The 57,671-nt window shown below is 39.5% G+C and carries 55 protein-coding genes (1 of these 55 running past the window's edge); 24 read left to right on the top strand and 31 right to left on the bottom strand.

Annotated features, from left to right (window positions below; genetic code table 11):
* Positions 1–129: 129 nt before the first annotated feature.
* Positions 130–630: a peptidylprolyl isomerase gene (locus R2Q94_RS20845; protein WP_316823409.1), complete on the bottom strand. Its 501-nt coding sequence runs from the start codon at positions 628–630 to the stop codon at positions 130–132.
* A gap of 319 nt (positions 631–949) precedes the next feature.
* On the opposite strand from R2Q94_RS20845, the gene R2Q94_RS20850 reads away from it, so the two are divergent.
* The 3 genes from R2Q94_RS20850 to R2Q94_RS20860 all read left to right on the top strand — a co-directional run bounded on the left by R2Q94_RS20850 (position 950) and on the right by R2Q94_RS20860 (position 2,907).
* Positions 950–1,132 (top strand): hypothetical protein, encoded by a 183-nt coding sequence (locus R2Q94_RS20850; RefSeq protein ID WP_316823410.1) that lies wholly within the window; start codon positions 950–952, stop codon positions 1,130–1,132.
* 29 nt (positions 1,133–1,161) lie between these two features.
* Positions 1,162–2,256, top strand: coding sequence for a dipeptide epimerase (locus R2Q94_RS20855; protein ID WP_316823411.1), 1,095 nt, complete (start codon positions 1,162–1,164; stop codon positions 2,254–2,256).
* A gap of 174 nt (positions 2,257–2,430) precedes the next feature.
* Entirely contained in the window at positions 2,431–2,907 is a 477-nt protein-coding gene (locus R2Q94_RS20860; protein WP_316823412.1) for a MarR family winged helix-turn-helix transcriptional regulator, read from the top strand.
* A gap of 6 nt (positions 2,908–2,913) precedes the next feature.
* Here R2Q94_RS20860 and R2Q94_RS20865 read toward each other — a convergent pair whose 3' ends face one another.
* From R2Q94_RS20865 to R2Q94_RS20875, 3 genes are all read right to left on the bottom strand, one after another.
* Positions 2,914–3,846, bottom strand: coding sequence for a glycoside hydrolase family 25 protein (locus tag R2Q94_RS20865; RefSeq protein WP_316823413.1), 933 nt, complete (start codon positions 3,844–3,846; stop codon positions 2,914–2,916).
* Positions 3,847–3,924: 78 nt separating this feature from the next.
* Complete coding sequence (locus tag R2Q94_RS20870) at positions 3,925–5,295, bottom strand: dipeptidase (RefSeq protein WP_316823414.1); 1,371 nt, start codon at positions 5,293–5,295, stop codon at positions 3,925–3,927.
* 242 nt (positions 5,296–5,537) lie between these two features.
* Positions 5,538–6,083 (bottom strand): hypothetical protein, encoded by a 546-nt coding sequence (locus R2Q94_RS20875; protein WP_316823415.1) that lies wholly within the window; start codon positions 6,081–6,083, stop codon positions 5,538–5,540.
* Positions 6,084–6,185: 102 nt separating this feature from the next.
* Between R2Q94_RS20875 and R2Q94_RS20880 the strand changes: the two genes are divergently transcribed.
* The 5 genes from R2Q94_RS20880 (at position 6,186) to murA (ending at position 12,945) form a co-directional block, all read left to right on the top strand.
* Positions 6,186–6,734, top strand: coding sequence for a PH domain-containing protein (locus tag R2Q94_RS20880; RefSeq protein WP_316823416.1), 549 nt, complete (start codon positions 6,186–6,188; stop codon positions 6,732–6,734).
* Positions 6,703–8,250, top strand: coding sequence for a PH domain-containing protein (locus R2Q94_RS20885; protein WP_316823417.1), 1,548 nt, complete (start codon positions 6,703–6,705; stop codon positions 8,248–8,250). The genes R2Q94_RS20880 and R2Q94_RS20885 overlap by 32 nt, the downstream gene beginning before the upstream one ends.
* Positions 8,251–8,369: 119 nt before the next feature.
* Complete coding sequence (locus tag R2Q94_RS20890; protein WP_316823418.1) at positions 8,370–10,676, top strand: ATP-dependent helicase; 2,307 nt, start codon at positions 8,370–8,372, stop codon at positions 10,674–10,676.
* Positions 10,677–10,890: 214 nt separating this feature from the next.
* A complete protein-coding gene (locus R2Q94_RS20895) occupies positions 10,891–11,580 on the top strand; it encodes a DUF4290 domain-containing protein (RefSeq protein WP_316823419.1) in 690 nt (229 codons plus the stop codon).
* A 39-nt stretch (positions 11,581–11,619) separates the two neighbouring features.
* Positions 11,620–12,945: a UDP-N-acetylglucosamine 1-carboxyvinyltransferase gene (gene murA / locus R2Q94_RS20900; RefSeq protein WP_316823420.1), complete on the top strand. Its 1,326-nt coding sequence runs from the start codon at positions 11,620–11,622 to the stop codon at positions 12,943–12,945.
* Positions 12,946–13,091: 146 nt separating this feature from the next.
* Here murA and R2Q94_RS20905 read toward each other — a convergent pair whose 3' ends face one another.
* The 4 genes from R2Q94_RS20905 to R2Q94_RS20920 form a co-directional block, all read right to left on the bottom strand.
* Positions 13,092–14,453: a pyridoxal-phosphate dependent enzyme gene (locus R2Q94_RS20905; protein ID WP_316823421.1), complete on the bottom strand. Its 1,362-nt coding sequence runs from the start codon at positions 14,451–14,453 to the stop codon at positions 13,092–13,094.
* A 151-nt stretch (positions 14,454–14,604) separates the two neighbouring features.
* Positions 14,605–15,696, bottom strand: coding sequence for a DNA-processing protein DprA (gene dprA, locus R2Q94_RS20910; protein WP_316823422.1), 1,092 nt, complete (start codon positions 15,694–15,696; stop codon positions 14,605–14,607).
* Positions 15,697–15,909: 213 nt separating this feature from the next.
* Positions 15,910–16,542 (bottom strand): 16S rRNA (guanine(527)-N(7))-methyltransferase RsmG, encoded by a 633-nt coding sequence (gene rsmG, locus R2Q94_RS20915; protein WP_316823423.1) that lies wholly within the window; start codon positions 16,540–16,542, stop codon positions 15,910–15,912.
* Positions 16,533–17,654, bottom strand: coding sequence for a glycosyltransferase (locus R2Q94_RS20920; RefSeq protein WP_316823424.1), 1,122 nt, complete (start codon positions 17,652–17,654; stop codon positions 16,533–16,535). Before R2Q94_RS20920 ends, rsmG begins: the two co-directional genes overlap by 10 nt.
* A gap of 129 nt (positions 17,655–17,783) precedes the next feature.
* Here R2Q94_RS20920 and tgt point away from each other — a divergent pair, with 129 nt between their 5' ends.
* The 5 genes from tgt (at position 17,784) to R2Q94_RS20945 (ending at position 24,167) form a co-directional block, all read left to right on the top strand.
* Positions 17,784–18,914 carry a tRNA guanosine(34) transglycosylase Tgt gene (gene tgt, locus R2Q94_RS20925; protein WP_316823482.1) on the top strand — a complete coding sequence of 377 codons (1,131 nt, stop codon included), beginning with the start codon at positions 17,784–17,786 and terminating at the stop codon, positions 18,912–18,914.
* Positions 18,915–20,018 (top strand): LptF/LptG family permease, encoded by a 1,104-nt coding sequence (locus R2Q94_RS20930; protein ID WP_316823425.1) that lies wholly within the window; start codon positions 18,915–18,917, stop codon positions 20,016–20,018. It abuts the gene before it with no gap.
* Complete coding sequence (locus R2Q94_RS20935; protein WP_316823426.1) at positions 20,019–20,912, top strand: DMT family transporter; 894 nt, start codon at positions 20,019–20,021, stop codon at positions 20,910–20,912.
* 165 nt (positions 20,913–21,077) lie between these two features.
* Positions 21,078–23,885, top strand: coding sequence for a hypothetical protein (locus R2Q94_RS20940; protein WP_316823427.1), 2,808 nt, complete (start codon positions 21,078–21,080; stop codon positions 23,883–23,885).
* Between the two features lie 3 nt (positions 23,886–23,888).
* Positions 23,889–24,167 (top strand): hypothetical protein, encoded by a 279-nt coding sequence (locus R2Q94_RS20945; protein WP_316823428.1) that lies wholly within the window; start codon positions 23,889–23,891, stop codon positions 24,165–24,167.
* Here R2Q94_RS20945 and R2Q94_RS20950 read toward each other — a convergent pair.
* The 3 genes from R2Q94_RS20950 to ispE are packed head-to-tail and all read right to left on the bottom strand — an operon-like array spanning position 24,160 to position 26,569.
* Positions 24,160–25,338, bottom strand: coding sequence for a trans-sulfuration enzyme family protein (locus R2Q94_RS20950; protein ID WP_316823429.1), 1,179 nt, complete (start codon positions 25,336–25,338; stop codon positions 24,160–24,162). The two genes, R2Q94_RS20945 and R2Q94_RS20950, sit on opposite strands and share 8 nt — an antisense overlap.
* A 4-nt stretch (positions 25,339–25,342) precedes the next feature.
* Entirely contained in the window at positions 25,343–25,759 is a 417-nt protein-coding gene (locus R2Q94_RS20955; protein WP_316823430.1) for an OsmC family protein, read from the bottom strand.
* Between the two features lie 6 nt (positions 25,760–25,765).
* A complete protein-coding gene (gene ispE, locus R2Q94_RS20960) occupies positions 25,766–26,569 on the bottom strand; it encodes a 4-(cytidine 5'-diphospho)-2-C-methyl-D-erythritol kinase (RefSeq protein ID WP_316823431.1) in 804 nt (267 codons plus the stop codon).
* Between the two features lie 274 nt (positions 26,570–26,843).
* On the opposite strand from ispE, the gene R2Q94_RS20965 reads away from it, so the two are divergent.
* The 5 genes from R2Q94_RS20965 to R2Q94_RS20985 all read left to right on the top strand — a co-directional run bounded on the left by R2Q94_RS20965 (position 26,844) and on the right by R2Q94_RS20985 (position 33,428).
* Complete coding sequence (locus tag R2Q94_RS20965) at positions 26,844–27,638, top strand: thymidylate synthase (RefSeq protein WP_316823432.1); 795 nt, start codon at positions 26,844–26,846, stop codon at positions 27,636–27,638.
* Complete coding sequence (locus R2Q94_RS20970; protein WP_316823433.1) at positions 27,635–28,120, top strand: dihydrofolate reductase; 486 nt, start codon at positions 27,635–27,637, stop codon at positions 28,118–28,120. The genes R2Q94_RS20965 and R2Q94_RS20970 overlap by 4 nt, the downstream gene beginning before the upstream one ends.
* 113 nt (positions 28,121–28,233) lie before the next feature.
* Positions 28,234–31,191 carry a protein translocase subunit SecDF gene (gene secDF, locus R2Q94_RS20975; RefSeq protein ID WP_316823434.1) on the top strand — a complete coding sequence of 986 codons (2,958 nt, stop codon included), beginning with the start codon at positions 28,234–28,236 and terminating at the stop codon, positions 31,189–31,191.
* 82 nt (positions 31,192–31,273) lie between these two features.
* Positions 31,274–32,578 (top strand): NAD(P)/FAD-dependent oxidoreductase, encoded by a 1,305-nt coding sequence (locus tag R2Q94_RS20980; RefSeq protein ID WP_316823435.1) that lies wholly within the window; start codon positions 31,274–31,276, stop codon positions 32,576–32,578.
* Complete coding sequence (locus tag R2Q94_RS20985) at positions 32,556–33,428, top strand: hydroxymethylglutaryl-CoA lyase (protein ID WP_316823436.1); 873 nt, start codon at positions 32,556–32,558, stop codon at positions 33,426–33,428. The genes R2Q94_RS20980 and R2Q94_RS20985 overlap by 23 nt, the downstream gene beginning before the upstream one ends.
* Here the strand turns inward: R2Q94_RS20985 and R2Q94_RS20990 are convergent.
* Together R2Q94_RS20990 and fbaA are read right to left on the bottom strand one after the other, a co-directional pair.
* Positions 33,425–33,850: a GNAT family N-acetyltransferase gene (locus R2Q94_RS20990; RefSeq protein WP_316823437.1), complete on the bottom strand. Its 426-nt coding sequence runs from the start codon at positions 33,848–33,850 to the stop codon at positions 33,425–33,427. The two genes, R2Q94_RS20985 and R2Q94_RS20990, sit on opposite strands and share 4 nt — an antisense overlap.
* A gap of 156 nt (positions 33,851–34,006) precedes the next feature.
* Positions 34,007–35,086 (bottom strand): class II fructose-bisphosphate aldolase, encoded by a 1,080-nt coding sequence (fbaA, locus tag R2Q94_RS20995; protein WP_316823438.1) that lies wholly within the window; start codon positions 35,084–35,086, stop codon positions 34,007–34,009.
* A 141-nt stretch (positions 35,087–35,227) separates the two neighbouring features.
* Here fbaA and accD point away from each other — a divergent pair, with 141 nt between their 5' ends.
* Positions 35,228–36,073, top strand: a complete 846-nt coding sequence (gene accD, locus R2Q94_RS21000) for an acetyl-CoA carboxylase, carboxyltransferase subunit beta (protein WP_316823439.1) — start codon at positions 35,228–35,230, stop codon at positions 36,071–36,073.
* Positions 36,074–36,183: 110 nt separating this feature from the next.
* Here accD and R2Q94_RS21005 read toward each other — a convergent pair whose 3' ends face one another.
* From R2Q94_RS21005 to glmM, 5 genes are all read right to left on the bottom strand, one after another.
* Positions 36,184–38,478 (bottom strand): GH92 family glycosyl hydrolase, encoded by a 2,295-nt coding sequence (locus R2Q94_RS21005; RefSeq protein WP_316823483.1) that lies wholly within the window; start codon positions 38,476–38,478, stop codon positions 36,184–36,186.
* Between the two features lie 238 nt (positions 38,479–38,716).
* Positions 38,717–38,923: a hypothetical protein gene (locus R2Q94_RS21010; RefSeq protein ID WP_316823440.1), complete on the bottom strand. Its 207-nt coding sequence runs from the start codon at positions 38,921–38,923 to the stop codon at positions 38,717–38,719.
* Between the two features lie 89 nt (positions 38,924–39,012).
* Positions 39,013–39,549 (bottom strand): GNAT family N-acetyltransferase, encoded by a 537-nt coding sequence (locus tag R2Q94_RS21015; protein ID WP_316823441.1) that lies wholly within the window; start codon positions 39,547–39,549, stop codon positions 39,013–39,015.
* Positions 39,550–39,560: 11 nt separating this feature from the next.
* The gene (locus R2Q94_RS21020; protein ID WP_316823442.1) at positions 39,561–40,715 is read right to left on the bottom strand and encodes a cysteine desulfurase family protein; all 1,155 of its coding nucleotides are present in this window, start codon (positions 40,713–40,715) and stop codon (positions 39,561–39,563) included.
* Entirely contained in the window at positions 40,715–42,103 is a 1,389-nt protein-coding gene (glmM, locus tag R2Q94_RS21025) for a phosphoglucosamine mutase (protein ID WP_316823443.1), read from the bottom strand. Before glmM ends, R2Q94_RS21020 begins: the two co-directional genes overlap by 1 nt.
* A 177-nt stretch (positions 42,104–42,280) precedes the next feature.
* On the opposite strand from glmM, the gene R2Q94_RS21030 reads away from it, so the two are divergent.
* Genes R2Q94_RS21030 through R2Q94_RS21040 form a run of 3 tightly spaced genes read left to right on the top strand, consistent with a single transcriptional unit; the run spans position 42,281 to position 44,303 of the window.
* Positions 42,281–43,015, top strand: coding sequence for a class I SAM-dependent methyltransferase (locus R2Q94_RS21030; RefSeq protein WP_316823444.1), 735 nt, complete (start codon positions 42,281–42,283; stop codon positions 43,013–43,015).
* Positions 43,009–43,572, top strand: a complete 564-nt coding sequence (locus R2Q94_RS21035) for a phosphatase PAP2 family protein (protein WP_316823445.1) — start codon at positions 43,009–43,011, stop codon at positions 43,570–43,572. Before R2Q94_RS21030 ends, R2Q94_RS21035 begins: the two co-directional genes overlap by 7 nt.
* Positions 43,572–44,303 (top strand): ZIP family metal transporter, encoded by a 732-nt coding sequence (locus R2Q94_RS21040; RefSeq protein ID WP_316823446.1) that lies wholly within the window; start codon positions 43,572–43,574, stop codon positions 44,301–44,303. The genes R2Q94_RS21035 and R2Q94_RS21040 overlap by 1 nt, the downstream gene beginning before the upstream one ends.
* 67 nt (positions 44,304–44,370) lie before the next feature.
* Here the strand turns inward: R2Q94_RS21040 and R2Q94_RS21045 are convergent, their stop codons facing one another.
* From R2Q94_RS21045 to R2Q94_RS21085, 9 genes are all read right to left on the bottom strand, one after another.
* Positions 44,371–44,850: a MarR family winged helix-turn-helix transcriptional regulator gene (locus R2Q94_RS21045; RefSeq protein WP_316823447.1), complete on the bottom strand. Its 480-nt coding sequence runs from the start codon at positions 44,848–44,850 to the stop codon at positions 44,371–44,373.
* On the bottom strand, positions 44,834–44,995 hold the full coding sequence (locus R2Q94_RS21050; protein ID WP_316823448.1) for a DUF5522 domain-containing protein: 162 nt from the start codon (positions 44,993–44,995) through the stop codon (positions 44,834–44,836). Before R2Q94_RS21050 ends, R2Q94_RS21045 begins: the two co-directional genes overlap by 17 nt.
* A gap of 1 nt (position 44,996) precedes the next feature.
* A complete protein-coding gene (locus tag R2Q94_RS21055) occupies positions 44,997–45,938 on the bottom strand; it encodes an MBL fold metallo-hydrolase RNA specificity domain-containing protein (protein ID WP_316823449.1) in 942 nt (313 codons plus the stop codon).
* Positions 45,938–46,534 carry a dephospho-CoA kinase gene (gene coaE / locus R2Q94_RS21060; RefSeq protein WP_316823450.1) on the bottom strand — a complete coding sequence of 199 codons (597 nt, stop codon included), beginning with the start codon at positions 46,532–46,534 and terminating at the stop codon, positions 45,938–45,940. The genes R2Q94_RS21055 and coaE overlap by 1 nt, the downstream gene beginning before the upstream one ends.
* Complete coding sequence (locus R2Q94_RS21065) at positions 46,534–47,481, bottom strand: YbbR-like domain-containing protein (RefSeq protein WP_316823451.1); 948 nt, start codon at positions 47,479–47,481, stop codon at positions 46,534–46,536. Before R2Q94_RS21065 ends, coaE begins: the two co-directional genes overlap by 1 nt.
* An 81-nt stretch (positions 47,482–47,562) precedes the next feature.
* Positions 47,563–47,907: a preprotein translocase subunit YajC gene (gene yajC, locus R2Q94_RS21070; RefSeq protein ID WP_316823452.1), complete on the bottom strand. Its 345-nt coding sequence runs from the start codon at positions 47,905–47,907 to the stop codon at positions 47,563–47,565.
* 29 nt (positions 47,908–47,936) lie between these two features.
* The gene (locus R2Q94_RS21075; protein ID WP_316823453.1) at positions 47,937–48,392 is read right to left on the bottom strand and encodes a DUF1573 domain-containing protein; all 456 of its coding nucleotides are present in this window, start codon (positions 48,390–48,392) and stop codon (positions 47,937–47,939) included.
* Between the two features lie 7 nt (positions 48,393–48,399).
* Positions 48,400–49,293, bottom strand: a complete 894-nt coding sequence (gene nusB, locus R2Q94_RS21080) for a transcription antitermination factor NusB (protein WP_316823454.1) — start codon at positions 49,291–49,293, stop codon at positions 48,400–48,402.
* 111 nt (positions 49,294–49,404) lie between these two features.
* Positions 49,405–50,493 carry a Glu/Leu/Phe/Val dehydrogenase gene (locus tag R2Q94_RS21085; RefSeq protein WP_316823455.1) on the bottom strand — a complete coding sequence of 363 codons (1,089 nt, stop codon included), beginning with the start codon at positions 50,491–50,493 and terminating at the stop codon, positions 49,405–49,407.
* Positions 50,494–50,606: 113 nt separating this feature from the next.
* On the opposite strand from R2Q94_RS21085, the gene R2Q94_RS21090 reads away from it, so the two are divergent.
* Together R2Q94_RS21090 and R2Q94_RS21095 are read left to right on the top strand one after the other, a co-directional pair.
* On the top strand, positions 50,607–52,406 hold the full coding sequence (locus R2Q94_RS21090; RefSeq protein WP_316823456.1) for an ABC transporter ATP-binding protein: 1,800 nt from the start codon (positions 50,607–50,609) through the stop codon (positions 52,404–52,406).
* 139 nt (positions 52,407–52,545) lie between these two features.
* On the top strand, positions 52,546–52,869 hold the full coding sequence (locus R2Q94_RS21095) for a DUF3276 family protein (RefSeq protein ID WP_316823457.1): 324 nt from the start codon (positions 52,546–52,548) through the stop codon (positions 52,867–52,869).
* A gap of 400 nt (positions 52,870–53,269) precedes the next feature.
* On the opposite strand, the gene R2Q94_RS21100 is transcribed toward R2Q94_RS21095, so the two are convergent.
* From R2Q94_RS21100 to R2Q94_RS21115, 4 genes are all read right to left on the bottom strand, one after another.
* Positions 53,270–54,397 carry a TlpA disulfide reductase family protein gene (locus tag R2Q94_RS21100; protein WP_316823458.1) on the bottom strand — a complete coding sequence of 376 codons (1,128 nt, stop codon included), beginning with the start codon at positions 54,395–54,397 and terminating at the stop codon, positions 53,270–53,272.
* 28 nt (positions 54,398–54,425) lie between these two features.
* Entirely contained in the window at positions 54,426–55,646 is a 1,221-nt protein-coding gene (locus R2Q94_RS21105) for a thioredoxin family protein (protein ID WP_316823459.1), read from the bottom strand.
* 135 nt (positions 55,647–55,781) lie between these two features.
* Positions 55,782–57,230: a RagB/SusD family nutrient uptake outer membrane protein gene (locus R2Q94_RS21110; RefSeq protein ID WP_316823460.1), complete on the bottom strand. Its 1,449-nt coding sequence runs from the start codon at positions 57,228–57,230 to the stop codon at positions 55,782–55,784.
* Positions 57,231–57,248: 18 nt separating this feature from the next.
* A protein-coding gene (locus tag R2Q94_RS21115) for a SusC/RagA family TonB-linked outer membrane protein (RefSeq protein ID WP_316823461.1) crosses the window boundary here: on the bottom strand, positions 57,249–57,671 show its 3' end. The gene runs 3,252 nt beyond the window's last position; only the last 423 of its 3,675 coding nucleotides appear in the window; its start codon lies off the right edge, out of view — the gene reads right to left on this strand; its stop codon occupies positions 57,249–57,251.

Raw genomic sequence — 57,671 nt, forward strand, 5'->3', positions numbered from 1 at the left:
CCAGACTAAATGGAAAGAGCCCGGTGGAATACCGAGCTCTCGTCCAAAAAACTTAATTTTGTTAATCCGTCCAACTTTTTGGGGTCACTTCATATCAGGCTGCCCTCTTTTAATATCAATAAAGATCTACTAGTGACCTTGATGACCATCTGCACCATGTGCGTGGCCATGGCTTAATTCTTCTTCAGTTGCTTCGCGAACAGAAAGGATTTTACCAGCAAAAATAAGGTTTTTACCAGCCATTGGGTGATTTAAATCTACAGAAACAGCAGTTTCGTGGATTGCAGTAACACCCGCTCTAAAATGGTTACCTTGGTTATCTTGCAAAGGAATTACATCACCTACAGCAGGTAATCCAGCTTCTTTGAACATATCGATAGGCAAATCAGCAAAAGCTCCCGGATCTAAGTCACCGTAACCATCAGCTGCAGATAGCTCAAAGCTATATTCATCACCAACATTTAATCCAGCCAAATGCTCTTCGAACTTTGGCAACATCATTCCTGTTCCATAAAGGAAAACAAGCGCATTTTGCTCATCTGCTTTCTCTACAAAAACTTGTTGTCCTTCTTCATTAGTCGTATGCAATTCGTACGTTAATGATACTACTGTATTGGGTTTAATACTCATTATGATGTTATTTTAGTTATCAATTTCAATGCTTCATCAGCCATTTTACTGGCAACTGGCAAAATTATTTTGGCAAATATAGATTTTTGTTTCAATGCTTTCCTTATCTTTTAACAAAGGTGGTACTGAATTTGTTCCTCAGAACCGAAAAAACCTGATTCCCAATTCGTTTAAGCAATTTATTTCCTCATAGCGTTAGGTCATCCAAAATTCATTACCATCAAAAAAGAACCGCCCTCCTATTTATTATGCTTTGCTGATGACAGATACCGCATCGATGAGCTTATCTTTAACCACAAAATAAAAAATAAAGCAGAAAATGATCAGATTAAATAAAGACACCCCCTCAGAAGTGCTTCAGGAGATAAAAAAAGGAGATTTAGTAACCGATACATTTAGCAAAACCGGCCTGGTTGAAGAAATTGAAACTTCTGATGATGGCTTATACCGCACTTATACCTTTCATTTGGTGACTGGCAGAACCATCACGATAAAAAAATAAATCGGTATTTTTACGCAAAGCATTAGCCCATGAAGATCAAACAGATAGAGATTTATCGCTTTAGCATTCCTATAGTTCCCTTTGTGATCGCAACAGGTACCATGGATTTTGCCCAAAATGTATTGATCAGGATACATACTGATACTGGAATTCATGGTGTTGGAGAATGTTCCGCTTTTCCAATGATTGTTGGCGAAAGTCAGGAAACCTGTCTGGCGATGGCAAAAGTTTTCGCCAAAATTCTCATCGGGAAAGATCCTTTGGACATTCCGGAAAGAATGAACGACTTAATGGGCTATGCAAACAATGCAACCATCAAAAGTGCCTTTGACATGGCCTTGTTTGACATTTCCGCAAAACGGGCACAACAGCCCTTGTATCAATTTCTTGGCGGGCAAAAGAGAATAGTAGAAACCGATATGACCATTGGTATTGATCGTCCGGAAACGATGGCAAAAGCCGCGATAAAATACCAGCAGCAAGGCTGCAACATCTTAAAAGTCAAATTAGGTAAAAATATCAAAGAAGATATAGAGCGCATTAAGCAGATCCGGGCAGCGGTAGGGGATAAAATGAAAATTCGACTGGATGCCAATCAGGGCTGGAATTTTGACGATGCATTATTTGGTTTAGGAAAACTTGCCGAATACGACATTGAATTCTGTGAACAGCCAATGCGAACCTGGTACGATGATTATTTACCGGAATTGAACCTCAATTCTCCGGTTAAAATCATGGCTGATGAGAGTTGTTATCACCACCATGATGCACGTAAACTCATCAACAGCAAATCCTGCGAATACCTGAACATCAAATTCGCCAAATCCGGAGGCATTCTGGAAGCACAAAAGATCCATGAAATTGCGCTTCAAACTGGCACAAAATGTATGATTGGCGGCATGTTAGAAAGCAGAATTGCCAGCACGGCAAACCTTCATTTTGCTTTAGCTTGTCCAAATATAGTCTTTTTTGACCTGGACACCTGCTTACTCGGACACCTGATTGACCCGGTAATTGGAGGATTGACTTATGATGGTTATTTCCTTGAAATTCCCGACAGTCCGGGTATTGGTGCTGATGCAGATCCGGGATTTTTAAAAAGCTGTGAATGTTTTCTTGTTTAGTACGGTTGAAGTATACAACTTACAATTAAGCCAATAGCAATTACAATTACCCGATTCCGCAGCTATTCTTGTTCAAAGCAAAGGAGAATCAGCAATTCACCTATATCCAGCTCTTGATTTTTTTAATCCATTTCATTAATTTGGTAAACTTAGTTTACAAACACCACCACATTAATGATAGACTACCATAAACAAGCTGTTTTATTTCAACAGTTATATGTGCTTAAAAAATTAACAGACGATTGGGGCGAAAAAAACATTTGCCCCCTTCAGGAACCACATTTCAATATGGCTTTTATGCCTTTTTTCATGGCCGTTGGCCTGGCAGGAAAATCCAGCAGCGCCATTGCAGCAACACTTAAGGTCAGCAGACAGGCGGCGGGTAAGATCATGAAAGAGCTGGAACAGAGTGGGCTGATAAAAGTAGAGAAAAGTACCACCGACGCCAGGGCGAATCTCCTTCAGCTGACGGAACAAGGTCGTGCTTTCTACTTACAGGTAGCCGAACAGGCCAGTCTACTCACTAGTAAATACGAAAAACTAATTGGAAAGAAACAATTGGAAATGATGACAGAGACCATGGAAAAAATGATTCATTTTCATGAAAAACTTCATCAGTGTCACCGGATGGGCGTACACATCGATAAATAGCCGATATTAGTAACTGAGGATTTTAGGAATCCTCAGTCGCTCAAAAGCGACACTATCTCCATTAAAGGCATTAAAATCCACAACATGATTGATCCCATTGATCCTGGCTTTATCAGAATGTTGCCAGAAAAACCAATTGGTATCTCCGCTCACTTTCAACTTTGCCTGATGGTAATGAGCAATCCACAAAGGATATTCATCGAAATGACCTTTCAAATAATCTCTATAAAAAGTAAGTCCCGAATAAATAATCGGTTTCACCTTCGTTTTCTTTTCTACATAATGGATAAAATCCTGAAGCTCTTTACGCATACTGGCCGGATCAACCCCATTCAATTGTTCAATATCTACCACAGGAGGCAAATCTCCTTCTTCAAACTTCACAGTTTGCAAAAAGAACTTAGCTTGCCATTCGCCTGACTTCTGAGGTCTAAAAAAATGATAAGCACCACAAACAATCCCGGCCTTAGCCGCTTCTCTCCAATTGCGTTGAAAATATGGATCTACGCTTAAAATCCCTTCTGTAGCCTTAATAAAAGCAAACTTCACATTCACCTCATCCTCTTTCATCGCTTTTACCCTACGCCAATCAATTTTTCCCTGATAGTACGAAACATCAATGCCATGAATGGAATGCATTTTAGGAATGCGAATATCAAAACTGCTATAGGTACGGTAATTTGGATCTTGGCCCCAGTCTTTTATCCATCGCCAGGTAGAGCTGAAGCCCTTAATGATGTAACCATAATAAAATGGGGACAGCAGGATCAACATTAAGCCCACAATCGCAAACTTCCACTCCATTGCCATTGGTTTTTTCTTCTTTACCACTTTCCGTTTCAAGCCAGGCTTTGCTGCTGCCTTTTTTCTAGGCGTAGCCGGCTTTCTTGCAACAGGTGTTTTCTTAAGTAAGGGAGAATCTGGTGGTACTAATGGCATGGGGTAAAAATACAAAAGGGCAGCCGATTTGGACTGCCCTTTTTTGATTATCTATTTATTCAATTTAGAATCAATCGATTATTTGCTCAATTCTGCAAAATATTTGTGGAATAATGGCAAAGTCTCAATTCCTTTATAATAGTTAAAGATGTCATACTTCTCATTTGGAGAGTGTAAAGCATCACTATCTAATCCGAAACCAAACAATACCGATTTAATGCCTAAAGCACTTTCAAACAAGGCAACGATTGGAATACTGCCACCACCTCTTGTAGGGATAGGTTTTTTACCAAATGAATCCAGGATAGCCTGCTCTGCAGCACGGTAAGCTACACTATCTGTTGGTGTCACTACCGGTTCACCACCATGATGCGCCGTCACTTTTACCTTCACATAGTCAGGAGCAATACTTTCGAAATGCTTTGCGAAGATTTCAGAGATCTCTTCAGAAGTTTGATTTGGCACCAAACGCATAGAAATTTTAGCATTTGCTTTAGAAGGCAAAACAGTTTTAGCACCTTCTCCGATATAACCACTCCAGATACCGTTCACCTCTAAAGTTGGTCTTGTTCCAGTACGCTCTAAAGTAGAATAACCTTTCTCTCCCCATTCCGCATTGATATCCAGGTCTTTTTTATACTCGTCCAGGTCAAATGGCGCTGAATTTAAAGCCTTTTTCTCAGCATCAGACAATTCAACTACTTTATCATAAAAAGCAGGAATAGTGATGTGGTTGTTCTCATCATGTAGAGAAGCAATTAACTTACATAGAATTGTTGCCGGATTGGCTACAGCCCCACCATATACACCAGAGTGTAAATCACGGTTCGGACCTACTACCTCTACTTCCATATACGCCAAACCACGAAGTCCGGTTTCAATAGAAGGGTTTTCCATGCTAATCATAGAAGTATCAGAAATCAATACAACGTCCGCTTTTAAACGATCTGTATTTGCTTTCACAAATACACCAAGATTTGCAGAGCCTACTTCTTCTTCTCCTTCGATCATGAATTTCACGTTGCAAGCCAGCGTGTTGGTTTTCATCATCAACTCAAAAGCTTTCACATGCATGTAGAATTGACCTTTATCATCACAAGCACCACGCGCATAGATTTTACCATCACGTACAGTTGGCTCAAAAGGAGGTGTTTCCCATAACTCCAAAGGATCGGCAGGCTGTACATCATAATGACCGTAAATCAGAACGGTAGGTAATGCTGCATCAATAATTTTCTCACCGTACACAATCGGATAGCCAGCTGTTTCACAAATTTCCACATTATCCGCACCCGCTTCTTTCAGTTTCTGAGCTACGAAATCAGCTGTTTTCAATACATCACCTTTATATTTAGGATCTGCACTTACTGAAGGAAAACGCAATAGCTCAAACAACTCCTCTAAAAAACGTTGTTTGTTCTCTTCTACATATTTTTTAATCTCTTGCATAACAAATGGTTATTTCAAAATTTAGTTTAAAGACCTATAGTTCGTTTTTGATCAGGGAATGAAGATCTTATCAGAAGATTGAAGCGTATCCTCCCAACAATTCCCTACCATAAAACGCCATTAATTTGAGCCGATAAAACTAGATAAATTTATTCTGAAAAGCGCATAAAAAAAGTAGAAAGAGCGCATCAAAAAAGCCGTATCAATTTGATGATACGGCTTCCTTAACAATATGAATTTTATTATAAACTCTTTTGGAGGCTTTCCAGATCTGCAACCAACTGGTCTCTTAATGCCAGAAAATCATAATTTACAAAATCACAGGAATATTTTCTAAAGGCCATTTTATAACCAATCGTAAATTCTCCCATTTCATAAGTACTGTCTTTAATTGCAGTATCCAGCTCTCCGTCATTTTCTGAAAGACGCAACCCTTCTATCAGCTCATTGAAGATATATTTCTTATCTTCTCTATGCGCATCAGTACTATATATAAAAGTGAATAAAGCTTCAGAATAATCTTTAATAGATTCCATCACATTGATATGATCAGAAATCGCTTTTTTCAATCCTTTATTAATTTTCTCTTTTATTACTGCTTCTGAACCGGCTACTGCTGCAGCCTCTTCCTGCATCAATTCCGACTTATATTCCTTTAGCGAATCAATCCCTAAAAAAGTCATTTTAACGCCACCGTCCACACTATCAATAAAAGCAGGCGCTACGATCTTTCCCTCAAAATCAGCCAAATGAACACCTATAACATCTACTTCAATTTCTAACTTCATAAAATATTTTTTATAAAAATATGAAAATAAACACAAATCCCCCGGGGACCGGGCATAAGAATAATTTATTAACTTCGTCTTGAAAGCTATTTTACCTACAAAATGCAAGATTTTACAAACGAAAACTTAGACTTAAGTTTGCTGCCAACATATGAAACTGTTGCCCTTCATCAGCTCAACAAAAAATACTGGAAAGTGATCCTGTTGAACATTGCAGTATTTATGTTTTTTTTGGGGATGGCCATTTACCTGCTGTGCTACCTACTAAAATTAACCTTCGCCGAAAGCTATCTTCTTATTGGAGGATATGTAATGATAGGAATTTTACTGGTTACGATTTACAAAGTCAGCATGAAGAAAAGAGGTTTTGCCATCAGGGAAAAAGACCTGATTTATAAAAGCGGTATCATTTCTATTTCCACCTCAATTGTTCCCTTCAACAGGATTCAGCACATCACGCTCAATGAAGGAGTGTTTTCAAGATTGTTTCATTTGGCTGCTTTACATATTTTCACTGCTGGGGGACTCTCAGGAAACATTGTTATCCCCGGATTGGATATCGAACTGGCCCATACCATAAAGCAGGAACTCAGCAGACAACTCAACCAGCAAGCGCATCATGAATCATCAAGGGACACCGATGGAAAGTAATTTCTCCGCGCCAAGAAGACAATCCGCAGTGGGTGTCATCATCATCTTCTTCAACCATTTGCAACAGAGTATCCGCGTATTGATATTTCCCATTTTATTACTTTTTATACGAACGAAAAGTAGTGGTAAAGAATACTTCCTCTTAGGATTTCTGATTTTCCTGCTGGTTTTAGCCCTCTATGCTTACCTCAGCTACCTTAAATTCAGTTTCTTCCTGGATGAAGAAAAACAGGAATTCATCATCAGAAAAGGTGTTTTAAACCGGGAAAATCTACTTATCAGACTGGATAAAATTCAACAGGTAAACATCAATCAATCTCTGGTTCAAAGAATTTTTGGCGTATATAGTCTTGAAATTGACACGGCTGGCAGCGATAAAAAAGAAGGCAGTATCAGAGCGATTGATCAGGAAATAGCCACCATTCTGCGGGAAAAACTACTCAGCAAAACAAATAATCCGGCAAGCCATACAATAACATCCTCAGCTGATATCCATACGAAAGAACTGCCTGTTCAGCATCCTCTCCCTCTCCTCAAATTGAGTAACCAGACCCTATTGAAAATAGGTTTAACCTCTAATTACGGGGCAAGTATCGCCTTGCTGACCGGTTTTGTCTTCGCGATTATTGAAGCCACAAAAAACTACACTGAAGCCTTCAACCTGGAGGAAAACCCGCTTCAACAGCTCCATACTGAAGGCCTTGAGTTCCTCTCTATTTGTATACTCCTGATATTCGCCTTACTGATTATTTTGGGCACCAACCTGATCCGAACTTTCCTGAAATATTTCGATTTTGAAGTAAAACAGGAAAACACCTTTCTTTCCATCAATTCCGGTCTCTTTGAAAAAAAACATACCCTACTCAAACCTGCAAGGGTGCAGATCAGTAGTTTCAGTCAGAATTATTTTCAAAAGAAACTCAACCTGTTCAATCTAAGGTTCAAACAAGCCGCTTTTGGTACTACAGAAGAAGCCAACACGGACCATAAAAAACATGACATTGAAATCCCCGGTTCAGATGAAAATGAAAAGAATGAATTGCTTAAAATGATCTACCATCGTTTGCCTTTAAAAGGCAGCGCTTTTCTGCCCAATTACAGGTTTTTATTCCTTACTGTCATGTTAAAGATCCTGATTCCTGTACTTGTTTTTTCAGATCTAACCTCCCTCCATCCCCCATTACATCAATATTTGTGGTGGATCATCCCTTATTCCATTTTAGTGGGCATTGCCTTATATTTTGAATATGCCCATCATCGAGTTTATGTTTCCGAAGCATTCATCATTAAAAAAAGTGGCATCTGGGATATTGAATACCAAATCATGGAAGCTCATAACATCCAAAAGATTACCACCAGGCAATATTTTTGGCATAAAAGCGCCGATATTGGTCATTTGATCCTGCATACCGCTGCCGGAACTATTCATTTTAAGTATGGAAAGTATGCCGATATTCATCGTATGGTAAACTATTGGTTATATAAAGTAGAGTCGGGCAAAAAAGATTGGATGTAACTCCAATAAAAGACATAGTTTTCTTATTTTTGTCCGAATGTAGTCGGGCCTACCTTAAGGTCTACCGATACCAATACATGGTTTAAACAATACCTTTAAAAGCAGAACAGGATAGCATTTTGGATTATTTAGCAGGATTAAACCCCCAACAACGCGCAGCAGTAGAAAACACCCAGGGACCAGCAATGATTGTCGCAGGTGCGGGCTCCGGAAAAACACGTGTCATCACTTATAAAGTAGCCCACCTGATTGAAAAAGGAGTAGATCCATTCAATATTCTGGTGCTTACTTTTACCAATAAAGCATCAAAAGATATGCGTGAGCGAATCATGAAAGTGATTGGCCCGGAAGCAAAAAATATCTGGATGGGTACTTTTCACTCTGTATTTGCAAAAATATTAAGAGTAGAAGCAGAAAAAATCGGCTATCCTTCCAGTTTTACCATTTATGATACAGACGACAGTAAAAGTCTGATCAGAGCGATCTTACGCGAGATGCAACTGGACGACAAACTTTACAATGCAAACTTCGTTTACAATAGAATTTCTTCTGCAAAAAACAACCTGGTTTCTCATATAGAGTATCAGGAAAATGCAGAAATTCAGGCTGAAGACATCAGTAATAAACGCCCCCTGATCGGTGCGATCTATGAAACTTATACCAAACGCTGCTTCAAATCAGGAGCAATGGATTTTGACGATTTGTTGTTTAAAACCAATGTATTGCTAAAAAACCATCCCGATGTATTGAATAAATACCAGCAGAAATTTAAATACCTGATGGTAGATGAGTACCAGGATACCAACTTTTCCCAGTACACCATCGTGAAAAAACTTGCCGCCGCCTACCAGAACATCTGTGTGGTGGGTGATGATGCTCAAAGTATCTATGCCTTCAGGGGGGCAAACATTCAGAACATCCTGAATTTTGAACGCGATTACCCGGACTTGAAAGTTTATAAATTAGAGCAAAATTACCGTTCTACTCAAAATATTGTAGAAGTTGCCAATAGCATCATCGCCAACAATAAAAACCAATTAGAAAAGAATGTCTTCTCTGATAATGAGTCTGGCGACAGGATCAGGGTTCAGCGTGCATTTACAGACAATGAGGAAGGTAAAATTGTTGCAGAATCCATCATTCAGGAACGCAGTTCCAAAGGTTATAACTATAATGATTTTGCCATTTTATACCGTACCAATGCCCAGTCCAGGGCAATGGAGGAAGGTTTAAGAAAACTCAACATCCCATATAAAATCTACGGTGGACTCTCTTTCTATCAACGTAAAGAGGTAAAGGATTTAATTGCCTATTTCCGCCTGACCTTCAATCCTAGTGATGAAGAAGCCATCAAAAGGGTGATCAACTACCCAAAAAGAGGGCTTGGAGATACTACGGTAGAAAAGCTATTGGTTGCTGCAGATGAGCACAACACCACCATGTGGGAAGTGGTTTGTAATCCACAACAATATATTAGCGGAAGAATTGCCAATCAACTGAATGATTTTGCAATGATGATCAAGAGTTTCACGGTGGAAGCTAAGAAACTGGATGCTTATGAAGCTGCATTATACATTGCACAACACTCCGGAATCCTAAAAGAATTACATTCAGACATGTCCGATGAAGGGCGTGGACGACATGAAAACATACAGGAGTTATTAAATGGTATTAAGGAATTTGGAGAACGCGAAGATATAGAAGACCGTAGTCTGGAAGTATTTATGCAGGATATCGCCTTGCTGACCAACGATGATAAATCGAATGATAAAAATGTAGATACCGTTTCCTTAATGACGATTCACTCTTCTAAAGGTCTGGAGTTTAAAAATGTATTTGTAGTGGGTCTGGAAGAAAACCTATTCCCTTCTCAAATGTCATTGAATTCAAGATCTGATCTGGAAGAAGAACGCAGGTTATTTTATGTTGCAGTTACCCGTGCCGAAAAGAAACTGACACTTACTTATGCGACTTCGAGATACAGATGGGGTACGCTGACCAATTGTGAACCGAGTCGTTTTATTGAAGAAATCAATCCACGTTACCTGGAAATTGAAATACCAAAAGCGGCTAAAGTGAGTACAGGCGACGACAGCTTCTCTTCAGAGCGCAGAAGCTGGACACAACAAAGAGATACCTTCAGTAAGCCAAAACCTGCGGCTTCTGGTAGTTCTACGGGTACTTCTACTGCAGCCAGACCAAAAACATCCGTATTACCGAAAGCACACGTACCTAGTCCTGGTTTCGCACCCGATGCCGCCAATCTCTTCCAAAATGGAATGGACGTAGAACATGAGAAGTTCGGTTTCGGTAAAATTGTAAGTCTGGAAGGTAGTTTACCTGATGTAAAAGCAACGGTATTTTTTCAAGGTCTGGGTAATAAGCAGTTATTATTAAAATTTGCTAAATTGCGAATTGTTAAATAAACTCTATCTTTACGTCATCCGGATGAATTTTATCATCTGGGATGACTACTAAAGATAAATAAAGATTATACAAAATATGGCTTTATCCCGTTATCACCTGATACGATGGGCCTTTAGCAGATTTAGCCTACTCAAGATGACTTAATACGCCCAATAGGGCCGGCCGGTCCGTAAGAACCGGTCGTACATAAAAATAAAAAGTATAATTATACAGATGAATTTCGATTATAATACCACAAGAAACGAGTTAATCCTCGCCGAATACGGCCGTAATGTACAGAACATGGTGAAGTACATTATTGAATTACCCGACCTTGAAGAACGTAATAAATATGCGCAGGCGGTGATAGATCTTATGGGATTCTTAAACCCGCATTTGCGTGATGTTGCCGACTTTAAACATAAACTATGGGATCATTTACACATCATCTCCGGTTATAAAATCGATGTAGATTCTCCATATCCTAAGCCTACACCAGAAGACGCTTTGGTCAAACCGAAACACATCGGCTACCCGCAGCAAAAAATCACCTATAAGCATTACGGTAAAACTGTAGAAACGATGATCGAAAAAGCCAAAGCGGTTGAAGATCCGGAACGCAGAGCTGCAATGGTACAAGGCATCGCCAATTTCATGAAAATGGCTTATGTGACCTGGAACAAAGACAGTGTAGCTGATGAAACCATTCTGAAAAACTTACGCGAACTATCTGGCGGACAACTGCAATTGGATGAAAATGTAAACCTGGCTAAGGTAGAATTCAAACCGGTAGCAGCAAGGCCAGCGAACAACAATAACCGCGGCAGACAAAATAACAATAACGGTAAAGGCAGACAAAACAACTCTAGTAACAATAACCGCCCACAGCGTAACAACAATAATAATCCAAAACCACGTCACTAGTTCTTACCAATTTACAATACTATACAAGCTTATTACAACATGAATGCATTCGAAATAATTGGTGGACAAAAGTTAAAAGGTGAGATCACACCTCAGGGAGCAAAGAATGAAGCCCTTCAAATTATCTCAGCAGTTTTATTAACTGAAGAAAAAGTAACCATCAGTAATATCCCTGACATCAAAGATGTCAATAAATTAATTGAACTTTTAGGAGACCTTGGCGTTATCGTAGAACGCCTTTCAAAAGACACTTATACTTTTGAAGCAAAAAATATCAACCTGGATTTCTTCCAGTCAGATGTATTTAAATCTAAAGGTGGAAGCTTAAGAGGATCAATTATGATCGTTGGACCGCTATTGGCACGCTTTGGAAAAGCTGCAATTCCTAAACCAGGTGGTGATAAAATCGGTCGCAGAAGACTGGATACGCATTTCCTAGGTTTTGAGAAATTAGGGGCCAAATTCGTATATGACCCGAAAAAAGAATTCTTTAACGTAGATGCAACTGCACTTAAAGGTGCTTATATCCTAATGGATGAAGCTTCTGTAACGGGTACAGCAAATATTGTGATGACTGCTGTAATGGCTAAAGGAATCACCACCATTTACAATGCTGCCTGTGAGCCTTACTTACAGCAACTTTGTAAAATGTTAAACCGTATGGGTGCGAAAATCTCTGGTGTAGGCTCTAACTTATTAACCATTGAAGGGGTAACCAAATTGGGAGGTACAGAACACCGTATGTTACCTGATATGATCGAGATCGGCTCTTTCATTGGCCTTGCGGCGATGACAGAATCAGAAATCACTATCAAAAATGTTTGCTACAATGAACTAGGTATTATTCCTGAAGTTTTCAAGAAACTAGGGATCAAATTTGAGCTAAAAGGTGATGACATTTACATTCCTTCTCAAAAACACTATGTAATTGAATCATTTATTGATGGATCAATGTTAACCATTGCGGATTCTCCATGGCCAGGATTCACTCCTGATTTATTGAGCATCGTATTGGTAGTAGCTACTCAGGCCAAAGGATCTGTATTGATTCACCAGAAAATGTTTGAAAGCCGTTTATTCTTCGTAGATAAACTGATCGACATGGGTGCTCAGATCATCCTTTGTGATCCACATAGAGCAACTGTAAACGGTATCAACAAGCAATACAAATTAAGAGGAATCAGCATGACTTCTCCGGATATCCGTGCAGGAGTATCCTTATTAATTGCTGCTTTATCTGCTGAAGGAAAATCAACAATCTTCAATATTGAGCAGATTGAGCGTGGTTACCAGGATATTGACACACGTTTACGTGCCTTGGGTGCGCAAATTAAACGTGTAGATGCCTCTGCACCAAGTCACTAATCATAAAGGCTCGGCAGGTCATACTGAGCCGGATCTAAAGACATAAAAAAAGCTCCCTGAATATCAGGGAGCTTTTTTTATGTTTAAAGGAATGCTATAATAGACTATTCTTCAGCCTTAAAAGGAAAAGAACATTCGGGTTTTAACTATCCTGAAATTGCATTTATGATGTCATACTGCGTGATAATTTCAATCTTACCATGCTCATCTTCTACCAATACTGCAGAGTTTTCTTTATTGATCAACGCGGAAATTCGATCAATGGAGGTATTCAAATCCACAAAGGGGAAAGTAGTTGACATAATCTCCTTTACCGGAGCAGATTTTAAAGAAGGATGCTCTAAAAGTGCTTTAAGAATATCACTTTCAGCCACCTTCCCTACTACCATTCCTTGTTGAGTAACAGGAATCTGAGAAATATTTAAAGTACTCATGTTATTGATGGCCTCCAGAATGGTTTTCTCACAATCGATCGTCACGATTTCCGTCGACTCTTTCTTCGCAAGAATTGATCTGGCAGTCAGCTTTTCATCCTTAAGGAATCCCCGCTCTCTCAACCAATCCTCATTGTACATTTTGCCCATATAGCGACTTCCATGGTCATGAAAGATCACTACCACCACATCTTCAGGCTTTAATTTATCTTTCAATTGCAGTAATCCCGCTATCGCCGATCCTGCAGAATTCCCAACAAATATTCCTTCTTTTCGGGCAATATCACGGGTCATCAGGGCTGCATCCTTATCCGTCACTTTCTCAAAAAGATCAATGACGTCAAAATCAACGTTCTTTGGTAAGAAGTCTTCTCCAATCCCTTCCGTAATGTAAGGATAGATCTCATTCTTATCTAGAATACCTGTTTCTTTATATTTTTTGAATACAGAGCCATAAGTGTCAATTCCCCATACTTTAATATCAGGATTCTGCTCTTTTAAATACCTTCCTGTACCAGAAATTGTACCGCCTGTACCTACACCCACAACCAAATGCGTGATTTTACCTTCAGTTTGCGCCCAGATTTCAGGCCCTGTCTGTTCGTAATGTGCCTGTGAATTGGCCAGATTATCATATTGATTTGGTTTCCATGAATTTGGAACTTCACGCTCTAAACGAGAAGAAACGGAATAATAAGACCTTGGATCTTCCGGTTCTACGTTTGTCGGACAAACGATTACTTCCGCACCAAAAGCACGTAAGGCATCAACCTTCTCCTTAGATTGCTTATCTGTGGTCGTGAAAATACATTTATAGCCCTTAATAATTGCTGCCATAGCCAGTCCCATTCCGGTATTTCCAGAAGTACCTTCTATGATCGTACCACCCGGCTTAAGCTTACCGCTCTTCTCGGCGTCTTCAATCATTTTAAGTGCCATACGGTCCTTAATTGAATTCCCTGGGTTGGTGGTTTCAATTTTCGCCAATACCGTAGCAGGAATATCCTTTGTAATGTTATTCAATTTTACCAATGGCGTATTGCCAATGGTTTCCAAAATATTATTGTACCACATGGTACAAAAATACAAATTGACGCTTAGAATTTTATTTATAAATCATAATTCACTATTTAATATTGAAAAATAAAAATTTACAGAATAACATTTTAATCTACTAGTCCAATAGACTTCCATACCATCTATTATATAGGTAAAGAAAGAATAACTAACACCGTTGATAGCGCTTACCTGGCAAAGAAATCAGCAGGCCCTCTATTTCCAGGTTCAACAAATGCAATAACAACTGACCTTGGGGGAGATCCAGTTTCAAGGTCAGCTCATCAATATGCAAATCTGAAACCTTGAGTAGTTGGAGTATTTTTAATTCCAGCGGACTCAGTGCTGTCGGCAGCTCTTCTATTGCTTCAACAACTTTTAACAAAGATTCCTCCCAACCTAAAAAATAAGGAAGGTCTTTCGCATGATTGAGTAGTCCGGCCCGATTGGTCTTAATGAGGAAGTTGCAACCTTGAGAATATTGATCCGTAGTTCTTCCCGGGAAAGCATAAACATCCCTGTGGTAGGAATTTGCAATATCTGCTGTAATGAGCGCCCCTCCTTTTGAGGCAGCCTCTACCACAATTGTCACATCAGAAATTCCGGCAATAATGCGATTGCGCTTAGGGAAATTCTCCTTATCAGGATTGGTAAAAGGAGGGAATTCTGTGAGTAAGCCACCATTCAGCAACATTTTCTTTGCAATTTGTGCATGTACCTGCGGATACATCCGGTCCAGCCCATGCGCCAGTACACCTACCGTCGGAATGTTGCGTGCTAAACTTTCCAGGTGTGCATTCACATCAATGCCATAAGCAAGCCCACTTACAATCATTACATCATAAGCTGCCAAGACCTCTGCCAATTGCTTACAGAGCAGCTTACCATAGCTGGTAGCCATGCGGGTTCCAACAATACTAATGATGCGTAAGTGATTCAGGTCTACAGTCCCTCTATAGTATAATAAAATGGGAGCATCATCACAATTCTTCAGCCTCTGAGGATAATTATCGTCGGTATAAAACAGTACCTGAACCTGATACTTTTCTATAAATTTCAGGTGTTCTTTAGCCTTCTTTATAGCGTCCTTGCCCAAAATATGTTGTGCAGTAATGGTACCTACACCAGGAACCTGCATCAACTCCTTTTTAGTTGCTTTAAATACTGCTTCAGGCCTGATAAAATGGGTTAATAAATGTTTTGCAGTGATATGCCCTACATTCTGGATCATGGTCAGGGCGATTTTATAAATTAAGCTCATGGGCTAACTTATGTGTTATCTGTTAGATTATCACCATGTTTTTAAAATTTTGGTTCTTAAAATATCACAGATTGTGGTGTTTAAATCACTGAACATACTTCCATTTTTCCGGAGAAGAACCGTATGTAGCATATAAAAAAAGCTGTAATTCTTCGAATGTCTTCAAAGAATTACAGCTTTTTTCATAGGATCTCTCAAAGAGAGGTACCTTAATTATTGAGGAATATAAACCACAAACTTCGTTTCAAAGAAATCTTCTTTAAAATACGAAGAAAGCGGATAAAGCTCTGCTTTCAATCTGGTTTCCTTAATTTCTTCTGTTAAATCACCACCTTTCAGATAAAGAATCCCATTGGCAATTGCATTTTTAGAATTTTTATTGAACTTATCTTTTACCCATGGATAGAAGTCGATCAGGCGGGTAACCGCTCTTGAAACGACAAAGTCGTATTTATCTTTAACTTCTTCTGCTCTAAGGTGACTTGCTTTCACATTCTTCAAGCCTAAACCTGCCGCCACTTCTGTGACCACTTTGATCTTTTTACCAATGGAATCTACCAGATGAAACTGTGTTTCCGGGAACATAATCGCAAGAGGAATTCCAGGAAAGCCACCGCCAGTTCCTACATCAAGTACCGTTGTTCCCGGCTTAAACGTACAAAACTTAGCAATTCCCAAAGAATGAAGAATATGACGAACGTAAAGTTCTTCAATATCTTTTCTGGAGATCACATTGATCTGGGCATTCCAGAAACTGTATAAATCATACAACTGATCGAATTGAGCAATTTGCTCTTCAGTCAGATCTTTAAAATATTCTTGTATTAGCGTTGATCTTATTTCCACTTTACCTTTTTTACAAATATAGACAGAATGCCATTAAACACGAGGAAAATGAATAAGAGAATGTCCAGAATCGGGAAGCACCATCTTAAATCACTATAATTAAGCCGCTTTAAAATGCGGGGATAGATAAAACAACGGATCAGAATACTCAGTCCTAATACTCCGAGTGCAGGGAATAAAGTGGCCTTAAAGAACAGGAGTGCTGTAAAGAAGGCATAGAACAAAAACTGAAAGATAATCTGACAGGAAAGAATAAACTTATGTTTGCTTTTATAGAATTTTCCGGCACCGAAATGACGTTTCTTTTGTCGGAGGTACCCAGCCCAACTCGTATTAGGTTCAGACCATACCTGTGCATCTTTATTGATTCTGATCTCGGTATTAGCTGCTGTTGCATTCGCATTCACGAAAAGATCATCATCTCCAGAAGGAATATGCATATGTGCCGCAAAGCCTTTATTCTTAAAGAAAAGTGTCTTTTTGTAAGCCATATTCCTACCCACTCCCATATAAGGCATGCCTTTTATAGCATATGAAAGGTAATTTACTGCAGTAAAAAAAGTTTCAAAGCGAATCAATGCATTCAAAATCCCTCTTTTTCTCATGTAAGGAGAGTAGCCCAAAACAATATCTACCTCCGGATTTTCGCTTTGCTGCATGCCCATTAACCAGTTTTCTGAAGCTGGCTCACAATCGGCATCCGTAAAAACCAGCCAATCGTTAGAGGCCGCCTTGATGCCCATAGTCACTGCAAACTTTTTACCCGCAATAAACTTCTCTCCTTCTCCAATCGTCACAATCTTCAAGCGTCTGTATTGTGATGCAAAGCCCTCCAAAAGTTGTCTTGTACCATCCCAGGAGCGATCATTCACCACAATCACCTCGAAATCAGGATAATTTTGTGCCAGTACAGATGGCAGGTAAGCTTTTAGGTTTTCCACTTCATTACGTGCACAGATGACCACGCTTAATGGTTTTTTTGCCGTTTCAGGGATAGGTTCTACCGGATAAAATGCAAGTTTCAGATGAACAAACAGGCTAAAGTATAGTTGTATTAGGAAACAGAAGGTAAATGCGCCCAGAAGGCCAATCTCTAGTAAGGTTAATTCCACGTTATAATTTTGTAGCCTCCAAATTTCAGGTTTTTAATCTGTAAATTCCTTTATGTGGATAAAAATTTAGGGGCATTTATAGCGTTATTTTTGCTACTTTTGGCAGATTTTAGTGGAGCATACAGATATATGAAATTTACCTTACAGGCAAAAGATACACATTCAAAAGCGCGGGCAGGAACAGTAACAACAGATCATGGGGACATACAAACTCCTATTTTCATGCCTGTAGGCACTGCCGGAACAGTTAAAGCTGTTCACCAGAGAGAACTTAAAGAGGATATTGACGCCAAGATTATTCTTGGAAATACCTATCACCTATACCTGAGACCAGGTTTAGACATTATTGAAAGAAGCGGTGGATTGCACAAATTCATTGGCTGGGATCGCCCGATTCTAACGGATAGCGGAGGTTACCAGGTTTATTCTTTGAGTAAAGTAAGAAAAATTAAAGAAGAAGGCGTGACTTTCCGTTCGCATATCGATGGTTCGAAACATTTATTTACACCTGAGTATGCGATGGACATCCAACGCACGATTGGTGCAGATATCATCATGGCATTTGATGAGTGTACGCCATACCCCTGTGACTATAAATATGCGGCGAATTCAATCAACATGACTCACCGCTGGTTAAAACGTTGCTGCAAACGATTTGACTCTACGGAACCTAAGTATGGTTTCAACCAAACTTTATTCCCTATTGTTCAAGGTTCAGTATATAAAGATCTCAGAAAGAAATCTGCAGAATTTATTGCCAGCATGGACCGTGAAGGAAATGCAATTGGAGGTTTATCTGTTGGAGAACCAGCTGAGGAAATGTACGGCATGACTGAAGTGGTATGCGACATCTTACCTTATGAAAAACCACGCTATTTAATGGGCGTAGGTACACCAATCAATATTCTTGAAAACATCGCTTTGGGTGTAGACATGTTTGACTGTGTAATGCCAACCAGAAATGCAAGAAATGGAATGCTGTTCACCAGAAATGGAATCATCAACATTGGCAATAAGAAATGGGCTGACGACTTCTCTCCTATTGATGCAGAAAGTGATTTATATGCAGATCAGGTATACTCTAAAGCCTATTTAAGACACCTGATGCACTCTAAGGAGATGTTAGGCGCACAAATTGCTACCTTACATAACCTACATTTCTACCTTTGGTTAGTGAAAACAGCCAGAGAGAAAATCATCAGTGGCGAGTTTTACGCCTGGAAAAACAAAATGGTGACCATATTAGGTAACAAACTATAAATGGATTTTTTAAGAGGCAGGATTAAAATCATCGACTGGTATATTATCAGTAAGTATCTGGGTACATTCATTTATACCCTCACACTTTTCGTAGTCATTATTGTCATCTTTGACCTTTCAGAGAAACTCGATGACTTCCTCGGTAATAACCTGACCTTTTGGCAAGTGATTTCCCTGTACTACGCAGGATCAATTCCATTTTATGTCAATATGCTTTCTCCACTGATCAACTTTATTGCCGTGATCTTCTTTACCGCAAAAATGGCCGATCAGACGGAAATTGTACCTATTTTAAGTGGAGGAGTAAGTTTTAACCGCTTTCTCCTTCCTTATTTTGTCTCCGCATTCCTGATTTTTGCAGCCAATCTGGCATCTAACCTCTACATTCTTCCTTATACCAATCAGATTAAGAACAACTTCGAAAACAACTACATCAAAAAGAATGATCCGAGTAGTAAATCGGACATCCATATGAAACTAGATGCGAAGACTTACATCTATATGAGGAGTTTTGACAATAAGTCTAAGACAGGTGCACAGTTCTCTTTAGATAATTTTAAAGATGACGTGATGACCAAAAAGATTGTTGCAGAAGAAATCAAATGGGATTCCTTAAAGCGCTCCTGGAAGCTGACTAATTACTCCATCAGAAATATTGATGGCCTCAAGGAAACCATGATCAATGGCGCCAACAAAACCAAAGACACAATACTGGATATGCGTCCTGATGATTTTTCAGCATACGACAATATCTTTGAAAACTTATCGAACAAAGACCTGGCTGAAAAGATTAAAAAGGAAGAAATCAGAGGTTCAGGTATCATGAATGATCTTTTATTTGAACGTTACAAAAGATATTTACAACCTTTATCTGCTTTCGTCCTGACACTCATCGGTGTTGCACTGTCTTCCAGAAAAGTTCGTGGAGGAGTTGGATTGCCACTCGGAATGGGAATTATTCTCAGCTTCTGTTATATTTTACTCAACCAATTTGCTAAAATGTTCTCCCTAAAAGGAGGAATTTCCCCACTTTTTGCAGTATTGGCACCTACTATATTTTTCGGTGTATTAGGTTATTATCTACTCAGAAAAGCACCAAAATAAGTGACCGCATCTGTTCCCAATTCTCCTAAAAGAAATCTGCTGGTATTACATGCAACTGTCTTTATATGGGGCTTTACTGGAATTTTAGGCGCGGTCATCTCTATTAACGCAGTACAACTGGTCTGGTATCGTGTGATGATCGCCAGTCTGACTTTGTTGCTTTATTTTCTATGCACAAAAACTAGTTTGAAGATCAGCAGAAAGCAATTTCTTCAATTCTTTTTTACGGGCAGCATTGTCGCCGTACACTGGATTTTATTTTTCTATGCGATTAAGGTTTCCACAGTCTCCGTTACCTTGGTTTGCCTCTCCTCCTTTACGCTCTTTACTGCGATACTGGAACCACTCATCAAAAAGAAAGCAATTCTTGTTCCCGATGTTCTTATCGGACTCCTCATTATCCTGGGGATTTACATGATATTTAAATTCGAATCTGGTTATACACTTGGAATCATCATGGGCCTCCTATCTGCCCTGGCTTCCAGTTTATTCTCCACGATTAACTCTACACTAGTACAGAAAAGCGATCCTAAAATTATCGGTTTCTACGAAATGACTGGCGCTTTTTTCTGGATCAGCATCTATCGTTTATTCGACCAGTCTTTACTTACTGAACAATTTAACCTCAGTACATCAGACTGGTCCTATCTCCTTTTATTAGGAACAATCTGTACTGCATTGGCTTATGTTGCAGGTGTTTCTGTGATGCGAACTTTATCTGCCTTTCGGGTAGCACTCATCACCAACCTGGAACCAGTATACGGTATCCTCCTCGCTTTCCTTTTCTTTGGTACAAAAGAGACAATGTCACCTGGTTTTTATGCTGGTGCCATCCTGATTATCTCCGCAGTTTTTCTATATCCGATATACCAGAAACGCAGGAAACTGAATTAGTGCAGGGCAAGCATAGCCTGCTGAAAAACAACAGTCCTGATCTCCCAAAAAATACCTATATTTCTGCCGAAACAGCTATAATTTAGATCAGCATGTTTCTTTGAAATCAAAGGTTAACCTCTAAAAAAAAATTGATCAGCTCCTAAAAAACAATTCAGCAAAAAAATGAAGCTATTCCTGAAAAACAAATACCTCATCATCAGCATCTTCACTTCATCACTACTTTGCGTAAACGGAGCCAAAAGCTATGGACAAATATTCAGTACCGAACAAAACCCCTTAAGCGTAAAATGGAGGCAAATTAATGCGACTGGATTCAGGATCATTTATCCTATTGAATTAGAAAAGGAAGCGCAGCGAATGTCGAATACGATCAGCCACATTTATCCTTATGTAGGTGCCAGCCTTGGACAATCGAAAGCCAGAATTCCAATCGTATTTCAAAACCGGGGCGTAATTGCCAATGGCTTTGTACAATTAGCACCAAAAAAGTCCGAATTTTACACCACTCCTCCGCAACAATTTGACAGTCAGGATTGGCTAAATAACCTGGCCGTCCATGAACTTCGTCATGTGGCACAATTCGATAAACTTACAGGTGGAAAAGCCCATCCATTTCCGGAAACGGTCTATTTTGCCTGGTTTGGTCTGAGCATTCCATTATGGTATTTTGAAGGCGATGCGGTAAGTACGGAAACTTCACTCAGTAATGCCGGCCGGGGAAGAATTCCCAGTTGGATTATGCCTTATAGAACCCAATTGTTGGAAGGAAAAAACTACTCCTACACCAAATCTAACTTTGATTCCGAAAAAGACCTTACTCCTGGCTATTATCAACTTGGATATACCCTGGCTTCAGCCATTCGGGAAAAGGCCGGAAAAACTGTCTTTGACAGTGTCCTTACCGACATCAGACATCGTCCTGTTCGCTTATATCCCTTTTCTAAAAGTCTGCGGAAATATAGTGGAAAAGGAACGACGCAATGGTTCCATACCAATACTGAAAAACTGAGGGCAGAATGGACAGGACAGGCCAATAAAACGCCTGCTAAAACCTATTCTTCCTTAAATGAAGTAGCAGACATCGCAACCAGCTACTTTCTGCCTGTAAAAATCAATGACCAGGATATCCTTGCACTAAAACAAAGTAAAGGAGAAAGCCCTCATTTTGTCAGAATCAACAAGGATAAAAAAGAAAAATCGCTACTTCATATTGGAGTTCAGGAACAACCCTGGTTTAGCTATGCCAATGGCTTACTGGTTTGGGACGAAATCAGGTATGACCCAAGATACAAACAACGCAGCTACAGTGTCATCAGCAGTTACCATCTGGAAAGTGGCAAAGTCCATCGACTCAGCTCCAGAAGCAGACTTTTCTCGCCCGCACTTTCCGCCGATGGTAAAAAAATAGTCGCAGTACAATATGATCTGAGCAATAAAGGCAATCTGGTGGAAATAGATGCGGCCACAGGACAGATCCTACACACTTATCCGAATCCGGAAAATCTGATTCTTCAAACCCCTGCATTTAGTCGGGATGGCTCATCTCTGGCTTTTATCACTGTAACTGAGCAAGGAAAGTCACTTTGTGAGATCAACCGCGATGGAAAAACTACTGTATTAATCCCCGCTTCGCAACAGCAACTGAGCAGACCCGTTTATTTTTCCAAAGGAATCGCTTTTAATGCGCATTACAACGGTATTGATAATATATATTACATAGATGAGGCTAAAAAAATCAGTGCCCTGACTAAAGCTAAATATGGTGCTTTTAACCCTACTTTTTCTGTAGATCAACAATCTATACTTTTCAATAACTATGGAATTACCGGATACAATGTTGCTGAAACAACTGTTCAACCGGAATCAATTGGGGAAAATCACTTTGTATTTCTAGGCGCAGCAGCTGCAAAACAAGAAAATACCGGCAGTGTATTTACTGATATTCCTGACAGTACTTATAACTCAAAATCTTACGGTGGAATAAAAGACTTATTTCAATTGCACAGCATCAATCCGGTGATTGAAAATGAATACCGTGCTGGCTTACAAATCAGCTCAGACAACCTCCTGAATACCATGAATGCCTTTGCTGGTGTCAATTATTTCAGAGATCTGGGTCGTTTTGAGTACAATGCCGGTATTACCTACAAGGGCTTTTATCCCGTACTAGGCCTTACTTATCGCAACAGGCCAAGACGCGCTTTTTACAACAGCAATAAGGGTATCCAGCAGGGCGACTGGCGCGAAAACAATGTTAATATTTCAGCCACACTCCCCCTCAGCATTAATGCATTAAACCACAATTACAATTTTTCACTGACCACGGCCAGCAGCTACACCAAAAGGTACAGTCCAGAGAATATGCCGAATAACTACATCAGCACCCTGAGATTTCCAATGGAATATAGCTTCAGCTTTACCCATTCTATCAGGCAATCAGAAAGAGATATCGCCCCTAAATGGGCACAAATACTTCGTTTCAGTTACCTGCATCAGCCATTTGATGCCCAGTTGTCAGGATATCTTTTTGCAGCAGAAAGTTTTCTTTATTTTCCAGGATTTGCGAGAAACCATTCATTTCTGGCCAATTTGAGCTTTCAGCGAACAGCCGGAATCCGAAAATTCGACCAGCAAATCAATACCGTTTATGGCTACAACAACATTGCCGCCAGAAACATACTGAAGAATACCTTATTGCTGAACTACCGTTTTCCTATTGTTTTTCCTGATGCAGAATTGGGCGCATTGGCCTATATTCGAAACCTCCGTGCTGGACTATTTTGTCATTATGAAAACCTTGGGGAAGACACAAATATTGGTCAGCCTAAAACTTTTGGCTTCGAATTGCGTAGTAGTATGAACCTACTCCGCTACCAGCCAGTCGTGGATCTAGGTACCAGAGTGGTTTTTGTGAACAAAATATATCACCAAAATCCTATCTTAGAACTAATTTTAAATTATAGCTTTTAACCCATGCGTGCCAAAACAATTTTTATCATCGTCTTTACCGTTCTCATCACTGTTTTCTTAATGATCAATACCGATCAGGTCAGCTTTGATTTCATTTTTGCAGAAGCACAGGTTTCTAAGCTTTTAGTGATTGGGGTCTGTACTTTCATTGGCTTTATTCTGGGGTATATGGCCGGCCGGCCAAAAGTTACCATCAGTACCTATGATAAAGAAAGTCCCCAGGAAATTCCTGAGGACCGTAAAAAATCTATCAGCGATGAAGATCGCGATTATATTAACTAAGGGCCTGTTTAATATCTGCAAGGATATCATTAATATGCTCCAAACCAATTGATAAACGAACAGATCCCTGTTCAATACCAACCTCCAGCCTTTGCTCTTCCGTTAATTTGGAATGAGTACTGGTTGCAGGATGTGTAGCAATAGATCTGGTATCACCAAGGTTGGCAGAAATCGAGAACATCTTCAGGTTGTCCATAAACTTGCCTGCTGCTGCTGCACCACCTTCAATGACTAAGGTCACGATACCCCCACCCTGTTTCATTTGCTTTTTAGCAATTTCATATTGAGGATGAGATGGTAGGAAAGGATACCTTACCTTTTTAATGCGGGGATGACTTTCCAAAAATTCAGCTACTTTCAATGCATTTTCACAATGTCTGTCCATACGAACCGCCAAAGTCTCTAAACTTTTAGATAATAACCAGGCATTGAAAGGTGACATTGCCGGCCCACTATGTCTCGCAAAAGCTTCAATTTCTCCGATCAGTTCATTTGAACCTAAAATTACACCACCTAATGTACGACCTTGTCCGTCGATAAATTTAGTTGCAGAATGGATAGAAATGTCTGCACCCACTCTAATTGGTTGTTGCAAATATGGGGTAGCAAAACAGTTGTCTACCACCAATAATATCCCATGTTTTTTGGCTAGTTTAGCCAACCATTCCAGATCAATGATATCGATTCCAGGATTTGAAGGCGTTTCTACAAAAATGATTTTTGTATTCTCCTGAATCCCCTGCTCCATTTGCTCCGGTTTATCCAGATCCGCATAGGTATAGCTAATTCCCCATTTTGGGAAAATGTTATTTAACAACTGGTGCGTAGATCCGAAAACAGATCTGCTCGCCAGCACATGATCGCCAGATTTTAAAAGAGCAGCAAAAGTAGTAAAGATAGCCGCCATACCAGTTGCAGTTACCCATCCCGATTCTGCACCTTCCAAAATGGCCATTTTATCAATTAATTCAGAAGTATTCGGATTGGCATAACGACTGTAAACATTGCCTTCCTTTTCATTCGCAAACAAAGCGCGCATTTCTTCTGAATCATCAAACTTATAGCTTGAAGTCAGGTACAAGGGCACTGAATGCTCTTTAAAATGGGTTCTCTCGGCTTGTAGACGTATGGCCAGTGTTTCGAAATTCGCTTCTTGATTCTCTTCTTGCATTTTATTATTGATGAATAGTATATGTAAAGTTGATGGTTGCTGAGCGTCCAAGAATATTGGATACAGAGCAGTATTTATCGAAAGTAAGGGCCAGTGCACGTTCTACTTTTTGAACGCTTAAATCACCATACAAATCAAAATGAATATTGATGACATCAAATATCGGCGGCATTTCTTCCGTTTTTCTGGTCGCCTTAATTTGAATCTTCACATCATTCAGTGGTTCTTTTTGTTTAGTGAGGACATTCACCATATCAATACCGCTGCATCCGCCTAAACCAATCAGCAACATCTCCATTGGACGGAAACCTTTTCCCTCACCACCAATTTCTGGTTTTGCATCCAATTCTACCTTAAAACCGCTAGAATTTTCTGCTTCAAAATTAAATTTATCGTTCTTTCTTATCAGGTTGATTTCCATAATTCACTAAACGTTATAAAATACTTTATTGGTTCTTTCAAGTTCAGGAAGTTGCACTGCTGCTTCAAAAATAGCATATACTGAAGATCCACTACCACTCATAGCCGAGTAGATGGCCCCTTGTTGATATAGATGCGTTTTAATCGCTTCTATTTCGGGGTATTTCAAAAACACAGAAGCTTCAAAATCATTTTTCAGATTCGCCTTCCATTCCCTTAAAGGCAAATGTATTAAATCTTTTACCGAACTGCGAGTGTCTTTGAGCATAATTCCAGCATAAGCTTCGGAAGTAGAGACATGGATATCGGGTTTCACTAGTACCAGGAAATAAGAAGAGAGATCAATCTGAATGTCCCTGAACTCATCGCCCTTTCCCTCTGCATATACCGGCTGATTACGGATAAAAAAAGCACAATCTGCGCCAAGCTGCCGGGCATAATCCTCCAGCTGTGGTATAGAAAGGCCCAGCTTAAATTTATCATTCAGAAGTTTGATCACAAAAGCACCATCAGCGGAGCCTCCTCCCAGGCCAGCCCCTACCGGAATATTTTTCAGCAAACAAAGCTGCTGTGCGGGAAGGTTAAAATCTTGTTTTAAGAGCTGATAAGCTTTCAGACAAATGTTGTCTTCCACCGCTCCGGGAACCGCTACTCCTTCCAGAATACAGCCCGTAACTTTGGCATCCAGAGTCTCCACAACATCATAAATTCTGACCGGATAAAATACCGTTTCAATATTATGGTATCCGTCCCTACGTTTTCCGGTGATCTGTAATCCGAGATTAATTTTGGCATTAGCAAAGGCAAGCATCCAGTCTGGTTTTGTAGGACAAACTTACAAAATCAATTTTTCCCTTTGCCTATTAATTCAAAATTCAGAAATCAGCTGTTTCCGCCCTTTGTGGGATTAAAAAGGTGCTTTAATGGATCTCCCTTAAATTCCTGTTAAAATCCTTACTTTTGCACTGGCTAAGTATGGGCATGAGGGAGAGAAATCGGCAACTTTTCTAAAAAACCCCAGTGATTATTGCAAAAGTATTATCTTGCAAATTCGCAGGCCGACAAAAAAAAGCTGGTCACAATACATGAAACAATATTTAGATTTAATGCAGCACGTGCTGGATCATGGTACACAAAAACATGACCGCACAGGAACCGGAACCATTAGTGTATTTGGTTATCAGATGAGGTTCAACCTTCAGGAAGGCTTTCCAATGGTAACCACCAAGAAGTTACACCTGAAATCCATCATCCACGAATTGATCTGGTTTTTAAGCGGAGATACCAATATCAAATACCTGAAAGACAATGGTGTAAAAATCTGGGACGAATGGGCAGATGCAGATGGCAACCTGGGTCCGGTATACGGTTCCCAGTGGAGGTCCTGGCCAACACCGGATGGTCGCAAAATTGATCAGATCAGTCAAATAATCAATACCATCAAGAATAACCCGGATTCCAGAAGAATTATCGTATCAGCCTGGAACGTTGCCGATATCGAAGAGATGGCCTTGCCACCTTGCCATGCCTTTTTCCAGTTTTATGTGGCAGATGGTAAACTAAGCTGTCAATTGTACCAAAGAAGTGCAGATATCTTTTTGGGAGTTCCGTTTAATATCGCATCTTACGCATTATTAACTATGATGGTTGCCCAGGTATGCGGACTCGAATACGGAGATTTCATCCATACACTTGGTGATGCCCATTTATACAACAACCATATAGACCAGGCCAGACTGCAATTGAGCAGGGAGCCAAAAAAATTACCGCTCATGAAGATTAACCCGGAGGTCAAAGACCTGATGGATTTTAAATTTGAAGATTTTAACCTGGAAGGGTATGAACCACACGCCCACATTAAAGGAGCTGTTGCCGTATGATCATTTCTATTGTAGTCGCCGTTGCCGAAGATAACGCCATCGGCAAAGACAACCAATTGTTATGGCATCTGCCTGCAGACTTAAAACATTTCAAGGACATTACTAGTGGACACACCATCATCATGGGCAGAAAAACCTATGATTCTATTGGCAGACCACTTCCCAACAGACGTAATATTGTGATTACCCGAAATCCTGAACTCGAAATCCCAGGAACAGAAATCACCAATAGTCTGGAAGCAGCACTTGCCCTTACCGAAGGTACTCAGGAAGTATTCATTATCGGAGGTGCAGAACTTTATAGACATGCTTTAGCTGCCACAAATAGGATTTACCTCACCAGGGTGCATCAAACCTACGAAGCGGATACTTTCTTTCCGGAAATTAATCTGGAAGAATGGAATGAGGTTAGTATAGAAAAGCATCTTCCAGATGAAAAAAACAAGGTCGCTTACACGTTTTCAACACTTGAACGCAAATAGTTAGCCACCTATAATAAAAAATTGAGAAGGTAGCCTATTATTTAAAAAAATAATTAGATTTGCCGACTTGTTAAAAAAATATATAGCTTATATAGACTAATAATTACAAACAAATGCAGGGTAAAGGTTTTATTAAATTTATGGCAATACTACTAGGTATTGTCTGTGTGTATTCTCTCTCATTCAACTTTGTCACTTCGAAAGTTGAAAAAGACGCAAAGGCTTATGCCAAAGGAGACTTAGATAAGGAAAAAGCTTATTTAGATTCTATGGCCACAGTGCCGGTTTATCCTGTTTTTGGATTTAACTACCAGTTTTGTAAAGGAAAAGAAATTAACCTTGGGCTAGACCTTAAAGGCGGGATGAACGTAACGATGGAGATCTCGTTATCTGAACTGGTTAAGTCATTAGCCGGCAATCCTGATGATGCTAATTTCAACAAAGCATTGACAATTGCGCAGGAAAAACTTAATGCAGGTGGAAAAGATTTCATCGCATTATTTGTGGATGAGTTTGAGAAACTTTCTCCGAATGTGAAATTGGCTGACTTCTTTTCAAATCAGGACAATGCTAAATTGCTTAAAGCTAACGCCAGCAATTCAGAGGTTAAAAATTATTTGTCTAAAGAAGCAACTAGTGCAATTGACCGTTCATTCGTGATCATCAGAAGCCGTATCGATGGTTTCGGTGTGGTAAGTCCTAACATGCAAAAACAAGAAGGTACCAACCGTATCCTGATTGAAATGCCAGGTGTTCAGGATAAAGAAAGGGTTCACAAATTATTGCAAGGTTCTGCAGAATTACAATTCTGGCAGGTATACAACAATGAAGAAGTGTATCCGGTATTGGAAAATATCAACAAGACGCTAGCTTCCACTTTAAAAACTACTGAAGTAGCTACAGCAGGTACTGATACCGCTGCTGCAAAATCAGAAAGTAAATTGGCTGGTCTTGCTAAAAATAAAGACACTAAAGATTCTGCTGCGGTAAAAAACAAAGACCTTGCAAAATCTAATCCATTATTCTCTGTATTAAACGTGCCTACTTACCAGGCTGAAAACGGACAAACTTCATTACGTCCAGGTCCGGTTGTGGGTTGGGTAGCTCAAAAAGATACAGCTAAAGTAAACTCATATTTCAAAAGACCAGAAGTAGCTTCTATCATTCCTCAGAGTTTCAAATTCATGTGGAGTGTAAAACCAATGGACGTTTCGACCACTGGTGGCGCTAAGATTTTTGAATTGTACGCCATCAAATCTACTTCAATGGATGGCAAACCAGATTTAGGTGGTGATGCAATCAGCGATGCCCGTCATGATTACGATCAGAAAGGCAGACCAGAAGTAACCATGTACATGACTGGTGACGGTGCTACAAAATGGAAAAAAATTACTGCTGAAGCAGCTGCAGATCCAAACAATAAAAAATCTATTGCAATTGTATTAGACAATACCGTTTACTCTGCTCCAACAGTACAGAACGAAATTCCTAATGGTATCTCTTCTATTACAGGTAACTTCACAGTAAACGACACACAAGATTTAGCCAACATCTTAAAAGCAGGTAAGCTTCCAGCTCCGGCAAGAATCGTTGGTGAGTTCGTGGTTGGTCCTTCTCTAGGTGAAGTGGCAATCCATGATGGTTTAATCTCTTTCGTACTTGCTTTCGTAGTGATCTTAGTATTCATGGCTTTATATTACAATAAAGCAGGATGGGTAGCTAACCTTGCCTTGGTGATCAACTTATTCTTCATCATGGGTATCCTGGTTTCACTAGGTGCAGTATTAACCTTGCCAGGTATCGCAGGTATCGTACTGGTAATCGGTCTATCGGTAGATGCGAACATCCTGATCTTCGAACGTGTAAGAGAAGAGCTGAATTTAGGAAAACCTACTCCGGTTGCGATCAAAGAAGGTTTCAAACATGCAATGTCTTCTATCATTGACTCAAACGTTACGGTATTTGTATTAGGTGCAATCCTTTACATCTTTGGTACTGGTCCGGTTCAAGGTTTTGCAACAACTCTTTGTATCGGTATCCTTTCTTCATTATTCTGTGCAGTATTGATCTCACGTCTGGTGTTCGACTGGTTATTAGAGAAAAAATCAAACATCACTTTCGGTAATAAATACACCATCCATGCCTTCAAAAACATTGCGTTTAACTTCGTAGGTCATAGAAAACTTTATTACACGATCTCTACAGTAATCATCGTTTTAGGTTTCATCTTCTACTTCAAAAATGGCGGATTAAACTTAGGTATCGACTTTAAAGGTGGTAGAACGTATATCGTTCACTTCGATAAAGGAATGGAAACGGAAGATGTGAAAGCTAAATTAGCTGCGGTATTCCCTGAGTCGGAAACTGTAGTTAAAACTGCTGGTGCTAACAACGAATTAAAAATCACCACTACATACCACATCACTGATCAGGACAATGGCGCAGATAAGTTAGTAGAAAAAGCCCTTCATGATGGTTTATCTAAAACTGGTGTTCCTTATAAAATTGAAAGTAATGAGAAGGTAGGCCCGATCATTGCAAGTGACATCGTTTACGGAGCTTACGGAGCAATCCTGTTCTCTTGTTTAGTGATGTTTATCTATATCGTAGTAAGGTTCAAGAAACTGAACTATGGTTTAGGTGCGGTAATCGCGTTATTCCATGACGTATTATTGGTACTATCTTTCTACACGATCTTAGACGGTGTACTTCCATTCTCATTAGAGATCGGCCAGGATTTCATTGCTGCAATCTTAACGGTAATGGGTTATACCATGACGGAAACTGTAGTTGTATTTGACCGTATCCGTGAGAAACTAGCGGAAACAGGAAAAGAAGACCTACATGGTGAAGAACGTAATAAACTGATCAACTTTGCCCTAAACAGCACATTGAGCCGTACTATTTTGACTTCATTAACAGTATTCTTCGTATTACTTGTGATCTTCATCTTTGGTGGCGCAAGTATCCGCGGATTCATTTTCGCACTATTGATCGGTCGTATCATCGGTACATACTCTTCATTGTGTATCTCTACCCCTATCGTTATCGATTTAGGTAAGAAGAAATAAGAAATCTTAAAATTTATAGATTAAAGGCACCCTTTTTGGGTGCCTTTTTTGTTATAACTATAATTTAAGAAATTCAATTATTATGGAGCAACACTTCCCGAAAGGCAACAAAACAAGAATAGTCATCGTAGGTGGGGGATTTGGTGGGATAGAATTAGCGAAGAAACTCAGAGATCAGGAAATAGAAGTGATCATGGTAGATAAACACAACTACCACACTTTTCAACCCTTGCTGTATCAGGTGGCTACCGGTGGACTGGAAGCCGATTCCATTGCCTTTCCCCTCCGCAAGATTTTCAAAGGACAAAAAAACCTCACCTTTAGGGTAGCGGAAGTGAATGCAGTTCAACCATTGAATAATTGCATACAAACCAGTATTGGTAGCATAGATTATGACCATCTGATCATTGCAACCGGCTCCACCAGTAATTTCTTCGGGCAAGACCAGATTCAGGAAAATGCCATGCCCATGAAGTCTATTCCTGAAGCCTTAAACCTAAGGAGTCTCATTCTTCAGAATTTGGAAGCAGCGCAGATTGCGACTGATCCACTAACCGCAACTGCACTGCTGACTTTCGTAGTAGTGGGTGGCGGCCCTACCGGTGTAGAAACTGCAGGTGCCCTGGCCGAACTCAAAAAGCATGTTTTAAAAAGTGATTATCCTGAACTGGATATTGATAAAGTCCGTATTTACCTGATTGAAGGTTCTCCGGAATTACTCGGTGCCATGTCTCCACAGGCTTCAAAAAAAGCGCAAATGTTTTTAACAGAGCTTGGGGTAAAGATCATGACTGAGTCCAGAGTACAATCCTTCGATGGCAATACCCTCACCCTGGCAGATGGGCAGCAGATCGGCGCATCCAACGTAATCTGGTCTGCCGGAGTAAAAGGGGTAATACTCGATGGTTTAAACCCCGAAAGCATCGTTCGTGGCAACCGTTTAAAAGTAAATGAGATTAATAAAGTTGATGGCTATGAGAACATTTATGCCATCGGTGATGTCGCAGCAATGATCACCGAAGCCTTTCCAAATGGGCATCCCGGTGTTGCTCCGGCAGCTATTCAACAAGGCAGGCAGCTTGCCGACAACTTAATAAAGCTCATCAAAAAACAGGCTACTACTCCATTTAAATACAAAGACAAAGGCGCCATGGCCACTGTTGGTAGAAACCGTGCCGTAGTGGATTTACACAAAATCAGATTTCAAGGGGTATTCGCGTGGTTTACCTGGATGTTTGTACATTTGATGACACTCGTTGGCTTTAGAAATAAACTCGTAGTTTTTGTAAACTGGGTTTGGAGTTATTTCAGCTACGACCGTGGCACAAGATTGATTATCCGGCCTTACCATAAGAAAGTAACACATGAACCAGCAAAAGTCGATTAAACTAATAGAATGCCCAAGGGATGCCATGCAAGGTATCCATGATTTCATAGATACAGACCTTAAAGCAGCTTATATCAATCTACTCCTCCAGGTAGGTTTTGATACAATTGATTTTGGCAGTTTTGTAAGTCCAAAAGCAATTCCTCAATTGAGAGATACCGCTGAAGTACTGGCAAAACTTGACATGAGTACGACCAGGTCAAAGTTGCTGGCGATTGTAGCCAATTTAAGAGGCGTAAAAGCCGCTGTTCAGCATCCGGAGATTCATCAGCTTGGTTTTCCTTTTTCTATCTCTGAGACTTTTCAAATGCGCAATACGAATTCGACGATTGCAGCTTCACTGGATACAGTGAAACAAATGCTGGAACTCTGTAGTCGCCATGATAAAACCGCAGTAGTTTACCTATCCATGGGTTTCGGAAATCCATATGGAGATCCATGGAATGAAGAGATCGTTTTAAACTGGGCTGAGGTTTTGGTGGGTTTAGGTGTCAAAATACTTTCTTTGTCGGATACAATTGGAGTCTCCTCTCCAGAAAGAATAAAAGCCATTTTGCCTGGAATGATCCAGACTTTTCATCAGGTAGAGGTGGGCGTTCATTTACACAGTACTCCAGAGACGCGTGTAGAGAAAATTCAGGCTGCCTATGATTCTGGTTGTTTTCGCTTTGATAGTGCCTTAAAAGGCTTTGGAGGCTGTCCTATGGCAACTGATGACCTGACTGGCAATCTGGCTACCGAAGACCTGATCTGGTTTATGGAAAGTCAGGGAGAAAAATTAGCACTAAATATGGAAAAATGGAAAGCTGCAGTACAGCTCTCCTCTCAAATATTTCTCAACAGTAACTAAACTTTTTTCACCATTTTAAAATGTTGGATTCCAGCTTCCTCAAATTGAGGGCCTTCGGCGATGAATCCAAACTTTGAATATAAAGGCATGGCATCCAGTTGGGCGTTCAGATAGATGTAATGCGCATCTGTAGGTAAATCTGCCAGTGCCGCTGCAACCAGTGCCTGGCCAATTCGTTTGCCCCTGAACGCTTTTAATACCGCGAATCTTTCTAATTTATACCCCTGATCGGTTTTCCTCCATCTACAGGCACCACATGGCTGGTTGTCCATTATAGCCAGAAAATGAGTAGATTCTTCTTCATGTTCCCATTCCAATTCCGGCGGGCAATTCTGTTCCTCTACAAATACAACCCTTCGGATGGCGAATACATGATCCAAAGTCTCTTTTCCAATCGCTTTATTTACAAATAGTGTTTCCATTGAATGCTGATGTTTCTACAAAGATGCTAAAAAACAGCAAGCTGTTTGCCATTAAAACCTGCCTAAAATGAGCACCTGAATTCTTTTTTAATGACATAAAAAAAACGCCTGACCAAATGGTACAGGCGTCTATGAATTAGATCTTAAAGGATAAAACTATAGTTTATCGCTTGCATCTCTACAGTTAAGGTCTTCAAACGCCTGAGTTAAACGTTTAACAAAAGCTTCCTCACCTTTACGTAACCAAACGCGTGGATCATAATATTTTTTATTTGGTTTATCATCGCCATCCGGATTACCGATTTGCCCCTGAAGATAAGCTTCATTTGCTTTGTAGTAATCCAAAACACCTTCCCATAATGCCCATTGCATATCTGTATCGATATTCATTTTGATCGCACCGTAAGAAATGGCTTCTCTGATTTCTTCCTGAGTAGAACCTGAACCACCATGGAATACGAAATTGATCGGCTTTTCAGCAGTAATACCGAATTTTTCTCTGATGAAATCCTGTGAATTCTTTAGAATTACTGGTTGCAACTTCACATTACCTGGTTTGTAAACACCATGAACATTACCGAAAGCTGCAGCTACTGTAAACTTATCACTTACTTTGCTCAGTTCTTCATAAGCATAAGCTACTTCTGAAGGTTGAGTATATAATTTCGAGCTATCTACATCACTGTTATCTACACCATCTTCCTCACCACCAGTAACACCTAGTTCGATTTCGATAGTCATACCCATTTTAGCCATACGCTCAAGGTATTTAGCAGAAATCTCCATGTTTTCTTCGATAGATTCTTCTGATAAATCTAACATGTGTGAAGAAAACAATGGTTTACCATGCTCTGCGAAGAATTTCTCGCCATGGTCTAATAAACCGTCGATCCATGGTAATAATTTCTTTGCCGCGTGGTCAGTATGCAAAACTACTGCAACACCATAATGCTCAGCTAATAAATGAACATGTTTCGCTGCAGAAACTGCACCTAATACACAAGCATTCAAATTGTCATTATTCAATGTTTTTCCAGCGTAAAATTGGGCACCGCCATTGGAAAGCTGAATCATAACAGGTGAATTAACTGCCTTTGCTGTTTCCATTACCGCATTAACTGTGTTAGTACCGGTAACATTAACTGCAGGTAATGCAAACTGATGTTTTTTAGCCTGTTCAAACAATTCCTGAACGGCATCTCCGTAAATTACGCCTTTATAGCCTTTTAAACTCATTTTTTATAATTTTATATATGCCGAAGTTAGGAAAAATATCCCTCCGGCCAAATCTAAGGCCTATTATTTTTAAGTAAAAACTACCTTAAACTCTTCTAATTTTTTTTTGTTTCTTTGTACTCGCATTTTTCAACAAATAACATGGCTTGGTTTAAGAGAGAAAAAAAAGGTATCAGTACAAGAACAGAAGAAAAAAAAGAAGCTCCAGACGGTTTATGGAACAAGTGTCCTAATTGTAAGAAAGCACTCCACAGTGCCGATCTGGTTGAAAATAAATACGTTTGCCAATATTGCGATTACCATCTTAGGGTGGGATCAAAGGAATATTTTCAGGTATTGTTTGACAATAATGAGTTCACAGAGCTGTTTGGAAACCTAACTTCAGGTGACCCGCTGAACTTTACAGACAGTAAACCTTATGTAGACCGTTTGGTAGAAAGTCAGGCAAAAACTGGCTTAAAAGACGCAATCAGGGCAGGTGTAGGTAAAATTGAAGGTCAGGATTTAGTAATTGCCTGCATGGACTTCGGTTTTATCGGTGGTTCTATGGGATCAGTGGTAGGTGAAAAAATCGCCCGTTGTATCGACTATAGCATCAAACATAAAATTCCATTCCTGATGATCTCCAAATCTGGTGGTGCCAGAATGATGGAAGCAGCATTCTCGTTAATGCAAATGGCAAAAACATCCGCTAAATTAGCTCTGTTAAGCCAGGCTAAAATTCCATACATCTCTTTATTGACCGATCCTACTACAGGTGGAGTAACCGCATCTTATGCGATGCTGGGCGATATCAATATTGCAGAACCAGGAGCTTTGATCGGTTTTGCCGGTCCTAGGGTAATAAAAGAAACCATTAAAAAGGACCTTCCAAAAGGATTTCAAACAGCAGAATTTGTTCAGGAACATGGTTTCCTTGACTTTATTGTAGATCGCAGAGCGATGAAAGCTAAAATTGCTGCTTTCTTAAAAATGGTGGCAAATTAGAAATTGAATCCATAAAAGAGCCTGCTTTAGTTCAGGCATAAAAAAAATGGGAGCTTTGTAAAAGCTCCCATTTTTTTTATGTTGATTTTTTCAAATCCCAGGTTCTAAGCCTACTTATTAGGATCAGTTGAGAAAGAGTAAGGGAAATCCGATTCTTTCGTTCCACGCTGCTTATTTGGCGTTGCAGACATATTGAAATCAAGAGTAGCACCCTTTGTCAGCTCAGAATGGCTCAACCAGTTTTTAGGATAAGCAGTACCGTTGTATTTTAAACCTTGAACATATCTGTTGTCATCGCTGTTGTTCGTCGCATTGATCACTACTTTCTTACCGTTTTCAAGATTTAAAGTTACCTTTTTAAACAAAGGAGCGCCCAATACATACTGATCCGTAGCAGGAGTTACCGGATAAAAACCCATTGCCGAGAAAACATACCATGCAGAAGTCTGGCCATTATCTTCATCCCCACAATAACCATCCGGAGTTGGTTTATACATACGGTTCATCGTTTCACGAACCCAGTATTGTGTTTTCCATGGTGCACCGCCATAATTATACAAATAAATCATGTGCTGGATTGGCTGATTGCCATGAGCATATTGTCCCATATCTGCAACCTGCATTTCACGAATTTCATGAATCACACTGCCATAGTAGCTATCGTCAAAAATTGGAGGTAAGGTAAATACAGAATCCAGCTTAGCTACAAATTTTTCTTTACCACCCATTAATTTAGACAATCCATCAATATCCTGAAATACTGACCAGGAATAATGCCAGCTGTTTCCTTCTGTAAAAGCATCACCCCATTTGAAAGGATTAAATGGCGACTGGAATTTTCCATCTTTATTTTTCCCCCTCATCAATCCACTAGATGGATCAAAAAGATTTTTATAATTCATACTTCGTTTTGCATACAAATCCGTTTCTGATTTAGGTTTACCCAGAGCTTTACCCAATTTATAAATGGTAAAATCATCGTAGGCATATTCTAAAGTACGCGCTGCATTTTCATTAATTTTCACGTCATAAGGCACATAACCCAATTCATTATAATACTTCACTCCTGCTCTTCCAACTGCATCCAAAGGACCTTCATTGTTTGCACCGTGAATTAATGCCTCATACAAAGTATTGATGTCGTAACCACGAAGTCCTTTAATGTAGGCATCCGCTACTACAGAAGCCGAATTGTTGCCTACCATTACATTGGCATAACCAGGACTAGACCATTCCGGCAACCAGCCTCCTTCTTTGTAATCGTTGATCAGGCCTTCCTGCATTTCCTTATTGATCGATGGATATACCAGATTCAGGAAAGGATACAAAGCACGGAAAGTATCCCAAAAACCAGTTCCCGCAAACATGTAACCAGGCAATATTTTACCATTGTATGGACTCCAGTGCACAATTTTATTATTGGCATCCAGCTCATACAATTTATTCGGGAAGAATAAAGTACGGTAAAAACTAGAGTAAAAAGTACGGGTCTGATCTACAGAACCACCCTCAACAGCAACCCTGCTTAATGTTTTGTTCCAAACATCTTTCGCCTTTGTTTTGGTGGCATCGAAGGTATCATTGGCCAGTTCTCTTTTTAAATTCAGTTCTGCCTGTTCAAAGCTGATAAAAGACGAAGCTACTTTCATGCCTATCTGCTCCCCTTTTTTTGTTTTAAAACCTACAATTGCACCAGAATGATCCGCTTTAATTTCGAGTTCATCTTTCAGTAACTCTTTACCCTTCCAGGCATTTGCAGATACAAAATCTTTGTCAAAATAAGCTACAAAGTAGTTTTTAAAGTTCTCTGGCGTCATTTTATGACTATGCCTGGTGGTATAACCAATCACTTTTCTTTCTTTAGGGAAAATCTTAATATATGATCCTTTATCAAAAGCGTCAATCACGACGAAGGAGCTATCGGATTTAGGAAAAGTAAACCTAAATTGTGCGGCACGTTCGGTTGGTGTAATTTCAGTGGTGACATCTGCATCTGCCAGGTACACGCTATAGTAATAAGGTTTCGCCACTTCTGCTTTATGAGAATACCAACTGGCTCGATCGTCCTGATCAATACACTTTTTACCCGTTACAGGCATGATGGCGAATTGTCCGTAATCATTCATCCATGGGGATGGCTGATGCGTTTGTTTAAACCCACGAATTTTATCAGCATCGTAAGTGTAAGCCCATCCATCTCCCATTTTACCGGTTTGTGGTGTCCAGAAGTTCATGCCCCAGGGCAGCGCAATTGTTGGATAAGTATTTCCGTTAGACATGGAGGGTTTGCTTGCCGTTCCCATCAAAGGATTAATCCATTCTACAGGATCGCTCAGTTTGCCAACGGTCTGCGCAAAAGCTGCAGAAGAGCCTGCAATCAGTAATGCGGTTAAGTATCGCTTCATCATCATGATATTGGATAAATAAATTATAATATTTGGTTTAAAATCCTGCCTCAAATGCAGGATTTAAACATTTCTGTAAAAAGCCTGTACATTCGTGCGCTAAAAACGTTTTAGCATTGCCCTAAAGTAATAGATTTTTGTGAATTATTTAAATAAAAAAAGGCACTATATTTAAATATGGTGCCTTCATTAGCAATGTAGCTGTAAATGTTACTTCAGATCTTTGGATGCTCTTGATTTATCTTCCAGGGAAAGTACCTGGCTCATGACTGGAGCCCATGGGTTTATTGACCCTGTGGTGTCTCTTTAAAAAAACTGTCCGACTAAAATCTCCGGCAGAAGAGGTATCACCAGTATCTGGCTTGTTGTTCCCAAAGTCTTCTTCCTCTTTGTACACAGTTTTCCTATGGCTGTGTTTTTCGTTTTTATTTTCCGGCTTTTCCATAATATGATGATTTATTGAAGTTCACCGTAGTTGACTAAGTAACAACGTAAAAACACTTATGTTTTATATAAAAAAAAGAAAAAAACAAGCTAATTAGATTTTGCCGCGTACACTTTTGTCTTAATGATTTTTGTTAAAACAGTCAGTTCCTTTTCTTCAAAAACAGTGGTTCCCATTAACAACATTGGATAAGAAACCAGAGGATCAGCATAAGAAGGCTGTCTGTAACTAAAGTCCTGAACCTTAAAGCCCAGACGTTCATAAAATCCGATTCTACGAATGGAATATTCATCTTCCGGCGGCTCTACTTCCAGAAGAATCCTTCCGGTAAGCAGTTGTTTATAATAATTAAGGACCGAAGCTCCGTAGTTCTTACCCCTCAATTCGGCATCAATAGCGAAATGTTCTACGAAATAATTGTCTGTTGAAATTTCCCACCAAATGATAAAACCTATATGTCCATCATCAGTATGGATTAAATCCAGGTGCATTTCCGGGCTTTTCGGAATAAGTTTGATTAAGGAATCCCAATCCCTCCGCTCATGCGGAGGGAAGGCATCCTCATATAGTTTTTTTATGAAAGTCAGCGAGGGATCGCTGCCTTTAGTAATCCTATGGAACTGCATAAAGAAAATCTTTATGCTGTAACGTTCTGATTTACGATTTGTTTTACTTTATCTACGACAACATCCAGCTCTTCTTTCGTGTTATACTTACTGAAAGAGAATCTTACAGAAGGTCTGTTGGGGTCTGCATGAATACCAGTTAATACATGGGAGCCAATGCTAGACCCTGAAGAACAAGCACTTCCACCAGAAGCAGAAATACCATTGATATCCAGGTTAAACAACAACATATCAGACATATCCATTGCGGGGAAAGAAACATTCAATACTGTGTATAAACTCTTGTCTGCATCAGTTTCCCCGTTAAAGCTAATGTCTGCGATTTCGGTACTCAACCTGTTTTTAAGGTAATCCTTTAATTCCTGAATATGGTGCTGATGACTTTCCATCTCTGCATAGGCAATTTCCAGGGCTTTAGCCAGGCCAATGATTCCATAAACATTTTCAGTCCCACCACGCATATTGCGCTCCTGTGCACCACCGTAAATCATTGGAGGTATTTTGACGTTATGGTTTACAAATAAGAAACCCACACCCTTTGGACCATGCAATTTATGTGCTGAGCATACGATAAAATGTGCTTTCAGCTTTCTCACATCATGTACATAATGTCCCATCGTTTGAACAGTATCACAATGATAAATGGCATCATACTGTTCACAGATCTCCCCTACACGCTCCATGTCAGTCAGGGTACCCAACTCATTATTGGCATGCATTAAAGAAACAAAGCTTCGCCCATTTTCTTTTAACAATTGCTCCAGATGGTCATAATCAATATTACCTTTCTCATCGATATTGACAAAGCTTAATTTTTCAATAATGCCTTGTTTCAACAACATGCCTAAGGTATGTTCTACAGCATGGTGCTCAATTTTCGAAGTAATGGCATGTTTGATATTAAAAGCAGCAATACCACAACGAATAGCGGTATTGTCGGCCTCTGTACCTCCAGAGGTAAAAAAGATCTCTGCAGGAGTCGCATTTAAGAGCCCGGCAACTGTTTTTCTTGCTTTTTCAACCAGTGTTCTTACCTCTCTACCCTGAGCATGAATTGCAGATGGATTTCCGTAATAATTAGTCATTACATTTACCATCTCCGTAATCACCTCTGGATCGAGAGGCGTTGTTGCCGCATTGTCTAAATAGATCCTGTTTGCCTTCATTAGTTCAATTTTAAAATTTCTTTAATATCTGAGATGATCTTTGAAGCCAGGTTTTCAGCAACCGTTTCGCTGCCTGCTTCGCTATAGATACGAATAATTGGCTCAGTATTAGATCTGCGCAAATGCACCCACTCTTTATCAAATTCGATTTTCAACCCGTCAATTGTACTGGTAGGCTGGCTTTTATATTTCTCCTGAACTTTAACCAGTAAAGCATCGATGTCCATTTCAGGAGTTAAGGTAATTTTGTTTTTAGAGATATAATAAGCCGGGTAACTGCTTCTCAATAGAGAAATCGACTTACCAAACTTTGCCAAATGCGTTAAGAACAAACCAATACCTACTAAAGCATCACGACCGTAATGAGATTCAGGATAGATGATACCACCATTACCTTCACCACCAATAATCGCATTGTTTGCTTTCATTTGATTCACCACATTCACTTCTCCAACAGCAGATGCATGGTATTCCATACCTGCCTGCTCCGTCACATCTCTTAATGCTCTGGTAGAAGAAAGGTTTGAAACCGTATTTCCAGGCGTATTTTTAAGTACGTAATCCGCAACAGCTACTAAAGTATATTCTTCACCAAACATGGCTCCATCTTCACAAACAAAGCATAAACGGTCCACATCAGGATCTACAACAATACCTAAATCTGCGTTTTTAGCTTTTACTACTTTAGAAATTTCTGTTAAGTTTTCTGGTAAAGGCTCAGGGTTGTGAGGGAAATGACCATCAGGAGTACAATATAACTCATAAACTGTTTCTACACCTAATGCTTTCAATAAAGCAGGAACAAAGATCCCACCCGTAGAGTTTACACAGTCGATTGCAATTTTGAAATTTGCTGCTTTAATGGCTTCAACATCTACCAATGGCAGGTTTAAAACTGCATCAATGTGTTTTTGCAAATAGCTATCGTCTTTAGTTACTGTTCCTAAATCATCAACATCGGCAAAGCTAAACTCTGCTTTCTCTGCAATCTCCAAAAGTTCTTTTCCATCAGCATCGCTAATGAATTCACCTTTATTATTCAATAATTTCAAGGCATTCCATTGTTTTGGATTGTGACTTGCAGTTAAAATGATCCCGCCGGCAGCTTTTTCAAGAGGCACAGCAATTTCTACTGTTGGGGTGGTCGACAATCCAAGGTCGATGACCTCGATGCCTAAGCCTTGAAGTGTTCCAATGACCAGGTTGTTCACCATTTCACCAGAAATTCTGGCATCACGTCCTACAACAATTTTCTTAATATTCGTTTTATTGATAATCCATGAGCCGTAAGCTGCTGTAAATTTAACGATATCAATAGGAGTTAAACCATTTCCAGCAATTCCGCCGATGGTTCCTCTTATTCCAGAGATTGATTTTATTAGTGTCAAGATATTAGGTTTTTTTTTTCAAAAATAGCAAAAAAACAACATAAAGACTGATTTATCCCTGTTCAAATCGTAAAATTAACATCATTAAAATCGACTGGCAAGCTCAAATAATCCTCAATGTTGCATTTGAAAATACTATATTTGTGTTTTTCCTAAACATCAACAAAAACGGGCTTTATGCAGCGCAAGTGGTTTCAATATTGGTTCAACTCTCCCTATTATCATATTTTATATAGCCAACGTAATGACGCTGAGGCAGAATTCTTAATTGATAACTTATCGGCTTACTTAAAACCAGCCGCAGATTCAAGAATTCTTGACATTGCCTGTGGTCGTGGAAGGCATTCCATTTACCTGAATAAAAAAGGGTATGATGTAACAGGAATTGACCTTTCCGAGCAAAGCATTAAATTTGCGCAGCAATTTGAGCAAAAGAACCTGCATTTTTTCGTGCATGACATGCGCAAGTTGTCCTTTATCAATTACTTTGACATTGCTTTAAATTTATTCACCAGTTTCGGTTATTTTGAAACTGAAAAAGAGCATGTGAGTGCACTAACTTCATTTAGAAAAAGCTTAAAACCAGACGGCACCCTAGTTATTGATTATTTCAACACTCAGAAAATCATCAAAAACCTAACGCAAAGGGAAACCAAGACAATGGAAGGCATCGAATTTCACTTGCATAAATTTGTTGCTGATGGTAAAATTATCAAGCACATCAATTTCGAACACCGCAATAAAACCTTTGCTTTCGAGGAACGTGTTCAGGCTTTCCAAAAAGATGATTTTGAAAGAATGCTGCTAAAAAGTGGCCTAGAAGTTACCGCGACCTTTGGCAGCTATGCATTAGAGCCATTCGATGAAACCAAATCTGACCGTTTGATTTTAATCTGCAAGAAAATATGCTAGAAAGCCTACACCAATTTGACGTAGAATTATTCCTGAAAGTGAACCGGGATATGGCCAACCCCATATTCGACTGGTTACTCCCATTGATGCGTAACCGCTATTTCTGGGTTCCTTTATATCTATTCATTATCATCTTTTGTGTAAAAGAATACAAAAAAAGAGGTTGGTACATTGTTGGAATGCTGGCCTTTACTGTGGCCATGGGCGATCTTATCGCTTCTAAGCTGATTAAGCCATTGGCAGGTCGCCTCAGACCATGTAACGACATTGATCTGGTTGGTGAATTGGTTCGTCGTGTACCATGTGGCAGCGGTTTCAGTTTCCCCTCGGCACATGCCACCAATCATTTTGCGATGGCTGTCTTTCTTATTTTCGTTTTCTACGATAAATGGAAGCCAATTTTGCCAATCGGAATCGCATGGGCATTCATCATTTCTTTTTCACAAATCTATGTTGGGGTACATTATCCGATTGATACCATGGTAGGCGCTTTACTGGGTAGTCTAATTGGTTTAGGCACTTCAACCATCTACAAAAAAATACAACCACAAGTATAATGGAAATCTGGAAGTTGCTCATTCTATTCTTTAGTGCCTTTCTGGGAGGCTCCGCCATCTTTATGGTCAAAAGCGATAAATCCCAGTTGCTTAAATTAATCCTTTCCTTTAGTGGGGCTTATTTATTTGCCATTACCGTCTTACACCTGATTCCTGAAGCTTATAGCGGACCGGATCATGCAGAAATAGGAATTTTTATCCTGATCGGTTTTCTATTTCAGATCTTGCTGGAACAGTTTTCAGAAGGGGTAGAACATGGTCATATCCATAAGCATGGAGAATCCAAAGCCTTTCCATATGGAATCATGATCAGTCTGTGTTTGCATGCTTTTCTGGAAGGGATGCCGTTGGCAAAAGACCAGCATAATGCTTTGATTTTCGGTATCTCTTTACACCATATCCCAGCAGCATTTGCATTGGCCAGTATCTTGTTACAAAGCAAATTCAGCAGAAATAATGTATTATTCTACATCAGTATCTTCGCCATTATGGCTCCATTAGGTTTTTATGTAAGCTATGGGTTGAGCAACGGTACCATTGGTGGTGTAGAAGATTATTTCAATAAGATCATGGGTATTGTAATTGGTATCTTTTTACACATCTCTACAACCATCTTATTTGAATCAAGTGTAGACCATAAGGTGAGTAAAAGAAAAATGATAGCCGTATTGTGCGGCGTGGCAATTGCACTGATCGGTTATTTCATGACCGGACACAGTCATCAGCACTAAAATAAACTGCCCCAGATTCATAATTGATTTGGGGCAGCACATTAATAGCAGGTGATGAAATCAGTGATTAACCTCTCATTTTATCCAGCAGATCATTCAGTAGCTGCGCCTCTTCAGCAGATAGATTTTTTGCAGCCAGTGCCGAAAGGTCTACTCCCCCATCCATCTTTAACAGCAAGTTTAATCCTTTCTCCGTGATCAGGATATCTACTGCGCGTTTATCATGAACATTCACACTTTTAGCCACCAGTTTCTTCTGAACCAGACGTTCGGTGATACGGGAAGCATCACACATTTTATCCAGCATCCTTGATTTTAATAAATTAATCGTAGAGGGCGAAGGATATTGCCCTCTTAATATTCTTAAAATATTGAATTGCTGTGGAGTAATTTCATAGGGCGCAATGACCTGTTTGAAATAATCATTACACCAGCTATTACTAAATACCAGGTTTGCAATCACCTGCTGGTAGATATCTTTAAATTTTGTTGCCTTTATTTCTTTCTCCAACTGCATCTCAGTCATTCCATTAATTCTGATCCCCATCTTTGGTTCTGGTCTTTTTTTTACCATATCCCCATGGGCAATGTTTACACTTATTCTTACAGCAATAGCCCCTTTTCAAATGATAAGCTTCAGTGAAAACCATTAAGCCATCCTCGTTCAAATAATAGTCTATTCCTTCTATCATCTTATGTAAGCAATTTAACGACCAAACTATTCGAGAAATGTTCTTTTAACTGCTTTCCGTCTCCATGATTGGTCCAGACCTCTATAGGTTTCACCTGATCAATGGTGTAAATAATGTCATTCCAATCGGCATGGTCAGAAACATACAGTTGAATTTCGCTATTGCTTTGTAAGTGTTTCCAGCCCGTAGCAAAGACTCTGATCACATTTATCGCTCTAAAATAACTTTTAAAGACCATTGGTGGCACCATATACACCATATTAGTCTGGGTGTTCTTCATCACTTTGCGGTCGTACATTTCGTATTTACCCATATTGATACCGTTTTGCTCATAGATTTTCACAAAGGGCATCATACTGTGATGTACCAATATCCTTTTTTCCGGACAATGATCGTTCATCAGACTGATCAAACGCTGACACTTACCCAGGGCATAGGCACCCAGCATAATGTTGCTCTGCGTACTGTTCAGCTTCAGAATCTCTTCTTCTGCAACAGGATGACGGGTATTTGGATCCGCAAAAGTGGTCTCCGTAATCAAAACATCTGCTTGTACAAATTCGATCGGTTCACAGGTTTTATCCGGCTGTAATTTATAATCACCGGTGTACAGATATTTTATCCCCTGGTACTCCATTAAAATCATGGCGGAACCCAAAATATGCCCTGCAGGAATAAAGCTGATTTTCACCCCATTTAAGGCAAATTCCTCATGAAATCCTTTCAAATGAAACTCGCCACCAGCAAATTTCTTATAACGATGCTTCATGAATAATGAAGTCGTTTCAGTACAGTAAACATTCAGGTTACCACCTATGGCATGATCTCCATGGGCATGGGAGATCACTGCATATTTTACTATTTCCTTTGGATCCAGATAAAAATCACCATATCTACAAAATAAACCAGTTTTTGTAGCAACTATAAAATCATCTAATATCATTAAGGCTTGGTATTTAAAAATTGATGGTGTAAGGCCATCACTTGTATAATTAAAGAATCTGTTTCATTATTATGGATCAACATATCCGCCATTTTAGCTTTTTCCTCATCGGAGAGCTGTTTATCCATCCGCGCTCTTACTTGCTCCTCAGTCACCTGATCACGCTGCATAACGCGCTGCAATCTGGTTTCCAAAGGCGCAATCACCAGCACATTATGGTCGCACATCTGATAAGAACCACTTTCAAAAAGCAGGGCTGCTTCTTTGAGTATATAAGGGGCTTGCGGAGAAATGGCAGCCACCCATTTATCAAAAGCACGAAATACTGCCGGATGCACCAATTGATTTAACTTTTCCAGCTCTTCGGGCTGATGGAACACAATCCCGGCAATGTGTTTATTGTTCAGGACTCCTTCAGGAGTATAACTCTCTTCACCAAAAGTATCCTTTACACCCTGAATCAGGATGGGATCAGTAACCATAATTTTCTTAGCTACTGTATCTGCATAAAAAACCGGGATACCCAGACTTTCAAAAATCCGGCATACTGTCGTCTTTCCACTTCCAATCCCCCCTGTTATTCCTATTTTCAGCATTATTTTTCTATAATAAAATCTATTTTGGCTGGTTTAATCTGCACCAGTTTGCAATAATCAGGAAAGCGGTTGAGGCGCACACTCAATTCATTATGTTGAAAAACTTTCCATTCATTCATATCTACCACCGCTTCAATGAATTCCTCATTGATCTGTGCATATTTGGATAAAGCCACCAACAAAATAACCTTCACCTTTTTAGGGTAGAGCTTTACGTTATAATACTCTTTATTGTTGATCACCTTTAAGGGCACCTCAATCACCTTTTCAGTAAACTCATCTACAGGTAATTTTACGTCTACACTGGTCGGGAAAATGTTTACATTTTTCATTTTATTCTGTACCATAGCCACTCTGGCTACTGTACTATTTTGAATATCCTCCAGTTTAAGGGTATCCGTGCTCCATTGACTGATCTTCATGATGTCATCCTCCGGACCGGAGATCGTCACATAGTCAGGATTGATTTTAATCGCATTTGAAATCCCATACTGAGGCGCAAATTGTAGGTCGGATACCAGTTTAACAGGTACTCTTTTTACTCTCCTTTCAGAAAAATCAAAATATAGGGTATCAGGTTTCACCGAAATGATCTTCTGAGAAGTTTCCAACTGCCGATTTACATTAAACAATTGTTCGGAAAACAACACATAATTTCTATTGTTCAATTTTTCAAGATTGATAGAAATCGACTGAGGTTTGATTCTCAATCGTGCAAACAGCAATTGCCAGCCGCTTCCTTCCACTTGTAAATCTACGGTGTCTGATTGCAGGGGATGGAAAGCTTTTTTCTGAGGGAAATTTTTGTAATCGAGCACCGTTTTCGCGGTATAAACATATTTATTGTTTAATGCCATGATTAACCATGCTGTAACAGCCAGGAACAGACAGGTGACCAGCGCTAAAAAACGCTTTTGCTCTACTTTTGTGAGTTTGATGATCGGCATATAGACAAAGTAAACAAATATACTGAAATGCAAAAGCCGCACCAAACAAGGATGCGGCTTTCGACAGTATAGCTATAAAACCTACGCTTTAGGAGTTTCAGTTTTAGCAAGGTCAACTTTAGGAGCTGCAGCTTTCGTTGCATCTAAAGAAACCGCAGTTTTATCAAAACGGATTTTAGTACCACTTTCTACTTCGATTACGAAAGTAGTATCGTTCATGTCTACAATTTTACCGTGGATACCGGCAGTAGTCACAATTTTATCTCCTTTTTTCAACTCTTCAACCAATTTCTTATGATCTTTAGCTTTTTTAACCTGCGGTCTGATCATGAAAAAATAAAATACCACCATGATTAAAACCATTGGTACCAGGGTACCTAGCATGCTGCTACCACCTGTTGCTTGTAAGATTACTGTTGACATCATATGATTATTATATAAGATTTTATTCGTACTTATTTACTTTCTTTAATTTCTCCTGTTAAGTGCAGTTCTGCCGTAGTTGGATTTGCGTTTGAAGTTACGGTAACTACTTTATCCTGCATTCCAAATTTACCCTGACTGTCGAACACCACTTTAATCGTACCTGATGCACCTGGAAGAATTGGCTCTTTAGGAATCTCAGGAACTGTACAACCACAAGTTGCAGTTGCGTTACTGATGATCAATGGGCTTTTTCCCGTGTTTTTAAAGTTAAAGCTATAATGCACTTTTTCTCCCGGAGCTATCTTACCGAAATTATAGTTTTCATTATCAAAGCTCATCACTGCTGCATCAGCTGCCGCAACCGGATTGGTACCTTCTGCAATGGAAGTTGTTCCAGCCTCAGTACTTGCATCAGTTGTAGTTGTATTGTTTTGGCAAGAGGCAAATGTCATCGCTGCAATTGCAACTAACAAGATTCTTTTCATATCTATTTTATTCTTCTATTAGTCCGCGACCTAATTTATGGATGCTGTCTGTTCTTTTCAGATCACCTAAAATTTTGTCCAAGATACCGTTAATAAACGAATTACTTTTCGGAGTACTGTAATCTTTTGATAGATCAAGATATTCGTTAATCGTTACTTTAACAGGAATAGAAGGGAAATTCAACAATTCGCAGATTGCCATTTTCATTAAAATGGTATCCATTAAAGCGATCCTTTCCGACTCCCAGTTTTTGGTACGTTCGGCAATCAGGTCCTGATATTCTTTGTTGTTTTTTAGGGTATAAACGAATAGATCTTCAACAAATTTCTTATCCTCTTCCCAGTCTTGACTAATTGGTGTCAGTTTGTTTTTACGTGGATCTTCTGATGTGAAGTTCTTTAAGGTTTTAGCAACCATACCCTGCATCACTTCCTTATCTACTGACCAGTTGATAAACTTGTCCTCAAAAGCCTGGATAATGTTATGACTTTTCAAAATGATCTTTCTAAAGATAAATTTGATGATTACTTTGGATTCCTCTAAACTATTGTCCTCATCTGCAAGGTAAGCAATATATTCAGGGGTAACTTTTAAGGCGTTAAAAATGCCTTTTACAAACTCAGGGTCAGACATCCAGTTGATCTGGTATTTGTTGACCATGTCTTTAAATTCTGGGTTCTCCTTTAAGGTAACCGCGAACTTATTATGAAGCAGTTTCATGTTAGGATTAAGATCCTCTGGAGTAGGCAAATGTTTATTAGACCTCTCAATAGCGTCAATGTTAGTGTATTCTGTGACTTCAACAAGGAGCGATAGCATCCAGATGTACATCTCGTACACGCTGTCAATACTTTGTAATAAAGCCTTCTTTGAAGAAGCTAAATCTCTCTTGTCTGTCATCTGCCATGCAAAAATATTTTGCAAAGCTTTAATTCGTAAGTGCCTTCTGTTTAACATGAATTTGTAAGAACGAGTGGTAAATTACCGGTTATTTAATTTGTGATTTGTTTACTAAAATGATGATTTTATTTTCTTGATATCAATTATTCTTTGTTCAGCAATGCGATTAGCAGCCCAGATTGTTGGGATATTGTCCTTCTTAGACATTCTAATTACGTCACGGGTGGCATTGTATATATTTTCTGTCAGCTGAACGGTACGTTTCTTTCCGTATCCCGTCAATTCAGAATAGCAACTGATCAAACCGCCTGCATTGATCAGATAATCTGGTGCAAATAATATGCCCTTTTCTAATAATAGTTTACCATGTACCTGCTCATCTGCCAACTGATTATTTGCAGAACCTGCGATAATCGCGAACTTCATTTTAGGAATGGTCTTATCATTTACTGTAGCACCTAAGGCACATGGCGCATAAATATCGGCATCTATGCCAAATATTTTATCCGCAGCAATAGGCTTGGCTTTATAAGTACGCGCAACATGTTGCAAACGTTCTTCATTGATATCACTGATATATACTTCTACATTCTCTGCTCTTAGGAGCTCTACCAGGTGTTCTCCAACATTCCCTATCCCTTGCACTACTACTGAACGCCCAGCCAGCATATCTGTTCCAAATACCTCTTTAACGCAGGCTTTAATGCCTAAAAAAACGCCTTTTGCCGTATGTGGTGCCGGGTCTCCTGCCCCTCCTAAAGATTCTGGAACACCGGTTACATGTTCGGTTTCCATCCGGATATACTCCATATCTCTGGTGGTAGTCCCCAAATCTTCTGCCGTAATGAATTCTCCATTCATGTTTCTGATAAATCTGCCGTAGCTACGCATCATGGCTTCAGATTTCCCTTTTCTGGAATCCCCGATAATTACTGCTTTACCACCACCAATATTTAAGCCGGTGATTGCTGCTTTATAGGTCATTCCTCTGGATAATCTAAGTACATCTTCCAATGCCTCCGCCTCTGTAACGTAACTCCACATCCTTGTACCGCCTAGAGCAGGCCCCAATGTAGTGTCATGAACAGCGATAATGGCCTTTAAACCTGTATCGGGATCATTACAAAAAACGACCTTTTTATGCCCTGCGGCGCTTAATTGATCTAAAACTGAATTCACAAGAGAACTATTATCAGGCATATAATTTTGTTTATCAGATATCCCGCAAAACTAGCATAAAAAAAACATTATTTACACAGTTTTAACCAAAGACTTAAAAAAAATTACCTTCATTTGGCTAACTTTGCTCATTCATGAAGCACCTCAGATTTTTAAATAAATATTTCTACAAATATAAATGGTGGATAATTCCAGGGGTGTTTTTTGTAGTCATCTCGAATATTTTCGCAGTGATTCCGGCACAAGTCATCGGCCATGCTTTCAATCTAATTACAGAGAACATACAGATTTACGGCCTATTCGAAGGTTTTGAACGTCGTAACATCATATATGATATATTCAGTCAAAGTCTTTTCTATTTCGGTCTATTGGTACTGGTACTTTATCTGTTGAGAGGAATATTTCTGTTTTTTATGCGTCAAACCATTATTCTGATGTCAAGACATATTGAGTTCGACATGAAAAATGAGATTTACGCCCATTATCAGGAACTGAGTTTAGGCTTTTACCGTCGCAACAACACCGGTGACCTCATGAACCGCGCTACCGAAGATGTAAACCGGGTAAGGATGTACGTTGGTCCGGCGATCATGTACGCGATCAACACCGGGGTATTATTTATACTGGTCATTTATGCCATGTTCTCCGTGAACAGTACCCTGGCCCTATTTTCTTTACTTCCTCTTCCGGTATTGGTGGTGATTATTTATTTTGTGAACACCGTCATCAATAAAAAAAGTGAGCAGATTCAAGAACAATTATCCCGTCTGAGTAGCTTTGTCCAGGAAAGATTTTCGGGCATTCGGGTGATCAAATCCTATGTACGCGAAGAGCATACAAAGGCAGTGTTTGCCGATGAAAGCCAGGGCTATAAAACCAACGCCATGGGTCTGGTGAAAGTACAGGCACTGTTCTACCCTACCATGCTGCTACTGGTTGGTCTGAGCACCATACTTACCGTTTACATCGGTGGAAAACAAGTGATCGAAGGCGCCATCACTCCTGGAAACATTGCAGAGTTTATTGTCTACGTTAATCAGCTCACTTTCCCTGTATCCATGCTGGGTTGGGTGACCACTTTGATTCAACGTGCTTCAGCTTCTCAAAAAAGAATCAATGAATTCCTTCATCTAAAACCAGAAATTGTTTCCGGTCATACAGCAATACAGGAGATCAATGGAAATATCAAATTTGAGAACGTCAGCTTCACTTATCCGGATACAGGAATTCAGGCTTTAAAAAACATCAGCTTTGAAATTAAGCAGGGAGAATTTGTGGCGATTATAGGAAGGACAGGTTCTGGGAAATCGACATTAGCGAATCTGATGATGCGCATGTATGATGTGAATGAAGGAAGTATCAAAATGGATGGGAACGCCATCAATAGCTTAAACGTACAACATTATAGAAACCAGTTTGGATTTGTTCCACAAGAAGTTTTTCTATTTTCAGATACCATCAAAAATAACATTGCCTTTGGTTTAGATGAGGTAAATGAAGATCAGGTCATAGCAGCTGCTAAAAATGCAGCGGTATATCAGAACATCATTCATTTTGAGCACAAGTTTGAAACCATGCTTGGAGAGCGTGGTATTACCTTATCAGGTGGACAAAAGCAACGCGTTTCCATTGCACGTGCCCTCATTAAGGAACCCAAAGTGCTGATCTTCGACGATTGTCTTTCCGCTGTAGACACACGTACAGAGGAAGAAATTCTGAATAACCTTGGCCGTTTAATGAAAGGAAAAACCAGTATCCTGATTGCACATAGGATATCAACCATTAAAAATGCCCATAAAATCCTGGTATTAGACGGAGGAAAGATTATTGAACAAGGTACACATGCCGAATTACTTCGAAATAATGGCAATTATGCGGAGATGTACCAAAATCAATTACTGGAAGAGGAAAGCAACAGCAGTTCTGAGACATAGACGGGATTAAAAGTCAAATAATCTGTATTTTTTAATCTGATTTGGATAATTGAAAGTTCTTTTGTGTAATATTCTATTTTGAAGTTTAATAATTATTGCTTTATATTTACCCGAACCAAAACCAAGATTATTACCAACCATGGGAGAATTTGACAACAAAGAGAGAGAAGAGGTTTTTTCGAAGAAAGTAAGGGCCGGTAAAAGAACGTACTTTTTCGACGTAAAAGCGACAAGATCAGGAGACTATTACCTAACTTTAACTGAGAGTAAGAAAAGACTAGAAGACGGTGTGTTTGTAAAGCATAAAATCTTCCTTTATAAAGAAGATTTTGAGAAATTTGCAGAAGGATTAAATGAGACTGTAGATTACATTAAGAACCATCAGGATGTAGTTGAGAAACGTTACGAATACTCCGAGAACCACGAAGGTGTAGCGAAAAGTAACGACGATTTCCCTTACTAATCATAAAGAAAAAATTCAAAGCCCCTCATCAACCAGGGGCTTTTTTTATGCCCAACCATGTAGGATAAATTCATTCACTTCTCTACTTCATATTCAAAACACAGATCAATCCTTGAATAGCAGATGAATACGAACTGAGTTCTAATTCGAAAGTTCTAAACTTGGGTATAAACAGGTCCTTAGTAAGTAGTTGAAAGGGTGATTTGACCTATTAAGGACCTATCAACCACCTATCAGTGATCAATTAGAGTCCTGAAAAGCCTGGACTCAGTAAGGCCTCAACTGAGACTTATTAAGAGTCCGCAATAAAATCAATAGGACTACTCACAAAACAAAACAGGCTTATTGAACTGAAACGAAACAGTTCAATAAGCCCATTCAGCGTTATATCAATACATGCTTATTTTAGAAGTTCTGCAAGCTTATCATGGAGCGCTTTACCTCTTAGGTCTTTCGCCACAATAATTCCATTGGCATCCACTAAAACAGAATGGGGGATCCCTCTTACTGCATAAAGTTTCACCATTGGGCTTTGCCAGTACTGAAGATCAGAAATCTGATACCAGGTTAATTTATCATCAGCAATTGCTTTTTTCCAGGCAGCTGCAGCTGTTGGCTTGTCCAATGAGACACCCAATACATTTAATCCTTTATCATGGAACTTCTCATAGGCAGCCACAAGGTTTGGATTTTCCTGTCTGCATGGACCACACCAGGAAGCCCAGAAATCAATCAGTGTATATTTTCCCTTTGCTACCACTTCATTTAAAGACAAGGTAGTTCCTTCTGGAGTTTGTGCACTAAAGTTTGGTGCTTTAACACCTATAGCAACGCTAGCTAAAGCATCTAAACGGGCTTTTAACTGTATTCCATAAGTACTCTTTTTTACGGCTGCGGATAAAGCATTATAAAATGGTAAAGTAGCGGTTGGTTCTACATCACCTTTTAAGATCAGAAATGGAGTGTAATAAGAGTCAGGATTCTGCTTGATGAAATTAGCCGTTACCTTTGCCTGTTCTCCTTCAATTTCATCGAACTGCTGACTAATTTCAGCCATTTTTTCTGAATTATTGGCATTCTTAGCTTCAGCATATGCTTTATTCAAAACCCTCATCGTATTTGTCAGAGGAGACATCGTATCCGAAAACTTCAGATATTCCGTATGTGCGGCGGAGCCTGTGATGACCGACTGAGAAAGATCATTTGCATTCGCCTTAATAAACATGTTTGAATTGTCTAAAAATGCATTGTACCTGATGCGTTTGTCTTCCACTCTGATGCTGAAAAACTCGGCACCATTGTTAACCATTCCTTTCAATACAAATTTTCCTCCTTTTATGGTTTGAGAAAGTGTGTCTAAAGTATTCTGATCTATGTTGCGGATCAATAAAATCTTATCGCCATCTTTTACACCAGTAAGTTCACCTTTTAAGCTGAAACTTTTTGCTTGTTGCGCATTCGCTCCTGTTACATTCAATAAGATCGCTAAACCCAGAGAGAAAGTTGAAGTCTTTAATATTTTGTTCATTATGTATGTTTATATATGAGGTACTGGTTTACAACAGTTCAATTTTATCCAATAAATCCTGTGCTAACTTTTGAATTTTAGAGGTTTCAGCATCTGCAAGCAGTCTTGATTTTTTTGCGGCTACCAATCCTTCTTCTTTCTTCTTAAGACTTAAGCATACTTTGGCAAAGGTGCTTTGGATAGAATATTCTTCGGGTTCCAGTGAGGCGGCCTGTTTAGCCATTTTATAAGCTTGTTTTAAAATTTTAGGATTTGAACCTGCTTTAGGATTGGAATGACCACGATCGCTCATGCCTATTTTACCATCAGCTCTTCTGGCCAGAAAACTCAGTTTTTCTGCATCCGCTTTAAGGTCTCCTTTTAATGCGGCATCTGTTATTTTAATATAATCTTTAGTCAGATTGCGCTCCAGATAGAAATCTGCTTCCAACATGATCCCTTGTTTTCTACGCTCAATTTTATCTGAGTTTTTAAAATAAGAAAGACGGTCCATGAAAGCTTTTTCATTCTTACTGTACAGGTATCCATACATGGTACTGGTGATCAGACGATCTTGCAGCTGAGCTCTCTCTTCTTCAGTAGAAAATTTAGCATAGCTTTCCTGGTTGGCCATGAAATGAGCACCTAAGCGATCAGTCTCTGTTCTTGCTAAGGCTTTAATTGCTTTCCAGCCCAATGCAGAATTCAATTCCGTTAAGCTGATGCGCTCCACAATGTCTTTTCCGATAGGCTCGCCAGCATTACGGTTTGTTTTCTGTAATGCCAGAAAATAATCCAGTACAAAAGGAATATCTCTTTGTCCGGATTCATACTTTTGGCTCAGGAAAGAAAGATTTCTTTTTGGATCTGTCGCCATTTTTCCTTCCTCAAGGAATTCGGTGACAGACATTTTTGAAGCAGTCCTGTGGATCACCTCTCCTTTATCATTTACAAAAAGAAAAGTTGGGAAAGATTGCACATTATATTTCTTACGCAGCTCAACCCCTTCTCCTTTTTCCATATCAATTTTGGCATTGATGAAATGGGTATTGAAGAAATCAGCAACAGCAGGATCAGTAAATACATTTTTGTCCATCCATTTACATGGCGCACACCAGGAGGTGTAACAATCGATAAAGATTAGTTTGCCTTCTTCTGCAGATTTCGCGGTGGTGGCGGCCCAGCTCGTCGTCTGGTTGAATTTAATGCCTTCCTGTGCTTTGATGCCGGTAGCAATCAGCAGGAACAGGAATAGTTTAAGGTATTTCATATTGAAAAGGAATTGGGGTGATTTAATATTATAAACTTTAAGGTATCTGAAAACAGACACTGGAAAATTAAACCGGTTTTGCATGCGATTTGCAGACAAGATGAGCAAAGCGTTTACAAAACCGGATTATTTATCTTAACGATCCAAGACCGGAATGGAAGGATTTCTCTCTAATACTTTTGGAGGAATAGGCAATACATATCGCAGATCATTTGCCGGTAAAGTAAAGCTCTGTGTTCCGAAAGTATGGCTTACTGTTTTAGCGAAGCGAGGGTCTTTATTCAGACGCTTCAAATCAATCAAACGCGTAATCCCCTGAAATGGCATTTCTCTTCTTCTTTCTTCCAACACCATCATTAATGCCTGTTCTTTTGTACTGGCTGTTAAAGGTGTATTTTTAACAATTCGTGCATCTCTCAGGAAATTCAGGTGTTGTAAAGCAATCCCCATATCTCCAACTCTGGCCTCCGCTTCTGCGGCAATCAGCAGGATCTCTCCAGTATTAAAGGCCATATTAAACTCAATATAAGGTGCCCATAATGATCTTCCAGGAAACCTTGTCAGATTACCACCTAATTGAGCTGAATCTGTGCAGAAGAACAATTCCAGGCGTTTATCAATTCCACCTGCAGGAAGGTCTTTTGCATAAACATTCAACAAATCTTTACTTCCGTATAATGATCCCATAACGTGGCCTTCACTCTGTGCGGTTCGGCGAGCCCAAACAGCCTCGATACTTTTTTCTACCGGAGGAAAGAAAACGTCCTTATTTTTAATTTCAATAACTCGTCCATAGGTCAAGCCCATTTTAGTAGTATAGTCTTGGTATCGGATTAAATTTTTGTTCTGTTTCAAAACATCATTGGCATTTTGCAAGGCCTTTGTATAATCACCCATCACCAGGTAAACTTTACTTAAAAAAGCATGACAGGCGAGTTTTGTAGGGCGGAACTTATGATCTGCCACCGTACCCAGGTTCGGCTCTGCTTCCATTAAATCTGCCAAAATCTGTGCATAAACTTCTGCAACTGTATTTCTGGTATATTTCAGGGTCACATCTTCTGACAACACCAAAGGAACACCAAGGTCTGAGGCTGCCTTTGCTGGATCGTACTGAACAGAATAACCATTTACCAGATTAAAATACTCAAAAGCCCTTCCCATCTGTGCTTCTGCTTTTAATTTCTTTTTCTGAGCAGCTACTCCGTCTTTAGCATTTTCAATGTTATTAATCACCACATTGTAAGTAAAAATACGTGAATAAGCCGATTCATAAAAAGGATCTACATTTCCTGGCTCCAGAACTGCGCCATGCTCAAAACTATATAGATTACGTTTTAATAGAGAAAGCAGGGTAAAATCGGTTGAACTATTTACATCCTTTTCTGTTCCGGTTTGCGCATCATCTGTCAGGAAATTCGGGTAAGCTGACGAACTATAATTCAGGTTATTATTATTTAATAACTTTTGATAATCTTCAAAAAATTCAGGGATTGTGTATCCTTTAGGCTTGATATCCAGATAATCTTTACATCCGGTAAAGAGCCCTGTAGCAAGGAATAAAGCAATAAATATCTTTTTCATTTGTATATAGGTTATGGATTAAAAGTTAACTGATAAACCGAAAGTGTAGCTTGCCGGTATAAATGCTCCTCTTGATACCGGAGGTTTAATTGCAGGTTTTGCGACTTCACTGGTACTATTCACAGGGATCAAACTATTGCCTCCCCAAACTTCCGGATCCAGGTTCTGTTTATTTGCCGCCCATCTCCAGGCATTCTGCACCTGGAAACTCAATCGCAATTTTTGGATAAAGTTTCTTTTTAGAAATTCATTAGCCAAAGAATAGCTAATTGTAACATCTCTTAATTTGATATAATCCCCCTTTTGAACAGAGTGCGTTCCTGCAGTCCAGATTTGTGTAATATTGTCTGCAGCATTTGAATAGAAAGCAGGCCCCATTCCAGGAATATTCTCATCACCTGGGTTTCTCCAGTAGTTCAAAGCATTTCTATCCATGTTAAT

Source organism: Pedobacter gandavensis, from assembly GCF_032678465.1.
Classification (GTDB): Bacteria; Bacteroidota; Bacteroidia; order Sphingobacteriales; family Sphingobacteriaceae; genus Pedobacter; species Pedobacter gandavensis_B.

Coding starts and splice junctions, on each gene's coding strand:
- R2Q94_RS20845 (WP_316823409.1), bottom strand. CDS start 630: ATGAGTATTAAACCCAATACAGTAGTATCATTAACGTACGAATTGCAT.
- R2Q94_RS20850 (WP_316823410.1), top strand. CDS start 950: ATGATCAGATTAAATAAAGACACCCCCTCAGAAGTGCTTCAGGAGATA.
- R2Q94_RS20855 (WP_316823411.1), top strand. CDS start 1,162: ATGAAGATCAAACAGATAGAGATTTATCGCTTTAGCATTCCTATAGTT.
- R2Q94_RS20860 (WP_316823412.1), top strand. CDS start 2,431: ATGATAGACTACCATAAACAAGCTGTTTTATTTCAACAGTTATATGTG.
- R2Q94_RS20865 (WP_316823413.1), bottom strand. CDS start 3,846: ATGCCATTAGTACCACCAGATTCTCCCTTACTTAAGAAAACACCTGTT.
- R2Q94_RS20870 (WP_316823414.1), bottom strand. CDS start 5,295: ATGCAAGAGATTAAAAAATATGTAGAAGAGAACAAACAACGTTTTTTA.
- R2Q94_RS20875 (WP_316823415.1), bottom strand. CDS start 6,083: ATGAAGTTAGAAATTGAAGTAGATGTTATAGGTGTTCATTTGGCTGAT.
- R2Q94_RS20880 (WP_316823416.1), top strand. CDS start 6,186: ATGCAAGATTTTACAAACGAAAACTTAGACTTAAGTTTGCTGCCAACA.
- R2Q94_RS20885 (WP_316823417.1), top strand. CDS start 6,703: ATGAATCATCAAGGGACACCGATGGAAAGTAATTTCTCCGCGCCAAGA.
- R2Q94_RS20895 (WP_316823419.1), top strand. CDS start 10,891: ATGAATTTCGATTATAATACCACAAGAAACGAGTTAATCCTCGCCGAA.
- murA (WP_316823420.1), top strand. CDS start 11,620: ATGAATGCATTCGAAATAATTGGTGGACAAAAGTTAAAAGGTGAGATC.
- R2Q94_RS20905 (WP_316823421.1), bottom strand. CDS start 14,453: ATGTGGTACAATAATATTTTGGAAACCATTGGCAATACGCCATTGGTA.
- dprA (WP_316823422.1), bottom strand. CDS start 15,696: ATGAGCTTAATTTATAAAATCGCCCTGACCATGATCCAGAATGTAGGG.
- tgt (WP_316823482.1), top strand. CDS start 17,784: ATGAAATTTACCTTACAGGCAAAAGATACACATTCAAAAGCGCGGGCA.
- R2Q94_RS20930 (WP_316823425.1), top strand. CDS start 18,915: ATGGATTTTTTAAGAGGCAGGATTAAAATCATCGACTGGTATATTATC.
- R2Q94_RS20940 (WP_316823427.1), top strand. CDS start 21,078: ATGAAGCTATTCCTGAAAAACAAATACCTCATCATCAGCATCTTCACT.
- R2Q94_RS20945 (WP_316823428.1), top strand. CDS start 23,889: ATGCGTGCCAAAACAATTTTTATCATCGTCTTTACCGTTCTCATCACT.
- R2Q94_RS20950 (WP_316823429.1), bottom strand. CDS start 25,338: ATGCAAGAAGAGAATCAAGAAGCGAATTTCGAAACACTGGCCATACGT.
- R2Q94_RS20955 (WP_316823430.1), bottom strand. CDS start 25,759: ATGGAAATCAACCTGATAAGAAAGAACGATAAATTTAATTTTGAAGCA.
- ispE (WP_316823431.1), bottom strand. CDS start 26,569: ATGCTTGCCTTTGCTAATGCCAAAATTAATCTCGGATTACAGATCACC.
- R2Q94_RS20965 (WP_316823432.1), top strand. CDS start 26,844: ATGAAACAATATTTAGATTTAATGCAGCACGTGCTGGATCATGGTACA.
- R2Q94_RS20970 (WP_316823433.1), top strand. CDS start 27,635: ATGATCATTTCTATTGTAGTCGCCGTTGCCGAAGATAACGCCATCGGC.
- secDF (WP_316823434.1), top strand. CDS start 28,234: ATGCAGGGTAAAGGTTTTATTAAATTTATGGCAATACTACTAGGTATT.
- R2Q94_RS20980 (WP_316823435.1), top strand. CDS start 31,274: ATGGAGCAACACTTCCCGAAAGGCAACAAAACAAGAATAGTCATCGTA.
- R2Q94_RS20985 (WP_316823436.1), top strand. CDS start 32,556: ATGAACCAGCAAAAGTCGATTAAACTAATAGAATGCCCAAGGGATGCC.
- R2Q94_RS20990 (WP_316823437.1), bottom strand. CDS start 33,850: ATGGAAACACTATTTGTAAATAAAGCGATTGGAAAAGAGACTTTGGAT.
- fbaA (WP_316823438.1), bottom strand. CDS start 35,086: ATGAGTTTAAAAGGCTATAAAGGCGTAATTTACGGAGATGCCGTTCAG.
- accD (WP_316823439.1), top strand. CDS start 35,228: ATGGCTTGGTTTAAGAGAGAAAAAAAAGGTATCAGTACAAGAACAGAA.
- R2Q94_RS21005 (WP_316823483.1), bottom strand. CDS start 38,478: ATGAAGCGATACTTAACCGCATTACTGATTGCAGGCTCTTCTGCAGCT.
- R2Q94_RS21010 (WP_316823440.1), bottom strand. CDS start 38,923: ATGGAAAAGCCGGAAAATAAAAACGAAAAACACAGCCATAGGAAAACT.
- R2Q94_RS21015 (WP_316823441.1), bottom strand. CDS start 39,549: ATGCAGTTCCATAGGATTACTAAAGGCAGCGATCCCTCGCTGACTTTC.
- R2Q94_RS21020 (WP_316823442.1), bottom strand. CDS start 40,715: ATGAAGGCAAACAGGATCTATTTAGACAATGCGGCAACAACGCCTCTC.
- R2Q94_RS21030 (WP_316823444.1), top strand. CDS start 42,281: ATGCAGCGCAAGTGGTTTCAATATTGGTTCAACTCTCCCTATTATCAT.
- R2Q94_RS21035 (WP_316823445.1), top strand. CDS start 43,009: ATGCTAGAAAGCCTACACCAATTTGACGTAGAATTATTCCTGAAAGTG.
- R2Q94_RS21040 (WP_316823446.1), top strand. CDS start 43,572: ATGGAAATCTGGAAGTTGCTCATTCTATTCTTTAGTGCCTTTCTGGGA.
- R2Q94_RS21045 (WP_316823447.1), bottom strand. CDS start 44,850: ATGGGGATCAGAATTAATGGAATGACTGAGATGCAGTTGGAGAAAGAA.
- R2Q94_RS21050 (WP_316823448.1), bottom strand. CDS start 44,995: ATGATAGAAGGAATAGACTATTATTTGAACGAGGATGGCTTAATGGTT.
- R2Q94_RS21055 (WP_316823449.1), bottom strand. CDS start 45,938: ATGATATTAGATGATTTTATAGTTGCTACAAAAACTGGTTTATTTTGT.
- coaE (WP_316823450.1), bottom strand. CDS start 46,534: ATGCTGAAAATAGGAATAACAGGGGGGATTGGAAGTGGAAAGACGACA.
- R2Q94_RS21065 (WP_316823451.1), bottom strand. CDS start 47,481: ATGCCGATCATCAAACTCACAAAAGTAGAGCAAAAGCGTTTTTTAGCG.
- yajC (WP_316823452.1), bottom strand. CDS start 47,907: ATGATGTCAACAGTAATCTTACAAGCAACAGGTGGTAGCAGCATGCTA.
- R2Q94_RS21075 (WP_316823453.1), bottom strand. CDS start 48,392: ATGAAAAGAATCTTGTTAGTTGCAATTGCAGCGATGACATTTGCCTCT.
- nusB (WP_316823454.1), bottom strand. CDS start 49,293: ATGACAGACAAGAGAGATTTAGCTTCTTCAAAGAAGGCTTTATTACAA.
- R2Q94_RS21085 (WP_316823455.1), bottom strand. CDS start 50,493: ATGCCTGATAATAGTTCTCTTGTGAATTCAGTTTTAGATCAATTAAGC.
- R2Q94_RS21090 (WP_316823456.1), top strand. CDS start 50,607: ATGAAGCACCTCAGATTTTTAAATAAATATTTCTACAAATATAAATGG.
- R2Q94_RS21095 (WP_316823457.1), top strand. CDS start 52,546: ATGGGAGAATTTGACAACAAAGAGAGAGAAGAGGTTTTTTCGAAGAAA.
- R2Q94_RS21100 (WP_316823458.1), bottom strand. CDS start 54,397: ATGAACAAAATATTAAAGACTTCAACTTTCTCTCTGGGTTTAGCGATC.
- R2Q94_RS21105 (WP_316823459.1), bottom strand. CDS start 55,646: ATGAAATACCTTAAACTATTCCTGTTCCTGCTGATTGCTACCGGCATC.
- R2Q94_RS21110 (WP_316823460.1), bottom strand. CDS start 57,230: ATGAAAAAGATATTTATTGCTTTATTCCTTGCTACAGGGCTCTTTACC.